The sequence below is a fragment of the Streptomyces sp. NPDC058620 genome (assembly GCF_042717135.1).
Classification (GTDB): domain Bacteria; phylum Actinomycetota; class Actinomycetes; order Streptomycetales; family Streptomycetaceae; genus Streptomyces.
This window is the reverse complement of the sequence record NZ_JBHXQO010000011.1, coordinates 1-55,611: the sequence shown is the minus strand read 5'-3', so window position 1 is coordinate 55,611 and position 55,611 is coordinate 1. Positions and strand designations below refer to the sequence as shown.

54 protein-coding genes and 3 pseudogenes (1 of these 57 only partly in view) are annotated in these 55,611 nt (G+C 69.9%); 38 read left to right on the top strand and 19 right to left on the bottom strand.

The window, feature by feature from the left end:
* A protein-coding gene (locus tag ACFWSK_RS14070; protein WP_383784681.1) for an FAD-dependent oxidoreductase crosses the window boundary here: on the bottom strand, window positions 1-375 show its 5' end (the start). Its footprint begins 1,275 nt before the window's first position; 375 of the gene's 1,650 nt are visible here — the first part of the coding sequence; it begins with the start codon at window positions 373-375; its stop codon lies off the left edge, out of view.
* Window positions 376-424: 49 nt separating this feature from the next.
* Window positions 425-1,339 (bottom strand): diiron oxygenase, encoded by a 915-nt coding sequence (locus tag ACFWSK_RS14065; RefSeq protein WP_383784678.1) that lies wholly within the window; start codon window positions 1,337-1,339, stop codon window positions 425-427.
* A gap of 281 nt (window positions 1,340-1,620) precedes the next feature.
* On the opposite strand from ACFWSK_RS14065, the gene ACFWSK_RS14060 reads away from it, so the two are divergent.
* A complete protein-coding gene (locus ACFWSK_RS14060; RefSeq protein WP_383784675.1) occupies window positions 1,621-2,004 on the top strand; it encodes a hypothetical protein in 384 nt (127 codons plus the stop codon).
* A gap of 30 nt (window positions 2,005-2,034) precedes the next feature.
* Here the strand turns inward: ACFWSK_RS14060 and ACFWSK_RS14055 are convergent, their stop codons facing one another.
* The 5 genes from ACFWSK_RS14055 to ACFWSK_RS14035 form a co-directional block, all read right to left on the bottom strand.
* Complete coding sequence (locus ACFWSK_RS14055; RefSeq protein WP_383784673.1) at window positions 2,035-3,291, bottom strand: aromatic acid exporter family protein; 1,257 nt, start codon at window positions 3,289-3,291, stop codon at window positions 2,035-2,037.
* Between the two features lie 229 nt (window positions 3,292-3,520).
* A complete protein-coding gene (locus tag ACFWSK_RS14050; protein ID WP_383784669.1) occupies window positions 3,521-3,898 on the bottom strand; it encodes an ArsR/SmtB family transcription factor in 378 nt (125 codons plus the stop codon).
* Window positions 3,895-4,341 carry an SRPBCC domain-containing protein gene (locus tag ACFWSK_RS14045; RefSeq protein ID WP_383784666.1) on the bottom strand — a complete coding sequence of 149 codons (447 nt, stop codon included), beginning with the start codon at window positions 4,339-4,341 and terminating at the stop codon, window positions 3,895-3,897. Before ACFWSK_RS14045 ends, ACFWSK_RS14050 begins: the two co-directional genes overlap by 4 nt.
* 243 nt (window positions 4,342-4,584) lie before the next feature.
* On the bottom strand, window positions 4,585-5,151 hold the full coding sequence (locus ACFWSK_RS14040; protein ID WP_383784664.1) for a type 1 glutamine amidotransferase domain-containing protein: 567 nt from the start codon (window positions 5,149-5,151) through the stop codon (window positions 4,585-4,587).
* A gap of 139 nt (window positions 5,152-5,290) precedes the next feature.
* Complete coding sequence (locus ACFWSK_RS14035) at window positions 5,291-5,920, bottom strand: ANTAR domain-containing response regulator (protein WP_383784661.1); 630 nt, start codon at window positions 5,918-5,920, stop codon at window positions 5,291-5,293.
* Window positions 5,921-6,131: 211 nt separating this feature from the next.
* Between ACFWSK_RS14035 and ACFWSK_RS14030 the strand changes: the two genes are divergently transcribed.
* The 8 genes from ACFWSK_RS14030 to ACFWSK_RS13995 all read left to right on the top strand — a co-directional run bounded on the left by ACFWSK_RS14030 (window position 6,132) and on the right by ACFWSK_RS13995 (window position 15,573).
* Window positions 6,132-7,298, top strand: coding sequence for a PAS domain-containing protein (locus tag ACFWSK_RS14030; RefSeq protein WP_383784658.1), 1,167 nt, complete (start codon window positions 6,132-6,134; stop codon window positions 7,296-7,298).
* A 509-nt stretch (window positions 7,299-7,807) separates the two neighbouring features.
* Window positions 7,808-8,134: an NAD-dependent epimerase/dehydratase family protein gene (locus ACFWSK_RS14025; protein WP_383784917.1), complete on the top strand. Its 327-nt coding sequence runs from the start codon at window positions 7,808-7,810 to the stop codon at window positions 8,132-8,134.
* Window positions 8,135-8,222: 88 nt separating this feature from the next.
* Entirely contained in the window at window positions 8,223-8,834 is a 612-nt protein-coding gene (locus tag ACFWSK_RS14020; protein WP_383784655.1) for a D-glycero-alpha-D-manno-heptose-1,7-bisphosphate 7-phosphatase, read from the top strand.
* Between the two features lie 129 nt (window positions 8,835-8,963).
* Window positions 8,964-10,199 (top strand): glycosyltransferase, encoded by a 1,236-nt coding sequence (locus tag ACFWSK_RS14015; RefSeq protein WP_383784653.1) that lies wholly within the window; start codon window positions 8,964-8,966, stop codon window positions 10,197-10,199.
* Window positions 10,200-10,598: 399 nt separating this feature from the next.
* Window positions 10,599-10,778, top strand: a complete 180-nt coding sequence (locus ACFWSK_RS14010) for a hypothetical protein (RefSeq protein WP_383784650.1) — start codon at window positions 10,599-10,601, stop codon at window positions 10,776-10,778.
* Between the two features lie 172 nt (window positions 10,779-10,950).
* A complete protein-coding gene (locus ACFWSK_RS14005) occupies window positions 10,951-13,002 on the top strand; it encodes a catalase (RefSeq protein WP_383784647.1) in 2,052 nt (683 codons plus the stop codon).
* 243 nt (window positions 13,003-13,245) lie between these two features.
* On the top strand, window positions 13,246-13,689 hold the full coding sequence (locus tag ACFWSK_RS14000; protein WP_383784644.1) for an STAS domain-containing protein: 444 nt from the start codon (window positions 13,246-13,248) through the stop codon (window positions 13,687-13,689).
* Between the two features lie 63 nt (window positions 13,690-13,752).
* Window positions 13,753-15,573 (top strand): thiamine pyrophosphate-requiring protein, encoded by a 1,821-nt coding sequence (locus ACFWSK_RS13995; RefSeq protein ID WP_383784641.1) that lies wholly within the window; start codon window positions 13,753-13,755, stop codon window positions 15,571-15,573.
* Between the two features lie 18 nt (window positions 15,574-15,591).
* Here ACFWSK_RS13995 and ACFWSK_RS13990 read toward each other — a convergent pair whose 3' ends face one another.
* The 3 genes and pseudogenes from ACFWSK_RS13990 to ACFWSK_RS13980 form a co-directional block, all read right to left on the bottom strand.
* Complete coding sequence (locus ACFWSK_RS13990; protein WP_383784638.1) at window positions 15,592-16,149, bottom strand: hemerythrin domain-containing protein; 558 nt, start codon at window positions 16,147-16,149, stop codon at window positions 15,592-15,594.
* 165 nt (window positions 16,150-16,314) lie between these two features.
* Window positions 16,315-16,704 carry a DUF2267 domain-containing protein gene (locus ACFWSK_RS13985; protein WP_383784914.1) on the bottom strand — a complete coding sequence of 130 codons (390 nt, stop codon included), beginning with the start codon at window positions 16,702-16,704 and terminating at the stop codon, window positions 16,315-16,317.
* Window positions 16,705-16,814: 110 nt separating this feature from the next.
* Window positions 16,815-17,041 (bottom strand): annotated as a pseudogene (locus ACFWSK_RS13980) (Hsp20/alpha crystallin family protein); the annotation flags it as partial.
* Between the two features lie 119 nt (window positions 17,042-17,160).
* Here ACFWSK_RS13980 and ACFWSK_RS13975 point away from each other — a divergent pair.
* The 10 genes from ACFWSK_RS13975 to ACFWSK_RS13930 are packed head-to-tail and all read left to right on the top strand — an operon-like array spanning window position 17,161 to window position 23,011.
* Window positions 17,161-17,484 carry a gas vesicle protein gene (locus ACFWSK_RS13975; protein ID WP_383784636.1) on the top strand — a complete coding sequence of 108 codons (324 nt, stop codon included), beginning with the start codon at window positions 17,161-17,163 and terminating at the stop codon, window positions 17,482-17,484.
* Window positions 17,485-17,517: 33 nt separating this feature from the next.
* Window positions 17,518-17,985, top strand: coding sequence for a gas vesicle protein GvpJ (gene gvpJ, locus ACFWSK_RS13970; protein WP_383784633.1), 468 nt, complete (start codon window positions 17,518-17,520; stop codon window positions 17,983-17,985).
* Window positions 17,986-17,988: 3 nt separating this feature from the next.
* Window positions 17,989-18,738, top strand: a complete 750-nt coding sequence (locus ACFWSK_RS13965; protein ID WP_383784630.1) for a GvpL/GvpF family gas vesicle protein — start codon at window positions 17,989-17,991, stop codon at window positions 18,736-18,738.
* 1 nt (window position 18,739) lies between these two features.
* Window positions 18,740-18,994 (top strand): gas vesicle protein GvpG, encoded by a 255-nt coding sequence (locus ACFWSK_RS13960; protein WP_383784627.1) that lies wholly within the window; start codon window positions 18,740-18,742, stop codon window positions 18,992-18,994.
* Between the two features lie 7 nt (window positions 18,995-19,001).
* On the top strand, window positions 19,002-20,204 hold the full coding sequence (locus tag ACFWSK_RS13955; RefSeq protein ID WP_383784624.1) for a histone protein: 1,203 nt from the start codon (window positions 19,002-19,004) through the stop codon (window positions 20,202-20,204).
* Window positions 20,205-20,210: 6 nt separating this feature from the next.
* Window positions 20,211-21,332, top strand: a complete 1,122-nt coding sequence (locus ACFWSK_RS13950) for an SRPBCC family protein (protein WP_383784621.1) — start codon at window positions 20,211-20,213, stop codon at window positions 21,330-21,332.
* Window positions 21,325-21,684 carry a gas vesicle protein gene (locus ACFWSK_RS13945; protein ID WP_383784618.1) on the top strand — a complete coding sequence of 120 codons (360 nt, stop codon included), beginning with the start codon at window positions 21,325-21,327 and terminating at the stop codon, window positions 21,682-21,684. Before ACFWSK_RS13950 ends, ACFWSK_RS13945 begins: the two co-directional genes overlap by 8 nt.
* A complete protein-coding gene (locus ACFWSK_RS13940; RefSeq protein ID WP_383784615.1) occupies window positions 21,681-22,505 on the top strand; it encodes a GvpL/GvpF family gas vesicle protein in 825 nt (274 codons plus the stop codon). The genes ACFWSK_RS13945 and ACFWSK_RS13940 overlap by 4 nt, the downstream gene beginning before the upstream one ends.
* Window positions 22,506-22,508: 3 nt before the next feature.
* Window positions 22,509-22,736, top strand: a complete 228-nt coding sequence (locus ACFWSK_RS13935) for a gas vesicle protein (protein ID WP_383784612.1) — start codon at window positions 22,509-22,511, stop codon at window positions 22,734-22,736.
* Window positions 22,733-23,011, top strand: a complete 279-nt coding sequence (locus ACFWSK_RS13930) for a gas vesicle protein K (RefSeq protein ID WP_383784609.1) — start codon at window positions 22,733-22,735, stop codon at window positions 23,009-23,011. The genes ACFWSK_RS13935 and ACFWSK_RS13930 overlap by 4 nt, the downstream gene beginning before the upstream one ends.
* 152 nt (window positions 23,012-23,163) lie before the next feature.
* Here the strand turns inward: ACFWSK_RS13930 and ACFWSK_RS13925 are convergent, their stop codons facing one another.
* Window positions 23,164-24,081 carry a S1 family peptidase gene (locus ACFWSK_RS13925; protein ID WP_383784606.1) on the bottom strand — a complete coding sequence of 306 codons (918 nt, stop codon included), beginning with the start codon at window positions 24,079-24,081 and terminating at the stop codon, window positions 23,164-23,166.
* 741 nt (window positions 24,082-24,822) lie between these two features.
* Here ACFWSK_RS13925 and ACFWSK_RS13920 point away from each other — a divergent pair.
* The 6 genes from ACFWSK_RS13920 to ACFWSK_RS13895 all read left to right on the top strand — a co-directional run bounded on the left by ACFWSK_RS13920 (window position 24,823) and on the right by ACFWSK_RS13895 (window position 38,516).
* Window positions 24,823-26,877, top strand: a complete 2,055-nt coding sequence (locus ACFWSK_RS13920) for a prolyl oligopeptidase family protein (protein ID WP_383784912.1) — start codon at window positions 24,823-24,825, stop codon at window positions 26,875-26,877.
* A gap of 296 nt (window positions 26,878-27,173) precedes the next feature.
* Entirely contained in the window at window positions 27,174-28,613 is a 1,440-nt protein-coding gene (locus ACFWSK_RS13915; protein ID WP_383784604.1) for a glycosyltransferase, read from the top strand.
* An 83-nt stretch (window positions 28,614-28,696) separates the two neighbouring features.
* Window positions 28,697-30,244 carry a DUF6056 family protein gene (locus tag ACFWSK_RS13910; RefSeq protein WP_383784601.1) on the top strand — a complete coding sequence of 516 codons (1,548 nt, stop codon included), beginning with the start codon at window positions 28,697-28,699 and terminating at the stop codon, window positions 30,242-30,244.
* Window positions 30,245-30,667: 423 nt separating this feature from the next.
* Complete coding sequence (locus ACFWSK_RS13905; protein ID WP_383784598.1) at window positions 30,668-33,256, top strand: MXAN_6230/SCO0854 family RING domain-containing protein; 2,589 nt, start codon at window positions 30,668-30,670, stop codon at window positions 33,254-33,256.
* A 416-nt stretch (window positions 33,257-33,672) separates the two neighbouring features.
* Window positions 33,673-35,526 (top strand): HSP90 family protein, encoded by a 1,854-nt coding sequence (locus ACFWSK_RS13900; protein ID WP_383784596.1) that lies wholly within the window; start codon window positions 33,673-33,675, stop codon window positions 35,524-35,526.
* Entirely contained in the window at window positions 35,523-38,516 is a 2,994-nt protein-coding gene (locus tag ACFWSK_RS13895; protein ID WP_383784593.1) for a tetratricopeptide repeat protein, read from the top strand. Before ACFWSK_RS13900 ends, ACFWSK_RS13895 begins: the two co-directional genes overlap by 4 nt.
* A gap of 64 nt (window positions 38,517-38,580) precedes the next feature.
* Here the strand turns inward: ACFWSK_RS13895 and ACFWSK_RS13890 are convergent, their stop codons facing one another.
* Window positions 38,581-39,384 carry an endonuclease I family protein gene (locus ACFWSK_RS13890; protein WP_383784590.1) on the bottom strand — a complete coding sequence of 268 codons (804 nt, stop codon included), beginning with the start codon at window positions 39,382-39,384 and terminating at the stop codon, window positions 38,581-38,583.
* A 199-nt stretch (window positions 39,385-39,583) separates the two neighbouring features.
* On the opposite strand from ACFWSK_RS13890, the gene ACFWSK_RS13885 reads away from it, so the two are divergent.
* The 4 genes from ACFWSK_RS13885 to ACFWSK_RS13870 all read left to right on the top strand — a co-directional run bounded on the left by ACFWSK_RS13885 (window position 39,584) and on the right by ACFWSK_RS13870 (window position 42,542).
* Window positions 39,584-39,892, top strand: coding sequence for a hypothetical protein (locus tag ACFWSK_RS13885; RefSeq protein ID WP_383784587.1), 309 nt, complete (start codon window positions 39,584-39,586; stop codon window positions 39,890-39,892).
* A 168-nt stretch (window positions 39,893-40,060) separates the two neighbouring features.
* Window positions 40,061-40,363 (top strand): DUF6355 family natural product biosynthesis protein, encoded by a 303-nt coding sequence (locus ACFWSK_RS13880; protein ID WP_383784584.1) that lies wholly within the window; start codon window positions 40,061-40,063, stop codon window positions 40,361-40,363.
* A gap of 285 nt (window positions 40,364-40,648) precedes the next feature.
* Complete coding sequence (locus ACFWSK_RS13875; protein ID WP_383784581.1) at window positions 40,649-41,767, top strand: AI-2E family transporter; 1,119 nt, start codon at window positions 40,649-40,651, stop codon at window positions 41,765-41,767.
* Between the two features lie 145 nt (window positions 41,768-41,912).
* Window positions 41,913-42,542: a hypothetical protein gene (locus ACFWSK_RS13870; protein ID WP_383784579.1), complete on the top strand. Its 630-nt coding sequence runs from the start codon at window positions 41,913-41,915 to the stop codon at window positions 42,540-42,542.
* Between the two features lie 40 nt (window positions 42,543-42,582).
* Here the strand turns inward: ACFWSK_RS13870 and ACFWSK_RS13865 are convergent, their stop codons facing one another.
* Window positions 42,583-43,248, bottom strand: a complete 666-nt coding sequence (locus ACFWSK_RS13865; protein ID WP_383784576.1) for a GNAT family N-acetyltransferase — start codon at window positions 43,246-43,248, stop codon at window positions 42,583-42,585.
* 339 nt (window positions 43,249-43,587) lie between these two features.
* On the opposite strand from ACFWSK_RS13865, the gene ACFWSK_RS13860 reads away from it, so the two are divergent.
* Window positions 43,588-44,157 carry a GNAT family N-acetyltransferase gene (locus ACFWSK_RS13860; protein ID WP_383784574.1) on the top strand — a complete coding sequence of 190 codons (570 nt, stop codon included), beginning with the start codon at window positions 43,588-43,590 and terminating at the stop codon, window positions 44,155-44,157.
* 145 nt (window positions 44,158-44,302) lie between these two features.
* On the opposite strand, the gene cpt is transcribed toward ACFWSK_RS13860, so the two are convergent.
* Complete coding sequence (gene cpt / locus ACFWSK_RS13855) at window positions 44,303-44,824, bottom strand: chloramphenicol phosphotransferase CPT (protein ID WP_383784909.1); 522 nt, start codon at window positions 44,822-44,824, stop codon at window positions 44,303-44,305.
* Window positions 44,825-45,000: 176 nt separating this feature from the next.
* Between cpt and ACFWSK_RS13850 the strand changes: the two genes are divergently transcribed.
* Both ACFWSK_RS13850 and ACFWSK_RS13845 read left to right on the top strand, forming a co-directional pair.
* Window positions 45,001-45,555 carry an MOSC domain-containing protein gene (locus tag ACFWSK_RS13850; RefSeq protein WP_383784572.1) on the top strand — a complete coding sequence of 185 codons (555 nt, stop codon included), beginning with the start codon at window positions 45,001-45,003 and terminating at the stop codon, window positions 45,553-45,555.
* A gap of 116 nt (window positions 45,556-45,671) precedes the next feature.
* Window positions 45,672-46,820, top strand: coding sequence for a winged helix DNA-binding domain-containing protein (locus ACFWSK_RS13845; protein WP_383784569.1), 1,149 nt, complete (start codon window positions 45,672-45,674; stop codon window positions 46,818-46,820).
* A gap of 48 nt (window positions 46,821-46,868) precedes the next feature.
* Here the strand turns inward: ACFWSK_RS13845 and ACFWSK_RS13840 are convergent.
* Window positions 46,869-47,090: pseudogene (locus ACFWSK_RS13840) on the bottom strand (glycosyltransferase); the annotation flags it as partial.
* A gap of 94 nt (window positions 47,091-47,184) precedes the next feature.
* Between ACFWSK_RS13840 and ACFWSK_RS13835 the strand changes: the two are divergent.
* The 4 genes from ACFWSK_RS13835 to ACFWSK_RS13820 all read left to right on the top strand — a co-directional run bounded on the left by ACFWSK_RS13835 (window position 47,185) and on the right by ACFWSK_RS13820 (window position 50,947).
* A complete protein-coding gene (locus ACFWSK_RS13835) occupies window positions 47,185-47,934 on the top strand; it encodes an NPP1 family protein (protein WP_383784566.1) in 750 nt (249 codons plus the stop codon).
* Between the two features lie 182 nt (window positions 47,935-48,116).
* Window positions 48,117-48,644, top strand: coding sequence for a GNAT family N-acetyltransferase (locus ACFWSK_RS13830; RefSeq protein ID WP_383784563.1), 528 nt, complete (start codon window positions 48,117-48,119; stop codon window positions 48,642-48,644).
* 615 nt (window positions 48,645-49,259) lie between these two features.
* Window positions 49,260-50,141, top strand: coding sequence for a lysozyme (locus tag ACFWSK_RS13825; RefSeq protein WP_383784561.1), 882 nt, complete (start codon window positions 49,260-49,262; stop codon window positions 50,139-50,141).
* Between the two features lie 158 nt (window positions 50,142-50,299).
* Window positions 50,300-50,947 (top strand): peptidoglycan recognition family protein, encoded by a 648-nt coding sequence (locus ACFWSK_RS13820; RefSeq protein WP_383784558.1) that lies wholly within the window; start codon window positions 50,300-50,302, stop codon window positions 50,945-50,947.
* A gap of 107 nt (window positions 50,948-51,054) precedes the next feature.
* Here the strand turns inward: ACFWSK_RS13820 and ACFWSK_RS13815 are convergent, their stop codons facing one another.
* The 3 genes from ACFWSK_RS13815 to ACFWSK_RS13805 all read right to left on the bottom strand — a co-directional run bounded on the left by ACFWSK_RS13815 (window position 51,055) and on the right by ACFWSK_RS13805 (window position 53,306).
* Window positions 51,055-51,951, bottom strand: a complete 897-nt coding sequence (locus ACFWSK_RS13815; protein ID WP_383784556.1) for a hypothetical protein — start codon at window positions 51,949-51,951, stop codon at window positions 51,055-51,057.
* A 145-nt stretch (window positions 51,952-52,096) separates the two neighbouring features.
* On the bottom strand, window positions 52,097-52,543 hold the full coding sequence (locus ACFWSK_RS13810; protein ID WP_383784553.1) for a Crp/Fnr family transcriptional regulator: 447 nt from the start codon (window positions 52,541-52,543) through the stop codon (window positions 52,097-52,099).
* Between the two features lie 229 nt (window positions 52,544-52,772).
* Window positions 52,773-53,306: a DUF5133 domain-containing protein gene (locus ACFWSK_RS13805; RefSeq protein WP_383784550.1), complete on the bottom strand. Its 534-nt coding sequence runs from the start codon at window positions 53,304-53,306 to the stop codon at window positions 52,773-52,775.
* A gap of 41 nt (window positions 53,307-53,347) precedes the next feature.
* Between ACFWSK_RS13805 and ACFWSK_RS13800 the strand changes: the two genes are divergently transcribed.
* Complete coding sequence (locus tag ACFWSK_RS13800) at window positions 53,348-53,629, top strand: hypothetical protein (protein WP_383784547.1); 282 nt, start codon at window positions 53,348-53,350, stop codon at window positions 53,627-53,629.
* 110 nt (window positions 53,630-53,739) lie between these two features.
* Here the strand turns inward: ACFWSK_RS13800 and ACFWSK_RS13795 are convergent.
* Window positions 53,740-54,035, bottom strand: a pseudogene (locus ACFWSK_RS13795) (ArsR/SmtB family transcription factor); the annotation flags it as partial.
* Window positions 54,036-54,150: 115 nt separating this feature from the next.
* Here ACFWSK_RS13795 and ACFWSK_RS13790 point away from each other — a divergent pair.
* A complete protein-coding gene (locus ACFWSK_RS13790) occupies window positions 54,151-55,503 on the top strand; it encodes an FAD-dependent oxidoreductase (RefSeq protein WP_383784544.1) in 1,353 nt (450 codons plus the stop codon).
* Window positions 55,504-55,611: the final 108 nt, after the last annotated feature.

Sequence of the window (55,611 nt, the reverse complement as noted above, 5' to 3'; positions counted from 1 at the left end):
CGCCGGACCGGTGCCGACGATCGCGACCCGGATCGGCGCGAAGTCGGACGGCACACCGCGCTCGAAACTCGGCTCGCCCCAGGCGTGGAAGTTTGGTCCCGCGCCGACCGGTTCGGGCTCGCAGTCCACGAAGTGGTCCGCGTTGATGGCGGCGTACTCCTGCTGCGCCGCGGGGAGGCTGTCCACCGGGAAGATCGCGTCGACCGGGCAGGCGTCGGCGCAGGCACCGCAGTCGATGCAGGTCTTCGGGTCGATGTACAGCATCTCCGTGCTGCCGAACTCCCGCTCCTGTGGGGTGGGATGGATGCAGTTGACCGGGCACACGGCGATGCAGGTGGCATCGCTGCAGCAGGTCTGGGTGATGGCGTAGGTCATGGCGTCGGCTCGGCTCCGGTCGGGCGATCGGCTCGGGTCAGATCTCGGGTCAGATGAGGTTTGCGCGCTTGTAGAAGAACAGCGCCGGCTTCGTGAGCAGGCGGGCCGAGGACAGGAACTCCATGAGGCCCGCACAGCTGGAACGCATCAGGGACCTGTGGTGCTCGTTCGCCGCCGCCTCGGTGAGGGCGCGCTTCGTATCGAGCCCGGCGTTCGCGTAGACGCCCCGGTTCACCATGCTGGTGACGATGAAGTAGGAGGCGATCGCGATCACGAGCGCGTTCAGCTGCCGGCGCAGCGGGCCCGCGTGGCGGAGCCGCTTGCGGGTCTCGTCGCGGGCGAACTTCATGTGCCGGGACTCCTCCACCACATGGATGTTGTTGATCGTGCGGACAAAGGGCACGACCCGCTCGTCGCGCATCCAGTCGCGCTGCATGACGTCGAGGACTTCCTCGGCGACGAGGATCGCGGCGTACGCCGCCTCGCCGAAGGCAAGCGTCTTGAAGACCCTGCCGAGTTCGACGACTCCCCGGTGGGGCTTGTAGGCGGGGGCTCCCAGCTTCGCGGCGCCCCTGGCGAACATGATGGAGTGCCTGCACTCGTCGGCGATCTCCGTGAGCGCCCACTGGAAGTCCGCGTCGGTCGGGTCCTTGGTGTAGATGTCGCGCAGCACCATCTGCTGCAGGATCATCTCGAACCAGATGCCGGTGCTGGCCACCGACGCCGCCTCCTGGCGGGTCAGCTCCTTGCGCTGGGCATCGCTCAGTTCCTGCCAGTAGGCCGTCCCGTAGAGCGTGCTCCACTCGGGGCTCGCACCGTGGAAGTCCTTGTCCAGCGGGGTGTCCCAGTCCACCTCGGTGGCCGGGTCGTACGAAAGCTTCGCGGACGAGTCGAGCAGCCGCCGTGCGACGTCCTGCTCCTGGAGCCGGTCCTGTTCCTCCGGCCGAAGTGTGCTGTTTGACATGCTGCGGCTCCTTGAATCGAGAGGTCGACCCGACGCCGGCCGCCTTGTCGCCCCCATCGCTGCCCGCCTGATGGGTCGATGACTGCCGCGCGCCGCCCACGCTTGTTAGACACCGCGTCTAGCAAGCTGTTAGGCGGAAGGTACAACAAGAGTGGCGCGCGGGCCTACCCCCGGTAACAAAATGCGTGGGATCTCTCCACGGAGCCGCCGCCGCCTCTTCACCGCGCGTGTGGCCCCGGCGGATGACCGGCCGTGTCAGACCCTCGCCGTACGCTCGCGCCATGAGTGTTTCCCTCTACTACAGCGCCCGCCGCGAGCAGCCCCTGACCGAGGCCGAGACGGCTTCCGTCGAGCGCGTCGTCACCGCCCACATGGCCTCGTTCCCCTACGGCGGAGAGGAGGAGTGCCTGTATCTCTACCCGCCGGACAGCGCCGACGAGGGCGAGATCCTCGCGGGGTCCACGAAGATGCCGCTCGACCCGGGCCGGCTCCTGCCGGTGATCGCCGGTGTGCTCGACTCGGTGACCGAACTGCGCCGCGCCGTCAAGGGCGCGCGGTGGCGCGTCCATTCGGACGACCTCGATGTCCCCTGGGACGAGACCGAGGGCTACGCCCTGCCCGGGATGCGCGACCCCGACCTCATCGCCGAGCTCGGCACTCTCTGACGGCCGGGCCCGTGGGCGGCGTGCGTGGCGTCAGTCCCGCTCGTGCTCGTCCGACGAGCCGGTCACGTCTTCTTTGCCCGGACGCGAGCGCCCCACCCGCAGCCGGCCCCGGAGCTTGTCCACCAGCGGGTATTTCTCCCGTTGTTCACGGGACTGGCGGTCCAGCTCCTCCACCAGTCGCGCCGACCGCTTCTCCACGTCCAGCTCGTCCAGAATCCGGTCGACCTCCGCCAGCAGCGCCCCGTGCAACTGCCACTGGCGCGGATGCTGCTGTACGCCGCCGAGCAGCAGGAACGCGACGACCTCGCGGCTCTCGCGGCTGGCGGAGAGCTCGCTGACCAGCCGGTCCTCCGCGGCGTCGGCGTTGACGCTGACCTGTGTGGTGATGAGTTCGGCGAAGCTCTCGACCGCGTGGGCCATATGGGCGAGGAGCTTCTGGATGGCGGCAGCCGTCTCGGGCTGGAAGAGCGGCTCGTCCGTCCGTGCCTTGGCGAGGTCGGTCAGGGTGCGGCACACGGTGCGGAGCACCACCGCGCAGATCTCCAGGGTGTCCAGCCCGGTCCGCAGGACGACGCGGAAGAGCATGCCTTCCTTCACGCGCGGGTTGAGCCGGAGGCTGTCCTCCGCCTGCCGGAGCGACGCGTCCACCTGCACGATGTCGTGGTCCAGCCGACGGGCCTCGTGCAAGCGGTCGGCGGCCACCGCCACGGTGGTGTGGCCGATCACCTCGTCGCTGAGGCAGAGGAGCAACCGCGCCATGCGGCCCGCGAGATGCTCGATGGCCTCACTGGCCGGCTGCACCCACACCGGTGGTGCGAACAGCACGTTGAACAGCAGCCCGACGGCCGCCCCGATGAGCGTTTCGAGCACCCGGTCCCAGGCCGTCGCGGCCACGCGCGTCACGCCCAGCACCAGCATCGCGCTGATCGCCACTTCGGGTACGAACTCGCCGGCCCGGACGAAGCGGCCGAGCACCAGGGACGCGAGGATGATCAGACCCAGACTCCACCAGCTCAGCCCCACCAACGAGCTGAAGCCGATGGCGATGACCACACCGGCCACCACCGCGTTCACCCTGCGCATGCTCGTGGTGAGCGTGGAGTAGAGGGTGACCTGGACGACGAGCAGGGCGGTCAGCGGCGCGGTGAGCGGCGCCGGTTCACTGCTCAGCATCAGGGCGACGACGTAGGAGATGACGGCGGCCACGGTCGACCGGATCGTCTGGACGACCACCGGCTCGTTGTGCCGCCGGACGAGATTCAGCAAGGGGTCGGTGACTTCGGGCACTCTGTGAATCCTCCGGGGCCTACGCGCAGGGGGCATCAGCTGCCGCGAACGGGCCGCCTCGGGGCGGTGGCCGTCGAGGGGGCCCGCGCGGCGGGGACTCCGTTGCGCCGCCCGCGGCCCCGGGCCCGTGCGGGAGACAGTAAGTGGCGTCCTGCCGGGCGGGCCCGCGACATGCCGTCCGTGCGGACCCGGGCCCCGGTTGGGCTATTCGGGGACGCGCCCGGCTCGGCTACCGGTCCGTTCTCCCGTCCTCCGGTTCTTTTCGCTCCTCCCGTTCCGCCGTCTCGGCGACGCGCTTGATGCTCGCCAGCCTGCGGTCCCAGTCCGACGCGAGCGCGGCCATCCACCGCGAGGTCGCGTCCAGCGCCGCAGGCCGCACCGTGTACCGCATCTCGCGGCCCACCCGGCTGCCGGAGACCAGTCCGGCGGCGTCGAGGACGCCGAGGTGCTTGACCACGGCCTGCCGGGAGACGGGGAGACGTGCGGCCAGCGTCGTCGCGGTGGCCTCGCGCTGTGCGGCGAGCAGGTCCAGCAGCTGACGCCGTGTCGGGTCGGCCAGAGCGACGAGAACGCTGTCGACCGCCTCCGCTCCACCTCCGTCCGTCACGCGGACGACTGTTCGGCGCGCTTCCTGAAGGCGTCGAGCACCTGCGGCCAGCCGCCCGTGTTGTCCTGCACGGCCTTGTCCCGCAGTTCGGCGGAGCCCGCGAGGGCCGCGAACCCGCTCTCGACGACCCGGAGGCGCGTCTTGTCGCCCTCGGGTGTCAGCATGAACTCCACGAGGGTGCTGTTGTCCTCGCGCAGCTCCTCCCCGGGAAACGCACTGGCCCAGCGGTACGCCAGGTACGACTGCGGCTGCACCTTCTCCACGCGTACGGGGAAGTCGCCGTACTCGGGGTTCTTCGCCACCATCGACTCGCCCTCCCTGGCCACCGTTCCGGCCAGGCTCGCCTCTTCCGCCACCCAGAAACCCGGTTGGGCCACCAGGGGCCAGACCCGCTCCAGAGGTGCGTCGATGAGGGTTTCGCGCTCGATCCGGTCCTCGCTCATGACGGGACTCCTTCGTATTGTCCACTTCGTCTGCGTGCAACTCCAGGGTTGCACGTCGAAACCCGACGCGCAACCGATGGGTTGCGCGTCGGGGCTGGGTGACCCGCCGCTCTACAGCGCGGGCACGACACCGGCGAGCTGATGGACGAGGGCACGTACGCCCTGGGCAGGAAGACCGGCGAGCGGGTGACGCAGGACGGGACGGGCGCGGAAACGAAGCGGAAGAAGCACCGCTGAGCTCCGCTACCGCTGTACGGCGAGCGCCTCGTCGATCTCGCGCACGAAGGGTTCCAGGTCGCCGGGATTGCGTGAGGTGATGAGCCGCCAGCCGCCTTCGGTGTCGGTGACGACCGGCTCGTCGGTCCAGTCGCCGCCCGCGTTGCGGATGTCGGTCTTCAGCGAGGCGTAGGAAGTGAGCCGCTTCCCTCCGACGACGCCCGCCTCGACGAGAGCCCATGGCCCGTGGCAGATCGCGGCGACTGGGCGGCCGGACTCCGTGAAGGCGCGGACGATGCCGGTGGTGGGCCCCTGCAGCCGGAGTGTGTCGGCGTTCAGGGTGCCGCCGGGGACGAGCAGCAGGTCGTAGTGTGCCGGGTCCGCGTCGGCCAGAGTCAGGTCGGGACGGACGGCCTTGCCGGGGTTCTTGTCGCCGACCAGCGTCTCGATGTCGTCCATCGACACGGCGGCGACATCGACCTGTGCGCCCCACCCGCGAAGATGCTCGACGGGGACCACGAGTTCGTCCTGCTCGACACCGTAGTTGGTGACGATGGCCAGTACGTTCCGCTTGCTCACGTCATTCTCAGTCATCAACGGTCACCCTTCCTGAACGATGCGTGCCGATGGCGATCGCAGATCCCTGGGTTCCCCTGAATCTCGTAGCCATGCATGCTCATCGGCCATGGACAGCCCGCTCCGGGGAACGAGCTCGGCCGTGGTTCCGCCTCGCTCAGCGGTCGGGCGTCCTGCTGCCGCGGGTGGAGGGTGGCGCGTGCCCGATGCGGCGCAGGTGCTGGACGAGCCCCCGGCCGTTCGCCTCGACCACTTCCGCCGCGATCTCGCCCAGCTTGCGGTTCGTCCGCTGGGAAATGGTCCGCAGTATCGCGAACGCCGCGCCCGCGTCGCAGCCGACGACCCGCATCACGATGCCGCAGGCGCGGTCGATCACGGCGTGCGACGTGAGGGCCTTCTTCAGCTGCTGCACTTCGACCTCGGCCGACGTGTGGTCGTGATCATGAAGCAGCCCGTCGATGAAGTCCTCGGCGAGCGCCCGGACGGGCTGCTGGACCGAGAGGGGGAGTACGCCGGGCCGGAACGCGTAGAGGCTGACCGTCGTGACCACGCCCTGTCTGCGGACCGGGACGGCCAGACAGGCGCGCAGGCCCGCTCCCAGAGCCTGGGCACGGAAGCGCGGCCACCGGCTCTCGGCGACCAGGTCGGCCGAGATGACGGGTTCGCACAGGGCGAAGGCGTCGGCATCCGGCCCATCGCCCGTCGTCTCCTGGAGGCGGGCCAGGACAGCGAGGTCGGGATGGGTGGCCGTGGTCCGGTGCCCGCCGCCGGGTACACGCAGGGTCACGGTGGCTCCGCAGCAGGCCGGGGCGCATTCCATCGCGCGCAGGCTCAATCGCGTGGTCCGCCGCACGGCGGTTCCGGATTCCGTGTTCACCTCGGTCGACGAAGACACTCCGATTCCTCCTTCGCACGAATGCGCCGACCGGCCCCGGCCGACCGGAAGAGCCAGCCCCGCCGTCCGTCCGGAATACGGCCGGATCCGTTAGCTTCGCTCTATGAGCCAGTCACAGGACTTCGGCAGCGAGTTCCGGGACTTCGTCGCCCGGGTTGAGGAGCTGCGTGCAGCCCGCGCCCGCCCGGACTCCGAACGCTCGGTTCTGCTCGACGCGGCGCTCCTGGAATTGCAGCACGTCGTCGACGGCATGCGCCCGGCGTACGACGAATTCACCTCCCGTGCCGCAGGAAGGCCATCCGCCGGAAAGGCCGGGCAGCAGCTCTTCAAGGCTATCTTCGAAAGCCTTCCGGTGCCGGTGGCTCTGGTGGACGGCGAAACAGTCGTACGGCGCATCAATGCCGCCGGCGCCGAGCTGACCGGCCTGCCCCCGGGCTATGCGGCGGGCAGGCCGCTGAGCGGGATTCTGCGCCCCGGGGACCGGCCGGCGCTGCGCAGCCAGACCGCCGCTGTCGCGCGGGGGGAGGGCAGCCGCAGCCTCGCCGTGCAGCTTCAGCCACGGACGGGGGCCCGGATGCGCGTCACTCTCAGTGAGCTGGCGCTGCCCGGTGACACGGACACCGCCGTGCTGGTGGCGCTCTGGCCCTCCTCCGGTCTGCCGACGGCCCCGGAAGTATCGGCACGCCCGACCCGAGCCGTGCGGGTGGCTGTCCGCGAGGCCGAGCTCACGGACCTGATGGACCGGACGAGCAGCATGCTGCTCAGGGGCGGCGCAGATCGTCCGGCCGAGGCTCTGCGGGCCGTGACCGGACTGATCAGGGACGCAATCGCCGACTGGGCGCTGCTCGACCTCCTCGTCGACGGAGCGCTGACCCGCAGTGCCGTGCACGGCCCCGAGGGGAACGACGACCCGGGACTGGAGAAGACGCTGGTCCAACAGGACCCGCGCCGCTGCCCTGTGGTGGTCGAGGCGGTGAGTACGGGCTCCCTGGTGTTCGACGGGCTGGCGGACGAGCTCGACCGGCTGGGCGCTGACGACAACGGGGCTCCGTTGGTGGGACGCGCCGACGTCGGTTCGCTCCTCGCCGTGCCGCTTTCCGCCGCGGTCGGTGAGACCCCGGCGCGGGGTGCGCTGACTCTTCTGCGGACGGGGGCGCAACCTCCGTTCTCCCTGGCCGAGGCCAAATGCGTGGAGATGATCGTGGGGCACATGGCAATCGTCGCGGAGGGACGCACCGGCCGTGCGGAGACGGCCGGGGGCGGCGAGTAGGGCCTGCCGTTCGGACGGAACGGTATGAGGGCGGTCTGTTCGGCCGCCGGGTGCGCCACCAGCGCGGGCAACCCGAACGGGCGAGGGCATCGGACCCCGCACGTTCGGCGAGGGGGTCACAGGCGGTCACCTCTCGCCCCGTAACCCGAACCAGCCGATGACCGGTACGCGACCGGTCCCGGTACGGGGACGGAGGAGACCGTCGAGCGTGGCGGCGAGGGTCCGGCGCAGCGTCGCCTGCCCTCCCTCGGGTCATTCGAACGGTAGCTCCGGAGGTGCGGCGGAGTCGTCGTCCGGCAGGATCAGGGTGTGAGAACCGAACGGCAGGAAACTCCGCTCGGTGCCGTCAGGAAAGCGGCGGCATGAACAGGACGCGGCATTCCGCTGGGGCAGCTCGATGGCCAGGGGTACGGAATACGGCGCCACGGTTCCCGTAACCGTCGGCCGTAATAACGCAACCAGGCGCATACGAAGGCGTCGTGCCCCGCGCATCGTTCACGGACACGACGATGCCCCGGGTCGCGCGCGTTCCTTCACTCCACGCACGGCCCGAAGGGAGCAGTGGGTGCATGACGACCTCAGCGAATGAGCGATTGCCCCGGCGACGCGCGGTGGTGACCGGCGGCACCGGACTTCCGGGCTCGCCTCTCTGTGAACGCCTGCTGGACGGCGGAGTTGTGGTGGACCGTGCCGACAACCCGTCGTCGGGACCGTTTGCGACAGAGGCCCACCTCGTCGGAAGCGACGGATTCCGATTCGTCAACTGCGATGTCCCCGAGCCTAATTGTACGCGCGCCCTGACCGGGCCGGTCCACGGCACACCGTCATGCTGGTGACGAGCGCGGTGATCCCGCCCCTCGCCGTACACCACCGCGCCGTGGGCCGGCCCCGGCACAGCCGCGCCACTCTCTGGGGAGGCCGCTCATGACAGCGCCCCGGCACAGGCCGTCGCCGCCCGGCAGCCCGATACCGCACCGGCCAGCCGCCGTGCTCTTCGGCCGCGACGGAACCCTCGTCCACGACGTGCCCTACAACGCAGACCCCGAACGGGTCCGCCCGGTCCCGGGCGCCGCCCAGGCCGTACGGCTCGTACGCGAGGCCGGGATGGCGACAGGCGTCGTCAGCAACCAGTCCGGCATCGGACGCGGCCTGCTCACCCACGACGAGGTGCGCCGGGTCAACATCCGCGTCGACGAACTGATCGGGCCCTTCGACGTCTGGATCTACTGCCCGCACCACCCGGACACCGGATGCCCCTGCCGAACACCGCGCCCCGGACTCGTCACCGACGCGGCCAGGCGCCTCGGTGTACGACCGGCGGACTGCGTGATGATCGGCGACATCGCGGCCGACGTATTCGCGGCCAGGGCGGCCGGTGCCGAGGGGATTCTGGTCCCCAACGGGGCGACACGGCCCGAGGAGACCGCGGCGGAGGCCGAACCCGCCCATGACGTCCTGAGCGCCGTCATGCGCCTGCTGGCCCGCCCGGTGCACACCCCGGACGTCCACCTCCGCACGGACGGGCGGCCGGCATGAACGCATGCGCCGTACGGCCGAGGTGCCCGCCGAGGACCCGCGCCACTTCCTCGGGGACGCCGCCTGAGCCAGGTACGGAGTCCAGCGGTCTCCGGACGACCGGGAACGACTCATGAAGGAGGTCACGCGATGACGTATCCCAAGCCTCGCCCCGGCCGGATCGCTCTGGTGTCCGAACACGCGAGTCCCCTCGCCGAGCCGGATGGCCCCGACGCGGGTGGCCAGAACGTCCACGTGGCGCAGTTGGCCGGACACCTGGCCCGGCGCGGACACGACGTCACCGTGTACACGCGCCGGGACCGTACCGGCACACCGACGATGGTGCGCACCTCGGACGGCGTCAAGGTCGTCCATGTGCCCGCCGGTCCGCCGACCGCCGTACCCAAGGACGAACTGCTGGTCTGGATGCCCGACTTCGGCGCCTACCTGTCCCGCATGTGGCGGCTCGCCCGTCCCGACGTGGTGCACGCCCACTTCTGGATGTCCGGCCTGGCCTCCCTCACCGGGGCCAGGGAGGCCGGCATCCCCGTCGTCCAGACATACCACGCGCTCGGCACCGTGAAGCGGCGCTACCAGGGCACCGAGGACACCAGCCCCCACGAACGCGTCGACCTGGAGTCCCGCATCGGGCGGGAAGCAGACCGGATCATCGCGACCTGCGCCGACGAGGTGATCGAGCTCGTCGCCATGGGCGTCCCGCGCGGCCGGATCAGCGTGGTGCCCTGCGGGGTGGACACCACGCACTTCGTACCCGCCGGCGCCCGGCCGCCCGGGGCGCCCTACCGGCTCCTGTCCGTCGGCAGGCTCGTACCCGGCAAGGGGTTCGAGCGCGCGATCAAGGCCCTGGCTGCCGTGCCGAACGCCGAACTGCTCATCGCGGGCGGCCCGGAACCGCCCCTGCTGGTGGCCGACCCGGAGGCCGAACGGCTGCGCAAGATCGCGGCGGAGCACGGGGTGACGGAGCGGGTACGGCTGCTCGGCCGCGTACCGCTGGACAGGATGCCGCAGCTCATGTCCAGCGCCGACCTGCTGCTCTCGCTGCCGCGTTACGAGCCGTTCGGCACCGTCCCCGTCGAGGCGATGGCCTGCGGCACACCGGTCGTGGCCACCGCCGTCGGCGGCCATCTGGACACGGTGGTCGACGGTGTGACCGGCACCCTGGTGCCGCCAGTCGAGACCCCCGGCCACGACCTGGCGGCCACGATCCGCTCCCTGCTCGACGACCCGGCCAGGCGCGCCCGTTACGGAGCGGCGGGCCGGACCCATGTGCTGGCCCGGTACACGTGGGACGAGGTCGCCGACGGTGTCGTACGGGTCTACGCCCAGCTCTGCCCCGCTCCCCGGCCTGCGGAGGAGGCACGATGAATCCCATCGCCGGGCCAGGGGCGGCGACCACACGCTCGGCGGGGCCGGGGAAGACCCCTGAATCCCACCTCCCCGGCCCGGTCCATCGTGGCCGGCCGCTCGGCCGCCTCTGCGGGTCCCCCTGTGCCCGGGGCCCAAACATGGCGAGCTCCCGCCCGCGCGCTGCCCGGCCCACTCACAGGAGCGGGGCGGCGCTGGGGCTGTCTTCCCAACCATCAGCGCCTCCGCCACCGCGTACGTCGGCGGCGTGATGTACGGAGTACCCCTGCAGTCCGGTGCAAACGCGACCGTCCGGGATACGTGCGTATCCCGGTTGAAGCCGCGCATCGGGGGAACCCGGTCGCGCAGAGGAAGGCACCCGGCGTCGCCGCGCGATACGGCACTGGCCGAGGGAGAGACATGGGAAGGCACGCGGACCTCGTCCGGGCCATGGCCCGGAAAGCGAAAGCCGCCAAGCTCAAGGCGGACGGTGCCGCACTGGACGACGAGCACCGAAGAGAAGAGGGGCGGCGGCTGCAAGCCGCAGCCCGGCAGGTGGAAGCGCAGGCGAGATCCGCCCGGAGCGCCTCGGGCCGCTGAACCGCACACCACCACGAACCCACGGGACCGGAACACCGCCCGGCGCCTCGCCGGCGTGGGCCCATCCGGATGACCCGGCGTTTGGCACGCCCGGAGCCGGATACCCACCAGGGCCGGGGCACCCAGGGTGAGGCCCGCGCCGAGGCATACGAACCGCCACCAGGAGAGCTCAATGAGTGACGAGAAGCAGAAGCAGCGGGACAGCGTACGTGCGCCCGATCCGTCGGACGGGCCGCTCACGACCGACCAGGGGGTGGCCGTCGAGCACACGGACGACTCGCTGACGGTCGGGGACCGTGGTCCCACGCTGTTGGAGGACTTCCATTTCCGGGAGAAGATCACACGGTTCGACCACGAGCGGATCCCCGAGCGGGTGGTCCACGCCCGCGGGGCGGGTGCCTACGGCTTCTTCCAACCGTATGAATCCTGTGCCGAGTTCACCCGGGCCGCCTTTCTGCAGGACCCGTCCGTACGCACCCCCGTCTTCGTACGGTTCTCCACGGTGCAGGGCCCGCGCGGCTCGGCCGACACGGTCCGTGACGTACGGGGGTTCGCCACCAAGTTCTACACGTCCGAGGGCAACTACGACCTGGTGGGGAACAACTTCCCGGTCTTCTTCATCCAGGACGGCATCAAGTTCCCGGACTTCGTCCACGCGGTGAAGCCCGAACCCCACAACGAGATCCCCACCGGCGCGTCCGCGCACGACACGCTCTGGGACTTCGTCTCCCTTCAGCCCGAGACCCTGCACACGATCATGTGGCTGATGTCGGACCGGGCGATCCCGCGCAGTTACCGCATGATGCAGGGATTCGGCGTCCACACGTTCCGCTTCGTCACGGCCGACGGGCGCGGAACGTTCGTGAAGTTCCACTGGAAGCCGAAGCTGGGCGTCCACTCGCTCGTCTGGGACGAGGCACAGGAGATCCAGGGCCGCGACCCGGACTTCAACCGGCGCGATCTGTGGGACACCATCGAGGCCGGTCAGTACCCGGAATGGGAACTGGGCGTGCAGCTCATCCCGGAAGAGGACGAGCACTCGTTCGACTTCGACCTGCTCGACGCCACGAAGATGGTGCCCGAGGAACTGGTCCCGCTCCGTCCCATCGGACGCATGGTCCTCAACCGCAACCCGGACAACTTCTTCGCGGAAACAGAACAGGTGGCCTTCCACACCGCCAACGTGGTGCCCGGCATCGACTTCACCAACGACCCGCTGCTCCAGGCACGGAACTTCTCCTACCTGGACACCCAGCTGCTCAGGCTGGGCGGCCCGAACTTCGCCCACATCCCGGTCAACCGGCCCGTCGTCGGCGTGCGCAACAACCAGCGCGACGGCTTCCACCAGGAGCAGATCCACACCGGGACCAACTACACGCCGAACTCCCTGGGCGCGGGATGTCCGGTCCTCGCCTCCACCGAGGCGGGAGCGTACCGGCACCTCACCGAGCAGGTCGACGGCCAGAAGATCCGGCGCCGCAGCCCGAGCTTCGACAACCACTACCTCCAGGCCGCGCTGTTCTGGCGCAGCATGACGGACTGGGAGCAGCAGCACATCATCGACGCGTTCCGCTTCGAGCTCGGCAAGGTCTCGGCGAAGGACGTCCGCGCCCGGACCGTCGAGCAACTGGCGCTCGTATCGGCCGACCTGGCGAAGGCCGTCGCGGAAGGCGTCGGTGTGTACGCGCCCGAGGGATCGCAGACCCCCACGCCCGAGCCCTCACCGGCCCTGAGCATGGAGAACAACAAGGGCGACGGCTCGATCGCCACCCGGCAGATCGCCGTCCTGGTCACGGACGGCGTGGACGACACACAGGTCACGGCGGTCAAGGAGGCGCTCACGGCGGACGGCGCCATCGTCGAACTGCTTGCACCCCAGGACGGCACGGTCCGTACCGCCGGAGGCGGAACGCTCCCCGTCGACCGCGCGCTGCCCACCGTGGCCGCCGTGCTCTACGACGCGGTCGTCCTGCCGGACGGGGCGCGGTTCTCGGACGACCCGGTCCGCAGGTTCGTCCGCAACTCATACCGCCACGGCAAGCCCATCGGCGGATACGGGGAAGCGACTTCCGCCCTCGCGGATCTGCTGCCGGCCGCGGTGACCGGCGCCGAAGGGAACGACCACGGTGTGGTCACCGCCTCGGCCGGCGACGACGGCTTCAGTACGGCCTTCGCGGCGGCGGTCGGCAAGCACAGGTTCTGGGACCGGCCGGCCCTCGCCTGACGCGCCGGGCCGGGGTGTACGGGAGTCCACGCGCTCCGTCCTCGGACGGAACGCTTCCGTACGCCCCGGCCCGGGCCCGGGGGTGGCCGCGCGGATTCCTCGGCTTATCGCGAGTACGAGAGCCTGCCCTAGTGCTCCGGTCGGCGCGCCTCGCCGCCAAGTCGCCTCGGTTACGGCATTCTCTGTGGCTGATCTGGGCCGATGGCGAAAGGAACGCACCTCGGCAGATGGAGGACAACAGGTGTGACAGTCACTTTCAGAACAGCATTTCAGCACACCGGCGGTTCGGTTCTGGTCAGTGCGGCAGGGGATCTGGATGCCGCGGCCGAGCCGTCCCTCTCGCGTGCCCTCGGCAGTGTGCCGCCGGGCACCGCGGTGGTGATCTTTGACATGCGCGGGGTTCCGTTCATGGACTCGGCCGGGCTGCTGCTCTTCCTCGATCTGCACCGGCGGGCGGAGCACCGGGGTCTCAAGGTCCTCGTCGTCGGCTGGCAGTCCCAGCCGCAGCAGGTGATGGAAGTCCTGGCCGGACTGCCGGGTGGCAAGGCCCGCCCCCGTGAACGCGCCGCGCTCATCGGCTTCCGCCGCATGGTCGAGGAGAGGGCCGAGCGGCAGCGACAGCTTGCCTGGAAGGCCCCGGCGGCAACCGATCCCCGCGTACAGCCCGTTCGGCACGGCGGCCGGTAGAGCGGCGTACGCCGCCCCGCGGTCGTGCCGGATGACCACGCCCTACCGACAGGGAGTACAACCATGGCGACCAAGGTCTCCGACTACGTCCTGCAACGACTGCGCGAATGGGAGGTCGAGCACGTCTTCGCCTACGCCGGTGACGGCATCAACGGCCTGCTCGCGGCCTGGGGGCGGGCGGACAACGATCCGAAGTTCATCCAGGCGCGCCACGAGGAGATGGCGGCCTTCGAGGCCGTCGGATACGCGAAGTTCTCCGGCAAGGTCGGGGTGTGCGCGGCCACGTCGGGCCCCGGAGCCATCCACCTGCTCAACGGCCTGTACGACGCGAAGCTCGACCACGTTCCCGTAGTCGCGATCGTGGGACAGACCAACCGCAGTGCCATGGGCGGCTCCTATCAGCAGGAGGTCGACCTGCTCAGCCTCTACAAGGACGTCGCTTCCGACTTCTGCGAGATGGTGACCGTTCCTGAGCAGCTGCCGAACGTGATCGACCGGGCCATCCGCACGGCGTACGCCAAGCGGACGGTGACCGCCGTGATCATTCCTGCGGATGTGCAGGAACTGGACTACACGCCGCCGACGCACGCGTTCAAGATGGTGCCCTCCAGCCTCGGTACGAGCACCAGCGCACCCGTCCCGGCCCAGGAGGACATCGAGCGTGCCGCCGAGGTGCTCAACGCGGGCGAGAAGGTGGCGGTCCTGGTCGGACAGGGCGCGCGGGGTGCGCGCGCCGAGGTCGAGGTGGTCGCGGAGCTCCTGGGCGCGGGCGTGGCCAAGGCACTGCTCGGCAAGGACGCGCTCCCGGACGACCTGCCGTACGTCACCGGTTCCATCGGCCTGCTCGGCACCCGTCCCTCGTACGACCTGATGCGGGGCTGCGACACCCTCCTGGTCATCGGCTCCAGCTTCCCGTACTCCCAGTTCCTGCCGGAGTACGACCAGGCGCGAGCGGTGCAGATCGACATCGACCCGTTCATGATCGGGCTGCGCTATCCGTTCGAGGTCAACCTGGTCGGGGACGCCCGCGCGACGCTCGAAGCCCTCCTTCCCCGGCTGAAGCGCAAGAAGCACGGCGCCTGGCGCAAGAAGATCGAGAAGGACGTCGCCCGGTGGTGGGAGGTCATGCAGCGGCGGGCCCAGGTGGAGGCGGACCCGGTCAACCCGGAGTACGTCGTGCACGCACTCGACGACCTCCTGCCGCTCGACGTCATGCTCGCCGCCGACTCCGGCTCCGCCGCCAACTGGTATGCCAGGCACCTGCGGATGCGCGGCACGATGCGCGGGTCGCTCTCCGGCACCCTCGCCACGATGGGCCCGGGGGTGCCGTATGTGATCGGCGCCAAGTTCGCCCATCCCGGCCGCCCCGCCATCGCCATCGTCGGGGACGGGGCCATGCAGATGAACGGCATGGCGGAACTCATCACCGTCGCCAAGTACTGGCAGGAGTGGCAGGACCCCCGGTTGATCGTCGCGGTGCTCAACAACGAGGACCTCAACCAGGTCACCTGGGAGATGCGCGCCATGACCGGGGCGCCACAGTTCCTGCCCTCACAGGCTCTCCCCGACGTGCGCTACGCCGACTTCGCCCGCTCCATCGGCCTGGACGGGGTGCGCGTGGAGAAGCCGGACGAGGTCGAACCCGCCTGGCAGCGGGCCCTGGGAGCCGACAGGCCCTTCGTCATCGACTTCCGCACCGACCCGGCCGTTCCCCCGATCCCGCCGCACGCCGATCTCGACCAGATCGAGGCGGCGGCGCTGTCGGTCCTCAAGGGCGACAGCGACCGGGGAGCCGTCCTGCGCCAGGGGATCAAGGCCAAGGTGCAGGAGATGCTGCCCGGCCACCGCCGGGATGCCGGGGCGGGTGGCCGGGCAGGACAGTGAGTCCCCGGAGGGTCCGGTTCAGTGCGGGCGTCCGCTCAGTGTGTCGCGGAGCCGGTCGACGAATCCGATGCCGGGCGCCACGAACTTGATGGCGGGCGGCGACGTGGGCAGCAAGGGGTGCGGACGCGTCGGCGCCGTCTCCATCGTGCGGCGCACGAGCTGCCCCAGCGTGTGCAGCTCCTGCTCCGGGCAGACGCGGGCCAGCTCCGGGAACAGCCGTAGCTCCTCGTCACGGATACGAGCGGAGACCTCGGCCCTCAGCCGGTGCAGGGCCTCGGTGAAGCGTGGATCGTCGGCCTCCAGGTCTTCCAGTTCCTTGAGGATCTCCCCGATGCGGGTGTGGGCGGAAACCTCCTGGTCGGCGAGCGCCCGGCCGTCGCTCAGGCGTCGGCGTACCACCGGATAGAGGTGCGTCTCCTCGGCGACCGCCGTCCGCACCAGCTGGGCTGTCAGCTCGTCCGCCAGGGCGCGGCACCGCAGATCCTGTACGGGCAGGGCCTCGATACGGGCGACGAGTGTCTCCGTTTCACGGTGACCGGCCTGAAGTTCCGCGATCACGCTGCTGCCGTGGGTCATGGCACTCTCCTCCGGGGCCGCCCCGCCGCTGCGGACGGGTGACACGGCGCTGCGTCGCTGCCGTGACGCCCCGACCTTCGTACGTCCCGCACGAGTAGGTGACAGGGGTTCAGCGCTTCCTCCACGTCATCGCCATCCGTGTCGTCATCGGTGCTCGGCGGGCGGTTAGGTCGGACCGGGATGCCCGATGAGCAGGTCGTATCCAGGGGGCAGTTGGAGCAGCAGACGCCGGGTGAGGTCCTCGCCGGCGGCATCGGCCGTGACGCTCAGAACCGCGCCGACGTCCCACAGGGCGGTCTGTTCGGTCGCTCCATCGATCCACGCCGCCGTGGCGCGGACGAATCGCTCGGGCGAGAGAGGTTCCGCCGCTTGCAGAGGGTTCAACAGGATGAGGGCGAACGTGTCCGGCAGCTTCGCGGCCAGTTCGGAACGTTCTTCGCCCACGACGTGGGCGCCCAGCAGTGCGAGTACGGTGCGCGCCGCCCGTTCCGCTTCGTGCGGCGAGCGGTAGCTGCCGCGTTCCATGACGGCGTCCAGGAACGCCGTCCAGCTCATGTGAGTCACTTGTGACCTCCCTGCGTAGTCCTGGAGGAGGCGGGGGCGGGACAAGGGAAGGGGAGAACGTGTCCCGCCCCTCGCCGCCCGGCAGACGGTGCCGGTCCGGCTCAGCGCTCGGTCTCGGTGCGGACGGGTTGTTCGCCACCAATGCTGATCCTGCGCGGCTTCGCGCGCCGCGCGATCGAATGCGCAACGTCAGGACGCCCGCCTCGTAGTCGGCCCGGATGTTCTCCGTGTCCAGGGTATCGGCCAGGACGATCCGCCGGAAGAAGACTCCGAGTGGCCGCTCCTCCGCGGACTGCGCCCGGGCCCGTCGGGCAGCACGGGCGAGCAGCGCGTCCAGGCGACACGGGACCACCGGGGACCCGTTTGAAACCCGTGGTCGTGCCACCATTCCCCGCCGATGGACCCGCTCAAGATGCGAGCTGCGCTCCGTTCATCAGACTGGGATTTATGGCAGAGCAACGTCGCAAGCGCAGTGCGCAGACTTCGACAGCGCCCCAACCCCGGCGCACCCCCCCCGTGCGAGGGCCCGGACAGGCCGCCGAGGCCGCCTGTCAGAGCCTCGACGGCCTGCTCGGCCATCCCACCGAGGGGGTATCCGCCGTGCGGCGCAGCGATGACGGCTGGTGTGTCGTCGTCGACGTGCTGGAAGTGCCGCGCATCCCGGACACCACAAGCCTCCTCGCCTCCTACGAGGTCCAACTCGACGCGGACGGCGAACTCATGGAGTACCGCAGGGTCCGCCGATATCGGCGGGGCGCCGCCGACGAGTGATCCACGCGTGCCCAACAGCTGGAAGGACGTCCCATGCCCACGACGACTTATTCGGACGAAGTGGCGCCATGCCCGCCGCGTGCGGGCACCTTGTATGACGTACTCGAACTCATTCTCGACCGGGGAATGGTGATCGACATCTTCGTCCGGGTGTCTCTGGTCGGCATCGAGATCCTCAAGATCGACGCCCGCATCGTGGTCGCGAGCGTGGACACCTATCTGCGCTTCGCCGAGGCGTGCAACCGGCTCGACCTGGAGCGGGACTCGGGGAGCACCACCGTTCCCGAGCTCCTGAGCGGCAGCGCGGCCAGGTCCATCGGTAAGCGCAAGGTCCGCAAGGCCGCCGAATCGGTCGGCGACAGCGTCCGCAAGGCGGTCGGCACCGGTGACGACGCCGACGAGCCCGACGAGGACGGGGAAGAGGAGCGGCCCAAGAAGCGGCGGGCGCCCGCCCGCAGCGGCAGCACCGGAGCGAACCGCCGCCGACGTGTGGAGGCGTGACCGGTGACCACGAACGGCGTGTACGTCTACGCGATCATCCATGCCGGCAGAACACTGCCCGACGACGTCGGCGGGGTGGGCGGGCCGGCTGTCGCCGTACGGACCGTCGGGCAGGGGCCGATCGCCGCCGTGGTCAGCGAGGCTCCCGTCCAGTTGCGGGCGCGCCGGCGTGACCTCCTGGCCCACCAGGACCTGCTGCTGCGCCTCACCGACGAAGGCCCGGTGCTGCCGATGCGCTTCGGCATGATCGCACCGGACGAGGAGACCGTCAGGACACAACTGGGCCGGGCCGAAAGCGCGCACCTCGCGACCCTTGAACAGCTGGCGGGCCGGGTCGAGGTCAACCTCAAGGCGTTTCCGGCGCAGGACGCACTCGCGGCACTGGTGGCCGAGGACAAGAACGTCCGGCGACTCCGTGAGGAAGTGCGCCGCCGTCCCGCCTACGACGCCAGCGTGCGCCTGGGGGAAGCGGTGGCGACGGCCCTGTCCCGCCGGGCGGCCGAAGCCGGCAGGAAGGCCCTCCGCACCCTCACACCTCTGGCCCGGTCGGTCCGTCCGGGACCGGACGTGCAGGGCTGCGCGCTCAACGCGTCCTTCCTCATCGACCGGAGCGACAGCGACTCCTTCCGCGCCACGGCCCTCGCGCTCGCCGACGAGTACCGGGAGCATGCCGAACTGCGCCTCGCCGGCCCCCTGCCCTGCTACAGCTTCGTCAGCTCCGAGGCCGCTCCGGCGACCACGGCGGGTGTCTGACATGGGGCTGATCACCGGACTCCTCACCCTTCCGCTGGCGCCGGTGCGCGGCGTGATCTGGGTGGCGGAGAAGGTCCACGACGCGGCCGAGCGCGAATTGCACGACCCCGGGGTGATCCGCGCGCAGCTCGCCGCGCTCAACCAGGAACTTGAAGACGGAAATATCGATCTGGAGGAATTCGAGCAGGAAGAGGAACGGCTGCTCGACCGGCTGCACGCAGCACGGGTCGGCCCGGCACCACACGAACGAAGGTGACTCAGCCATGGATGACACGACCAAGGCGACACTCGCGGCCGCAGTGGTGGGCGGCTATGTGCTCGGCCGTACGAAGAAAGCTCGTATGGCGATCACGGTTGCGACCTACCTCGCCGGCAGGCGCTTCGGGCTCGAACCGCGACAGCTCGCCACCGAAGGCTTGCGCCGGCTCGGTGAGATGCCCCAGTTTGCCGCGCTGCAGGACCAGTTGAAGGGCGAGGTCCTCGAAGCGGGCCGTGAAGCGATGACGGCCGCCGCCAACCGCGGCATGAACTCGCTCGCCGACGTCATCAGCGAACGCACGGCCCGGCTCGGCGAGTCGCCGAAGGAGGGCGACGAGGGCGAGGGCGAGGAAGAGGAGTCCGAGGACGAGGGCGCACCCGAGGACGAAGGCGCGGAGGGCGAGGAGGAGGAAGGGGAGGAAGAGGAAGAGCCGGAGGAGGAAGAGCCGGACGAGGAAGAGGAAGAGCCGGAGGAGGAAGAGCCGGACGAGGAAGAGCCGGAGGAGGAAGAGCCGGACGAGGAAGAGCCGGAGGAGGAAGAGGAGCCGGAAGAGGAGCCGGAGGAGGAAGAGGAGCCGGAGGAGGAAGAGGAGCCGGACGAGGAAGAGCCGGAGGAGGAAGAGGAGCCGGAAGAGGAGCTGGAAGAGGAGCCGGAAGAGGAGCCCGAGGAGGAAGAGGAGCCCGAGGAGCCGGAGGGGGAAGAGGAGCCCGAGGAGGAAGAGGAAGAGGAGCCGGAAGAGGAAGAGCCGGAAGAGGAAGAAGAGCCGGCGAAGCCCAAGCCTCGGCGAGCACGCCGAGCCGAGAGCCAGGCCCCTTCCCGTAAGCCGACCGGTTCCCGTGCGAAGAAGGCCGCTCCGGCGAAGAAGACGGCACCCGCCAAGAAGGCGGCACCCGCCAAGAAGGCACCCGCCAAGAAGGCGCCCGCCAAGAAGGCGCCCGCCAAGAAGGCGCCCGCGAAGAAGGCGGCGCCCGCGAAGAAGGCCACTGCCAAGAAGTCTGCTCCGGCGAAGAAGACGGCGGCCAAGAAGGCGACGCCCGCGAAGAAGACAGCGGCCAAGAAGTCGACGACCAAGAAGACCGCGGCCAAGAAGTCCGCCCCGGCGAAGAAGACGGCGAAGAAGTCGGCTCCCGCCAAGAAGTCGGCTGCCAAGAAGGCGACGCAGTCGAAGCGGACAGCAGCATCCAAGCGCGCGGACCGGAGGAGGTAGGCAGCCATGGCCAGGACGGAATCGAAGGACGGCGAGGAAGAATCGGGTGTCGGCCGACTCCGTGGGGAGCTGTCGAATTACCTGAGCAGTCAGGTGGAGCGGCTGGCGTCCAAAGCGGGCGACAAACTGACGGGCGTGACGGGTCAGCTCAGCGATGTCGCCGAGAGCGGCGGGTCACTGCCCGCTGTCGGCGCGCGGGTCCTGAAGGGCGAGTCCCCGATGAAGGCATTCGTCGGGCAGAAGGCGAAGGACGTCAAGGACAACGTCGTGGGCAAGGCCAAGGAGGCCTTCGGCGGCGGCGGAAAGGGGAAGCGCAAGTCGAGCGGCGGAAAGCTCATGAACATCATCGAGGTCCTCGATGTGGGAGTGCCGCTGCGCGTCGCCTACGACCACTGGACGCAGTACGACCAGTTCAGCGGCTTCGCCAAGGGTGTTCAGGACGTCTCGACGAACGACGAGATGACGAGCGACTGGAAGGTCAAGGTCGGACCTTCGACGCGCGGATTCAAGGCGACGGTCCAGGAGCAGGTGCCCGACGACCGGATCGTCTGGACCTCCGAAGGCGCCAAGGGAACGACGCGGGGCGCTGTGAGCTTCCACGAGCTGGCGCCGAACCTGACGCGCATCGTTCTCGTCGTGGAGTACTACCCGGCCGGCTTCTTCGAGAAGACGGGCAACCTGTGGCGTGCCCAGGGCCGCCGCATGCGTCTGGACTTCAAGAACTTCCAGCGGTACGTCACGCTCACGGAGGAAGAGGCCGACGGATGGCGGGGTGAGATCCGGGACGGCGAGGTCGTCAAGTCCCACGACGATGCCGTTGAGGAGGAAGAGGCAGAGTCCCAGGAGTCGGAGGGCGACGAGGAAGAAGGGGAGGAAGAGGAGCCCGAGGGCGAAGAAGGCGAAGAGGGCGAAGAGGAAGAGCCGGCCGAGGACGAGGAAGAAGAGGAAGAAGGGGAGGAGGAGCCCGAGGAGGAAGAGGAGGAAGAGGAGGAGCCCGAAGAGGAAGAGGAGGAAGAGGAGCCCGAAGAGGAGGAAGAGGAAGAGGAAGAGGAGGAAGAGGAGCCCGAAGAGGAGCCCGAGCCGCGGTCCAGGAAGCAGCAGAAGAGGAGAGGCCGCCGGCGTGACTGACATCGACTTCCGGCAGGAGGCCCACCCCGTTCCCGGCCCGCAGAACACGAACCTCGCCGACATCCTCGAACGGGTCCTCGACAAGGGCATCGTCATCGCGGGTGACATCAAGATCGACCTGCTCGACATCGAGCTGCTCACGATCCGCCTCCGCCTTTTCGTGGCGTCCGTGGACACGGCGAAGAAGGCCGGCATCGACTGGTGGGAGACGGACCCCGCCCTGAGTTCGCGTGCGGCCCGCGACGAACTCAAGGACGAGAACCGTGAACTGCGCCGACGCCTGGAGGAACTGGAGTCCAAGGCCGATGAGGCAGGGACGCCCGCAACGACCAAGGAGAACCGAGGTACATGACTCAGCGCGGCCCCGAGGCTTCGGAAGCCACCGCTCTCTATGTGTTCGCCGCCTGCCGGGCTCTCGATCCGGCAACGGTGACCGGCCTGCCGGGCGTCACGGACGACCAGCCCGTACGTACTCTGCCCTTCGGCCCGCTGACGGCCGTCGTGCAGTCCGTACACGCGGCCGACTTCACCGACGAAGCCTGGCAGGCGCGCCTCGCCGACGAGCGTGAGCTCGAACGCTACGCGCGCGCCCACCACGCGGTGGTGAGCGCGGTGGCCGCGCGGTGCCCCACGGTCCCGCTGCCTCTGGCCACGCTCTATCACGACGAGGACAGGGCGCGGGAGGCACTTGCCCGGGAGTCGGACCGTTTCGAGACGGCCCTGCGGCGCATCGCGCACCACGCCGAATGGGGTGTGAAGGTATACGCCCCCGAGTCCCCGGCCGCCCCGGCCCCCACCCGTACCGCTCCTGCCGCCGCCCCTTCCGCCCCCGCCGAGCGCACCCGCCCGGCCCCCGGGGCAGGTCTGGCCTACCTGAACCGCAAGCGCGGAGTTCAGGAGATGCGCGAGCGGCGACAGGAGGAGGCGGCCCGCACGGCCGAAACGGTCGACGCCGAGCTCCAGGCTCTCGCCACGGCGTTCCGGCGTCTGCGGCCCCACGGCCCCCAGGTGCCGGGAGAGCGCCGTGTGCAGGTCCTCAACGCCACCTACCTGGTGGCTGAACACCGGGCCGGGGAACTGGCGCGTCTGACAGAGGTCTTGCGGAGCCGGACGGGCGCCGAGATCGAACTGTCCGGCCCGTGGGTGCCGTACTCCTTCGTCGGAGAGGTGTAGCCCGTGCCCCATCAGGTGGTGCCCTGGAACGATCCCGAGCCCCTGAGCGGCCCGATCGGAGTGCCGCTCGTCGACCTGCTCGACCGTGTCCTCGCCACCGGTGTGGTCGTCAGCGGGGACCTGGTCATCGCGATCGCGGACGTACCTCTCGTACGGGTGTCGCTGCACGCACTCCTGTCGTCCGTCAACGAACGGGTGCCGGCGCCCTGGGCGGACGGAGGCCCCCTGTGACGAGTACGCGAGTGGACCTGGACCGGGAGCAGATGGGGCGCGACCTCGTCACGCTGGTCCTGACCGTGGTCGAGCTCCTGCGGCAGCTGATGGAGCGCCAGGCGATTCGCCGGGTTGAGCAGGGCGACCTCAGCGAGGAGAAGGCGGACGAGATCGGGACGACTCTCATGCTTCTGGACGAACGCATGAAGGAGCTCTGCGAGCAGCACGGTGTGCGGCCGGAGGATCTCAATCTCGACCTCGGGCCACTCGGCTCACTTCTGCCGCGCGACTGACCGGCCGCGCGACTGACCTGCTGCACGGTCGACCGGGCCGGAGCACGGCCGAGGGCCGGCGATCGGGAAAGGATCGCCGGCCCAAGGTGTCCGTGAACGTTACTGCCGTGTGCCCGTCCGGGAGTGCGACGGGACCGTTGGTTCCGCCGGGCCTAGAAGACGCTCACGCCGTACGCGCTGAGCGCCTCGGTCACCGGCTGGAAGAACGTGGTGCCGCCGCTGGAGCAGTTGCCGCTGCCGCCCGAGGTGAGGCCGAGAGCGGTGCTGCCGGAGAACAGCGAGCCGCCACTGTCGCCCGGCTCGGCGCAGACGTTGGTCTGGATCATGCCGTAGACGACGTCGCCGTTACCGTAGTTGACGGTCGCGTTGAGACCCGTGACCGTTCCGCTGCGCAGGCCGGTGGTGCTGCCGCTGCGCTGGACCGACTGACCCACGGAGGCGTTGCCCGCGCCGGTGATGTCGCGGTAGCTGCCGTTGTAGAGGTAGACACGGCCGTCCGCCGCAGAGGCGTTGGAGTGACGGATGATGCCGTAGTCATTGGTCGGGAAGCTGGAACCCGTACGGGTGCCGAGCAGCGTGGTGCTGGCCGAGTTGGTGTACCAGGTGCTGCCGATGTTGGTGCAGTGGCCCGCGGTCAGGGCGTAGTAGGTGCTGCCGCTGCGGACGTTGAAGCCGAGCGAGCAGCGCCCGCCGCCCGCGTAGATGGCCTGGCCGCCCGCGATGAGCTTGTTGAACGTGCCGGGCGTGCGCTTGATCTCCAGCGAGCTGGCACGCTCGCCGGCAGCCTTCTTGATCTTGGCGATCTCGGCGGCGGAGACGGTGGAGTCGGCGGTGAGGACGATTCTGCCGGTCGCCTTGTCCGTGTACCAGGCGGTGCCGGCCACGTCGGCTCCGCGTACCGCGTCGCTGGCGGCGGCGAGCTGGGTGGTGGTGGCCCGGCTGTCAGCGGCTGTCGCCGCGGACGAGGTGGGTGCGGCAAGCGCTGCGGAAGCGAGGAGCGCGGTGGCCACGGCGATCAGCCGTGTGCCGTTCGCGATGCTGCCGAGGGGGGACAGACGCTTGAGGTTCACTGCATCCTCCGGTGGGAGTGGGGGGCTCGCTGGGTGGGCGCGCCGTTGGGGCGGGAACGGCACGTCCAGGAGGGGATAGACCGCCATGGACCTGCCAATCTCGACGAGACGAATCCTGGGTGCAGGTGGTGTTGCGCTGCAAGGACGCCTTTCGGCCGTCTACGCGCGTTCATATGCTCCTGAGCCCCACGGGTGGTGCGGCAGCCCGGCCGGACGGCCGCCCCGGGCGCGGTGGGGGAGTGGACCGCAAACGCTTGCGGCAGTTTGCTGATGGCCCTTCAGATAGCCGTCGTGGGTCCGTCCGGGGGGCACCGGTGGCACGGGGGCGGAGCGGAAGGACTCCTACCGTTTCTCCAGTTCAGTCGTCGCGCGGCCCTCGCTCCGTACCGCACCCACGGCGGTCGGCCACGCCGCCCGGTCCTGCGGTCTCCGTCGCCGGTCCCAAGACGTAGCTGGCGCACAGATGCACATGCGAACCACCGTCGGCGTCGGGTGCGGCAACTGCCGTCCTCGCCACCGGCACCCTTGTGCGGCAAGGCCCTGACCGGGGGCAGCGGCCTCCCTTTAACGCCTCAATCGTTCCCCTTCGCCCGGGTCCGCCGGGTGTCCTGATCGCGTCGCAGCCAGGCGCGCGGCGGCGTACGAACTCCGTCGTGCGTCCGCCCCCGTACGCTTCCCCACGTGGGGGAACGGAGGAATGTGGTCGCGCCGCGCCTCCAGGACCCGCACAATTCGATGGTGATGGATGACGACCCGTACCTGTGGCTCGAAGATGTAGAGGGCGAGGCCGCACTCGACTGGGTGGCCGAACGCAATGCCGAGACGGAGGCCGCGCTGACAGCCGACGCGGGATTCGCCTCCCTGAAGGGCCGCTTGCGGGAGGTGCTGGACGCTTCGGACCGCATCCCGTACGTGGTCCGTCGTGGAGCGTTCCTCTACAACTTCTGGCGTGACGCCGAGCACGTACGCGGGGTGTGGCGGCGTACGACACCGGAGCAGTACCGCAAGGACGTTCCCGAGTGGGAGATCCTTCTCGACGTCGACGCGCTCCGTGCCGCGGAGGGCGAGAAGTGGGTGTGGGCCGGTGCGCGGGTGCGTCACCCCGCGTACGACCGGGCGTTGGTGTGTCTGTCGCGCGACGGTGGCGACGCCTTCGTGGTGCGCGAGTTCGACCTCGCCACCCGGACCTTCGTCGATGACGGGTTCCGGGTGGGGGAGGCGAAGACGCGGATCGGCTGGATCGACGCCGACACCGTCTTCGTCGGTACGGACTTCGGCCCGGGGTTCCTGACCGACTCCGGCTATCCGCGCACGGTCCGCAGGTGGCGACGCGGCACGCCGCTGGAGGAGGCCGCGCCGGTCTTCGAAGCGGAGACGGGAGACGTGTCCGCCTGGGCCTGGCACGACAGCACACCCGGGTTCGAGCGGGACTTCGTCGCGCGCTCGCTGGACTTCTTCCGCAGTGAGACGTACCTCCTGACCCCCGACGACACGCTCGTGCGGATCGACGTCCCCGACGACGCCCGTGCGTACGCCCATCGCCAGTATCTGATCGTCACCCTGAAGTCCGACTGGCTCGGCCACCGCGCGGGTTCCCTGCTGGCGTTCGGATTCGACGCCTTCCTGGCGGGCGACCGCACCGCGGAGGTGCTGTTCACCCCCGACGAGCGGACGGCTCTGGCCGGCCACTCGTGGACCCGCCACCATCTGATCCTGGAGACGATGCAGGACGTCAGCGCCCGCATCGAGGTGCTCACCCCCGCTTCCGGCCGCGGATGGGAGCGGAAGCCGCTCGCGGACGTTCCGGCCCTGTCGGCCGTCACGGTGGTGGACACGGACCCGGACGTCTCCGACGAGTTCTTCCTGGATGTCTCGGGTTTCCTGCAGCCCTCCACCCTCTACCGCGGGGAGATCGGCGCGGACACGGAGATCCTCAAGCAGGTTCCCGCCCGCTTCGACACGGCGGGCCTGACGGTGGAGCAGTCCTTCGCGACCTCCCGGGACGGCACCCGTGTCCCGTACTTCGTGATCGGCCCCGACCACACCACCGCCGGCCCGGGCCCCACCCTGCTCTACGGCTACGGCGGCTTCGAGGTCTCCCTCACCCCTCACTACGGCGCCGTCACGGGACGGGCGTGGCTGGAGCGGGGCGGCACGTACGTGATCGCGAACATCCGGGGCGGCGGCGAGTACGGACCGGACTGGCACCAGGCCGCGCTCGGCGCGGAACGGCCGCGCGCCTTCGAGGACTTCGCCGCCGTCGCGGCGGATCTCGTCGCGCGGGGCATCACGATCCCGGCCATGCTGGGCGCCGAGGGCGGAAGCAACGGCGGTCTGCTCATGGGCGCGATGCTCACCCGCTACCCGCATCTCTTCGGCGCGATCGTCAGCGAGGTGCCGCTGCTCGACATGCTCCGCTTCCACAAGCTCCTGGCCGGTGCCTCCTGGATCGCCGAGTACGGAGACCCGGACGACGAGGCCGACCGTTCCCACCTCCGTGCCCTCTCCCCGTACCACCAGCTCGCCGGGGACGAGGTCTACCCCCCGGTCCTCCTGATGACGTCCACCCGGGACGACCGCGTCCACCCGGGCCACGCCCGCAAAACGGCAGCCCGGCTGCGCGAACTCGGCCACCAGGTCCTGCTGTACGAGAACACCGGCGGCGGCCACGCGGGCGCCACCGACAACGAGCAGTCCGCGTACAACAATGCTCTGGTGCACACCTTCCTGTGGCAGCGGTTGACCCGGACGCCGCGCCCCGCATCCGACGCGCGCCCCGCATCCGACGATGGATGAACCGCTCGACGTACCCGAGCTCGTCGGCGGGGGTGCTCTCGTACCGCGCCAGTGGCGGCTTTCCGTGGTGGCGTGCGACCGAACGCGTCGGCTAGCGCACTGACGGGTCCCAGCGTGCGCTGTTCGTATGAAAAGGAGGAATTGTTTCGCGCGTTCGGACCCCGGATGGCCGTGCGGAATGACGGCAGGCCGCACAGTGGACGGCGTCGGAAAAGTGACGTTCAGTCCGATGCGCAGGTCCGGGTCGTTACCGGTTACCCAGAGACAGGCGGTCAGCCGATTCCGGGGAGCGTGACATGTCTGCCCTTCAGCTGTCGGTCGTGGTGCCGTGTTTCAACGAGGCCGAAGCGATTGAGACCTTTCACGCCGCATTGCTCGCCGCCCTCGAACCCTTGGGGGACGCGCTCGAGATCTGCTACGTGGACGACGGCAGCACCGACGGAACACGGCTGCTGCTCGGCGGCCTCACGGCACTCGACACGCGTGTCCGCTACACCGCCTTCAGCCGGAATTTCGGCAAGGAGGCCGCCATGCTCGCCGGTCTCCGTATGTCCCGGGGCGCAGCGGTGGTGCTGATGGACGCAGACCTCCAGCACCCGCCCGAACTCATTCCCCGCATGCTGGAACTGCACCGGCACGGCTACGACCAGGTGATTCCGCGCCGGGACCGTTCGGGCGACGGTGCGCTGCGCAACGCACTCAGCCACACCTACTACGCACTGGTCCGCCGGTGCATGGACGTGGAGGTCGTCGACGGCTCCGGAGATTTCCGGCTGCTGTCGCGACGGGCGGTGGACAGCGTGCTCTCGCTGCCGGAGAGCAATCGCTTCTCCAAGGGGATCTTCTCCTGGATCGGTTTCGATACGGTCAGTTTCCGTTACCGGAACCGAGAACGGGCGGCCGGGCAGTCGAAATGGGGAAGCCGGAGACTGCTCAATTACGGCATCGACGGATTGTTGTCCTTCAACAACCGCCCTCTGCGCCTCGCCATCTACGCCGGATTCTGGGTCTTCGTCTCGGCGCTCGTCTATGCCCTGTGGACGATCGTGAACGTCGCGCTGAACGGTGCGGAGACCCCGGGATACGCCACCCTCCTCACCGCCGTCGTGGCGCTGAGCGGAATTCAGCTGGTCACGCTTGGCGTCATCGGCGAATACGTGGGCCGTATCTACCACGAGGCGAAACACCGCCCACCGTATGTCGTGCGGGAGACGAGCGAGTCGTGTCCCGTGCTGACAGGTACGCCGAAGCCGGAATTCCCGGGTGAGCTGAGCGAGCTCGCCGCCGGCCGGTCGCGCACCATGCGTCAGTTCGCCTCGTTCGTATTGATCGGGTGCGTGAACACCGCGGTGTATCTGGCCGTCTACGTCGTCCTGAACCAGTGGATTCCCTACCTGGTCGCCCATGCGGTGGCCTTCACGGTCAGCGTCATCGGCTCGTTCCTGCTCAACTCGTACATCACGGTGGGGACCAGGCCGACCTGGCGCGGGTTCGCTCGCTACCCCCTGTCGAGCGTCATCAACCTGGTGGCGTCCGGCGCCCTGCTCCTCTTCGCGGTCAGTGTGCTGGACATGGACAAGAACCTCGCCGCCCTGGTCGCGGGCGTGCTCGTCACGCCGGTGTCCTTCCTGCTGGCCCGATGGGCGATCACCTCCGGCCGACGCACGGGCGCACCTTCCGACCGGTCGGACGACACGCCGTCCGAGCCGCCGATGATCAAGTCCGACAGTCTCTGAACCGCGGTCCCCCTCGACAGCGCGGTACCGGCCCCCTCCCGTAACCTCCCGCCTCCTCCCGGCGACGAAAGGCACCTCCGCACATGGTTGGCAGCGTCCCTGGAACCACCGTTCCGGAACAACCGGACGAGAAGGGCCGGTCCGAGGAGAAGGGCGGGCCGGGGCCCGGCGGGGGAAGCGTGCCTCCGGACGAACGGCTCCGGCCGTCGGGAACGCGGCCGTGGACCGGCCTCTGGGTACCGGCCCTCGCGCTCCTGCCCCTCGGCCTGCTCGCCGCCGCGTCATGGTTCGGACGCTGGGTCCGCCCCAGTGCCGACGACTGGTGCTTCCTGCCGGTCGTACGCGACGACGGCATCGCCGGGATCGTCGGCAAGTTCTACCTCGACGACAACGGACGCCTCGCGAACGGGCTGCTGGTCGGTGCCTACGCGAGGTTCGGGGTCGCGGGACACCAGTGGTTCGCGGTGGTCAGCGCCGTGCTGATGCTGGGCGTCCTGTGGGCGGTGACGGTGTCGGCCCTGCGCAGAGCGGGCGTCACGGTGCCCCGGGGCACGGCACTCCTGATCGCCTCCATGGTCACCACGCTCTTTCTGTTCGTCACGACGAACACCTACAAGACCTTCTACTGGCCCGCGGCCTCCGTATCGCACACGCTGCCTCCCGTGCTCGCCTGCGCCGCTGTGATTCCGCTCCTGCGGGCGCGCTCACGCCGGGGGAGGCTCTTCGCGCTGTCAGCAGCTCTCCTCATGGGCCTGGTCATCGGCACCCTGTCGGAGGAGACCACCGTAGTCATCCTGGTCGTGCTGGTCGCCGTCATGCTGATCGGCCGCTGGATCTTCCCGGCACACAACCGGGCCTACGGCTGGGCATGGTGCGTGGCGGGCATCGCGGGGACAGGGATCGGCGCCCTCGTCCTGCTCGCCTCACCGGGCTCCCAGGCCCGGCGCGAACGGTTCGGTGCGCAGAACGCCGCACTGCTCGCCCCCGACTCGCTGATCGGGTCACTGCGCGGGTTCGGCGAGATCATCGTCACCGTCGCCACGACCTGGCAGTACGTCGGAGCGGTCGCCGTGGGGCTCCTGCTGGGCCTGGTCGCCGACCGGGCCGACGGAAGCCCGACCCGCCCGCCCACGCGCTGGCCCCTGCTCGCCGCCACCGGCTTGCTCGCGGTGCTCCTCTCCGGATACCTCTGTACGGTCATCACCTACCCGGCCTTCGCCGAGCGGGTCGCGACCGCCAACCGGCTCTGGAACGACTACCTGCTGCTGTACATCGTGCTGCTCGTCGGCGCGGGTCTGCTCCTCGGGCAGACCGTACGGATGCTCGGCCGCAACACCGCTCCGGTGAAGGCCGTCTGCGCCGCCCTCTGCGTGCTGGTCTGCATCGGCCCGGCCGTCTCGCTCGTCCGCCTCGACGCCAACATGCAGGCACGCGCGGAGCGTTGGGACCGCCAGGACCGGTGGCTGCGGGAGCGGGCCGCGGCGGGCGCCGAGGTGCTCCCGTACACCCCAGTCACCGTGAGCGGGATGCTGGAGCCGTTCAGCCGACAGGGGCGCAGCCCCTGGCCGGCCGGGTGCGTCGCCGACTACTACCACCTCGATCGCGTCACCTACTCGACCGAAACGCCCTGATCCGCAGCCCTGGTGCACATCGTGGTGCGGGGCAGGTGCAACCGGTCCGCGCACTGAGCAGAGAGCGGCGCGGGGTGATCCAGTAGCGGGCCGCAAATCCCGTGCGCTCGCGGAGCGCGCCTTGTACTGTCGGGCTGCGGGGCGGCTCCGGAGCGTGCTTCCTTCTCCACTCTTCCAATGAATCAGCGCGCTCACTTCCCGCCCCGCATCCGCACGTCAATGACATCGCGCCCCCCGAGGCGAGCCGTCACCGCGCCCGGAGGAAGCAGCCGGGAGGCCGGCGACAGGCGACAAGCCTCGACTCCACTACCGCGTCCGGTAGTTGACGCCTCTCAGGTCGGGCAGGGCGAGGCGGCGTCGACGATCACACCGCACACGAACCCGCGTAGCCGCCGGCCGACGCCGGGCAGGAGAGGAACGGCCATGACGACCGCGACCACCTCGACGACCACATCCGACGGCCGCAGCCTCGCAGCGGCACTCCTGGCACGTCGCGGCGCAGTCCACCTCCCCTCCCGGAACAGCCGGCCCACCGTGGACACGCTCGCAGGCGTGGCCCTCCTCGAGGCCGACCTCCTGGACCGGGGGTACCTCATGTCGGCCGGGCTGCGCCACGCCCTGGCCGCACTCGACGCCCAGACGCTCACTGCCCAGGGCCGGACCCTGCTCGCCGACATCGACCGTGCACTGGGAGCCGACCGGCCGCACACCCCGCTGTTCCGGAACTTCCCGGAGAGCACTCCGGAGAGCACGCTCGCCTTTTACGTCGACCGCGTCCTTACCGTCCTCTTCCAGGCGCCGGAGCAGCCGTGTGTCCTGTGCGCCACGGACAGCACCGTGCATGCGGTCTCCCCGTGCGCTCACCTCGTGTGCCGTACCTGCTTCGACGGCTCCGACCTCTCGGCCTGCCCGGTCTGCCACCGTCGGACCGACGCCGACGACCCTTTCCTCCGCCCCCGGCGGCCCCGCCAGGAGGCCGCGCGCGGCCGTGCACTGCCGGACCGGCTCCGCATCCTCGCCCACGGCGGCGATCTCACCGCCCGATCCGAGGACGCCGGGCACGAGCTGCACGTCCTGCTCACCCGTCCTACGGCGCTGAGCCCGCAGGACGCGGACGATCTCGGGCTGTTCCTGGACACCCGCGACCGCGACGATCTCTCCTGGCTCCCTGAAGCGATCCCGGGCCGCGAGACGAAGGCGCGCACGCTTTCCTGGCTCCTCGCCGACCCGGCGGCGTACGACATCACGCTCCCGGCCGCCGCCGCCCTGATGGATGCCGCTACCGATGTCCTGCGCCTGCTGGTCGTCCGCTCGGGCGGCGACGCCGGGCTGATCGCCGTTCCGCGTCTCACCGCCGTGCCGCGTCCTCTGCGCCGCGCGCTGCTCTCGATTCTCGACGGTCTCGACAGCGCACTCGTCGCTGAGGACATGCGTCGGCACACGAGCGCGTGGAAGCACGCCGGAGAGCGGCTGCACCCCTTCGAGTACGCGAGCCGCTACCCGAACGCCGCACTCGCCTTCGCCGCGCTCCGTGGCTTCCGCCTTGCCGGGGACCCCCTCTCGGTACGCCTGCGTGCCACTGCCGACGGTGTCCCGGCAGCGACGACGACCGAAGCGAAGGTCTCCGTCACGCCATGGGCGGCGGAGGTCGAGACCGCCCTGGCGCGAGCCGACATCACGCGCGCCCTCGCGCTGCTCGTACAGCGCCCGGGTGAACTGCTGCGCCGACTGGACCACGTGCTGCGCACGGCGGAGGGCGGCGAAACCGAGCTGGTACTGAGCGCGCTCGAAGGGGTCGCCTCCCGAGTGGCCCCGGCCGTCCTGCTCTCCGCACTCGGTGAGATCCGCACCCGCGCACGCAGGACGACGGAGCGCGTGTTCTTCCCGAAGGGCGGACACGCGAGGGCCCACATCGTCGCCGACCAGCGAACTCCGCTGCCCGCCACCGTCGTCGAGCGCGCCGAAGCCCTCCTGACCGGAGAGGTGCTGCGCCGGGCCGGCGAACTGGACCAGGTGCGCCTCGCCGTCGTCGACGCCGCACTCGACGGCGTGGTCGCGCCGTTCGCCGAGCGCACCGCGTCCCGCTCCCTGGTCACCCTGCCGCGCGGCAGCGAACTCGCCGTTCCGGACAGCCGGACCCTCCGCCTCTTCCTGCACTGGATGGAGAGCGACACCTCGGGCACCACCGACCTGGACCTGTCCACCGCGATGTTCGACGCCGATTGGAAGCACATCGGTACCTGCGACTACACCCGGCTGCGCTTCGCGCGCGACGCAGCCGTGCACTCGGGAGACCTGACCAGTGCACCCGCGCCCCGGGGAGCGAGCGAGTTCGTCGATCTGGATCTGGACAAGCTGGCCACCGCGGGTGTCCGATACGTCATGACCACGGTCTACTCGTTCAGCAACGTCGCGTTCGGCGACCTCGACGAGGCGTTCGCCGGTCTGATGGTCCGCGACGCGCCGGGTACCACCGGACCTGCCTTCGACCCTCGACAGGTCGAGCAGCGCTTCGACCTCACGGGACAGTCGAAGGCGAGCGTCCCGATGGTCATCGACGTCGCCGCCCGGACCATGCGGTGGCTCGATATCGCCCAGGGAGTCACCGGTACGCACCACGCGGTCCACCGCCACGCCGATGACCTCGCCCTCCTCGGCCACGGCCTGACAACGCTCTTCACGTCCGGTGCACGTGTAAGCCTCGGAGAGCTCGCCATCTGGCAGGCCGCTGCCCGCGCCGAGGCCGTGATCGTGCGTCACGCCGACGGTTCCCGCAGCACCTACCGACGCCGCGTGGAGGAGGCCACCAGCGCGTTCGCCGACCGGCTCGGCACCCCTGCGACCGACGACGCGCCGGACCTGGAAACGACGGAGGCTTCCCTCGCCTACCTGCTGCGCGGCGACATCACCCTGCCCGAAGGGAGCGAGGTCTTCGCACTGCACCCCGGCGGTCTCGCCGCGGCCGGCGTACGCCTCGTCGCGGCAGCCGACCTTGCCGGCTCGCTCGCGTAGTCACGAGGGACAGGCGCCGCACCGGACCGTCCGCTCAGCGGCCAATGGACCGGCTCAACTCCCGCACCCTCGCACGCGGTCCCGACTCCCAGGCTTCGCGTTCCGTCGGTGAGGCCCCCTGCTGTGCGACGAGGCATGACCGTTCGTGCAAGCCCCTCCCGCGAGGCCAGCGTACGGAGACGCGCCACCGTCCGTCGGCGATCCCCGAGATGCAGCCGTGCCGTGGCAGTCTCAGGCACCGCTCATGGCGACCCGGAGTTGGTCGTGTGGCCTGTGCCGTTCCTGCCAGGGGTCCGACGGCCATATCTCGCGGGCGGTTGTCGGTGCTGCCGCTTACGCTGTGTCTCACTTCGCGATCTGTGAGGGGGGTACCTCGAGGTCGTCTGTTTACCCATGCGCACACGAGGTGATGCACCATGACTTCCGCCATCCCGGACGAAGCGACGGCGCCCGACGTCAACAGCTTCCAGGTCGATCTGCGAGGGCTGGTCGACCTGCTGTCCCACCATCTCTACTCCAGCCCCCGGGTATACGTCCGCGAGCTGCTGCAGAACGCCGTGGACGCCGTCACCGCCCGTCAGGCCCTCGACCCCGCCGCGCGCATCCACATCCGGCTCCACGCCGCCGACGGCACGGTATCCATCGAGGACAGCGGCATCGGTCTGACGTCCGACGAGGTCCACACGCTGCTCGCCACCATCGGCCGCAGCTCCAAGCGCGGTGGTGAACACGGGCTGGAGTCCGCCCGGCAGGAGTTCCTCGGCCAGTTCGGCATCGGCCTGCTCGCCTGCTTCGTCGTGGCGCGGCGGATCAGAGTGGTGACCCGTTCCGCGCGCATCCCGGGCGCGGCCCCGGTGGAATGGCTCGCCTCCGACGACGGTTCGTACACGGTCCGGGTCCTGCCCGACGAGGCACGTCCCGAGCCCGGCACCACCGTGTACCTGGAAGCACGCCCCGGCGCGGGGGAGTGGATGGAGCCCACCCGGGTCGAAGCACTGGCCCGCGACTTCGGCTCCCTGCTTCCGTACGACATCACGTTCACCGGCGCCGACGGCACCGAACGCCCGGTCACCGACCGGCCGGCTGTCTGGGACCGTACCTACCCCACGCCGGCCTCCCGCCGCGTGGCGCTCGCCGGGCACTGCTCGCGCGTCTTCGGATTCACCCCGCTCGACACGATCGACCTCGATCTGCCGGTCGCCGGAGTACGCGGAGTGGCGTACGTACTCCCGGAGCCGACCAGCCCCGCGCACAAGGCCGGGCACCGCACGTATCTCAAGGGCATGCTGCTCACCGACCACGCGAACAACCTGCTGCCGGACTGGGCCTTCTTCGTACGGGCCGTCGTGGACACGGACTCACTGCGGCCGACCGCCTCGCGCGAGAACCTCTACGACGACGAGACACTCGCCGCCGTACGGGACGCGCTCGGTGGCCGTGTCCGCCAGTGGCTGACCGAGCTCGCAGCGGGCGATCCTCAGCGACTCGCGGACTTCCTGCGCGTCCACCACCTCGGCGTGAAGTCACTGGCGCGCCACGACGCCGAGCTCTTCGAACTCATGCTGCCCTGGCTGCCCTTCGAGACCAGCGACGGAAACCTCGGCCTGGAGGAGTTCGCCGCGTCACACGAGGAGATCCACTTCACGCGGACCGTGGAGGAGTTCCGGCAGATCGCCCCGATCGCCGCCGCCCACGGCCTCGGTGTCGTCAACGCCGGCTACACCTACGATGCCGAACTGCTCGCTCTGCTGCCCACCATCCGGCCGGGGCTGAAGGTCACCGAACTCGATGCCGGAGCCGTCACCGAGCGGCTCGACCCGGTCTCCACCACCGATGAGCTTGCCCTCGCGTCCTTCCTCGCCACCGCCCGCACCCGGCTGGACCCGCACGGCTGCGATGTGGCGCTGCGGGCGTTCCAGCCGGTGAGCGTGCCCGCGCTGTTCCTGGACGACCGTCAAGCACGGCACGAACGGGACCGCGCCACAGCCCAGGAGAACGCCGACTCGCTGTGGAACGACATCCTCGGGTCACTGCGCGGCTCGGCACCCCGGGCACGGCTGGTCCTCAACCACAACAACCCGCTCATCCGCCGGATCGCCGGTCTGCCCGACGTCGAACTCACCGGCACAGCAGTCGAGTCGCTCTACGGCCAGGCCCTGCTGATGTCGCAGCGGCCCCTTCGCCCCGCCGACTCCACCCTGCTCAACCGGGCCTTCCTCGGGCTTCTGGAATGGGCGACCCACTCGAATCCCCAGGAGAACCAGAAGTGACCACCATGACCCCCGAGGAGATCCGCCGCGAGCTGGGCGAGAACGCCCGCGCTCCCCACGGGACGGCCCGCAACCTCCATGCGGAGGCGCTCGCCGCGGCAGCCGAGGCCACGGGCGACCGAGAGTTGTTCCGCCGTGCGCTCGTCGGCCTGATCGAGGCGTACGAGTACAGCGCCGAGCGCACCAAGATGGTGGTCCCCTTCGCCCGGCTGCTCCAGGAGTACGACCGTGACCAGGGCGTCTTCACCGCCCGCGAAGTGCACCGGCTGTTCTGGCGCTTCAAGTGGGTGGCCGGGCGGATCGTCGAGTCCCCGGAGATCCCGCTCTCGGCGGTCGACGGCTGGCTGACGGACATGGAGCGCCGCTACCGACTGGCCGGATACAGCGAACGGGCCGTACGGCAGGCCGAGTTCTACCTGGCGGACGCGACCGGTGACCACGCCCGGATGGAGCGCGCGATCACCGGCTGGGCGGCGGCCGAACGGGACTCGATGAGCGACTGTCACGCCTGCGAGATCAACACCCAGGGCTGGTACTGGGCACGCAAGGGCGACGACGCGAAGGCGATCGAGGTCTGGCAGCCGGTACTCGCCGACGGTCTGGGCTGCATGGAGGAGCCGCACCGGGTGCTGGCCCACGCCCTGCTCCCCCTGGTCCGCCTCGGCCGTACCGACGAGGCCCGTACGTACCATCTCCGCGGCTACCGCATGGCCCGTGGCAAGGAGAGCCTGCTCCGCTCCGTCGGCGAGCACATCGAGTTCTGCGCGCTGACCGGGAACGAGTCGCGCGGCCTGGAGATCCTTGCCGAGCACGCAGGACACCTCGGCCCGCTCGCGGACGTCGAATCGCAGATGGAGTTCGCCGGGGGAGTCCTCGTCCTGCTCCGTCGCCTGACCGACCTGGGACACGGAGACGGCCCCACCGTCGCCTACCAGGGCGAAGTCCGCAGCGCGAAGGAACTGTACGAGGCGCTGTACACGGCGGCCACGGACATCGCCGCCCGCTTCGACGCGCGCAACGGTACGGCGCTCGTCTCGCAGCGGCTGGTCGACCGGATCGGACAGAAGCCCCTGGTGGGGGCGCTTCCCCTGGGCGTACGCAGCGCGGAGCTGCCGTCCGTGCCGCTCCACACCCAGACCCGGCCGGATGGAGCGGAAACCCGGCCCGCGGCTGGTGACCTCGCAGCGGGCGGTACGGAACCGGACCTCGCCGCACTCGTCGGGCGTGCCCGTGCGGCCCGGCAGCAGGGGCACCCGTCCGCCCAGGGACTGTGGGCCGAGGCGGCCCGGATCGCCGAAGCCGGCGGAGAAGGCACGGCCCACGCCGACCTCTCCGACCCCGCCCTGGCCGGGGACCTGCTCGTGTACCGGGCCGCGACCGCGGCCAGCTCCGGCGACCCGGGCGCCCGTTCCCTGTACGCCGAGGCGGCCGCGTCCTACCGGGCTGCCGGACAGCACAGCCGGGCCTCCCACGCAGAGTTGGCGATCGCGGGATGCGCCACCCAGTTCGACGCCGGACCCGCGGAGATACGTGAACTGCTCGCCGCAGCCCTGGGAGCGGCAGAGGCACTGGACGAGGCCGACCCGGAACGGCTCCGACGCCTCGTCGGCGCCGAACTCACCGCCCTGCGCATCGAGTCGCACCTGCGCGAGCGCGCGGCGGACGAGCCGGAATCGCCCGTGGACGACCGTCTGGTGGCCGAGCTGGAGGGCTTCGTCGCCGCGTACGGTGACGAGCCTGCGGCCCTGACGGCCGGTCCGGGGAGCGTGGCCGACCTGGTCGCGGACAGCGAGCTGCTTCTGGCGAAACTGGCTCTGGTGGTCGACGACCTCGACCGCTCGGCACCGCTGCTGGACTCGGCCGCACGACGCCTCCTGGCGGCGGAGCACCCCTGGGACGCGGTGGAACCACTGTCTCTCCTGGCCGGCGTGCTGGCCGCGCGCGGCGAGCTGGAGGCCGCGGAGTCCACCGCGCGTACCGCCCTCGACCACGCCGCCGAGTTGGCCGACGGTGCTGACCAGGCCGGTGTACGGCTGACCCTCGCGGACATCCTGCTCCGCCGGGGCGAGGCCGGGGAAGCGGTGCCGCACGCACTCGAGGCGACCCACTGGCTCGACCAGGCAGGGCTCGCGGCAACGTCCGGGGCCCGGGCCAGGCTGCTGCTGGCGAGGGCGTACGCGGCGGCCGAGCGCATCGCCGACGCGGCGGAGGTGCTCCAGTCGGCCCTGCCCGACCTGCTGGAGCACGGCGAGGGCGAAGGCGTGGAGGCCAGGGAACTGCTCGGCGGGCTGCTCCGGGAACTGCACGACCCGCGCGCCGCGGCGGAGCAGTATCTGCTGGCGGCGGAGACCGCCAAGGGATGGGACGAACCCCGGTTCGAGGCCGGTCTCGCCCACTCGGCCGGCGAGGCACTTGCCGCCGCGCACCTGCGGAGCGAGGCCGAAGCCGCCTACGGAAGGTCCCTGGAGCTGTGGCGGTGCGTGGGCGGCAATCCGGTGGCGGAGGTGCGGGTGCTGCGCTCGCTGGCCTGGCTGGCCGTGGGGGACCAGGAGGACGAGGAGTCCGCTGAGCGGATCGCACGGGCGCGTGACCTGATGGAGCAGGCGTTGGCCGTCGTCGACGGGTCCGAGGAGCCCGGGATGCGGTACGAGCGGGCCCAGACCTGGCAGCAGCTCGCCCGGCTGCTCCAGGGCACGCTGCCGGAGGACGAGGAGGAGGACGAGTCCTCGCCGGAGGCACGCGCCACCCGTGAGCAGATGGTCGGCCTCTTCGACCGGGCCACCGGGCTCTACACGGAGTTCGGAGAGGACGCACTCGACGAGCGCTTCCAGTGCGTGGCCCACGCGGCGTGGACGGAGAGCGAGCTGGGCCGTGCCGAGAGCGCGACCGCCCGAGTGAGTGCTCTCATCACCGAACTCGCCGCGTGGGAAGGGGACCGTGCCACTGACCTGAAGAACCGTGCGGAGATGCTGCTCGACCAACTCCGCTAGGGCGGCCACCGATGGCTCATCTCCCCGGTGAGGGACGGGGAGATGAGCCCACCTCGCGGGCGCCCTACCAGATCGCCTCGACCCACTCCGGGTGGTCGATGAAGGGGTTCCGGTTCTTCTGGTACGTGTCGAAGATGACCTGGTTGCGCCTCTCCTCGAAGGCGCTCGGCGGGTCCTGCGCGTTCCACTGCTTCAGCACGGAGAGACGGCCGTGGTACGGCACGCTGCCGTTGGAGACCGAATCGTTGGGCTCCAGATCGGCCCAGGCGTCGTCCCCCTCGTAGCGGACGGCCATATAGAGGATCATGCGGGCCACGTCTCCCTTGTCCGCGTTGCGCGGCTCGAAGGAGTTGGAGTCCGTATAGCTGCCGGCCGCGCCGCTGACCGCGCTGCCGCCGGTGTCGAAGTCCTTGTTGCCGCGGATGCTGTTGACCTGGACGTCCGCGGGACGCAGGTGGTGCAGGTCCGTGCCGGGGCCGGACGAGGTGCCGAAGTTTCCGTGGGACTGGGCCCACACGTGCTCACGGTTCCAGTCGCCGACGTCGCCGCCGTTGAGAGTCTTGCTGCGTGACGTGCCGCTGTACAGCAGGATCACGTTGCCGCTGTTGCCCGGGTCCTGGTCGGTGACCTTCAGCGCGTTCCAGACGGCGTCGTACGAGATCTTGGTCTGAGGGCTGATGATCGTGTGCAGCGAGGACTTGAGGCTCGTGCCGGTCTTGCCGATCGCGTTCTTGTAGTACGTGCTGTCGTACGCGGTGGTCGTGGCGCTCGCGGGGCTCGCGGCGACCGTCGGAAGGGTGAGGCCGAGGAGGACGGTGGATATGGCTGCCGCCAACACCTTCCATCTGCCTATCTGCGCAACGGACATGGGGGTGCCCTTTCCCGGGGGACGGCACGCGTAGGAACGTGGCATTTGCCTCAACGGCGGTGCGTTCTACGCGTGTTGACTTTTGGTCACCGGGAGCATGGCACGGGGCGGCGGCCGGTCGCGTAACCGGGAGAAGGCGTTTCCATGACGTTCTCGCATACGACGCAACCTTTCGGCGGCCTCCGGCCGAGGATGCCGAGTGGTCCGCCTGGCCATCTGGGCCCGGCTGGAACGCACCTCCACCGGCGACCTGTACGACCGACCCGCGGAACTCGACGCCAAACGGGTCGGGTCGATCGAAGAGGCGCAGGCGAAGGGAATCATCGACCCGTCGATTGCTCCGCACGAAGTGCTCGCCCTCGTCACCGCCGTGTCGATGACCTGGTCACCGGCGAGCGCCATCTACGCGGCCGGCAAGGCCGAGCCCAAAGCCGAGCACGACCGGCGGCGCAAGGCCCTCGCCCTCGCGGTCCGGCGCGCCTTCGCTCCTCCTGGTCCGGTGAGCTGAGCCCGAAGGGCCGGTCGTGAGGGCGGCGACGCGCTCTGCGCGTCCCGATCGGCTGCACTTACTGCTCCGTCCGGGGCAATGTGGCCGTCACCCGGTACCCGGCCCCGTGATCATCGAGTGCCCGAGTGATCAGCGCTCGGGCACTCGATGATCGATGAGGAGATCGCGATGCGTATTCGTCATTCGCTACTGTCCGCCGGTGCCGCGGCCGCACTGATCCTGGGACTCGCCCCGGCCGCGACGGCCACGGCCACCGCCGCCGGGCAGGCCGCGACGGTGATGAACCCCTGCGGGTTCTACGAAACCGGCGCCGACGCCCGGTACAACCACTGCACGTCGGACGGTTCGAACGTCATCATCGAGGTCGAGGTCTTCGGCCCCAACTACGAGCGCTGTGTGGGCCCGGGCGACACCTGGCTGGGTTCGGCGAGCAGGATCCAGGGAGCCCACTACGTCGGCCGCACCTGCTGACCCAGGAGCACGCGACGGCCCGGAAGCCCCTCGTCCGGACCTGAGCGGCGCCCTCGGCGTAGACCCGTCGGGCATGCGGACGGGGGAGGACTCCGGTCTCCGGCGGTTGGGCCGTGCCCACGCCGGAGACCGACCCGGCCCGATGCGTCGCACAGCCGTACGAGCCCGCGCACCCCACCGGTGACCCGAGAGCCACAGGGCGGCAAGGTGCGCAGGACAGCGGCCACCGGTGTGCAGGGCAGTGGCCATTTCGGAGTGCGGCCCGAGTATCAATAGGGTGGCCCCATGTCTGCCACATTGAGCTCCATAAAGACGACCGCCGCGCTCCGGACAACGGCACGTATCGCCGTCGAGTTGCTGCTGGTCCTTGTCGCGGCCGCCGTGGCCGTGTGGTTGCTGGGCTGGATGTGGCCGGTCGTCTGGCCGATCGTCGTCGGCCTGTTCCTCACCACCCTGACCTGGCCCCCCACGCGCTTCCTTCGTCGGCACGGATGGCACCCCGCCCTCGCGGCGTCGGTCGTCACCGTCCTGTTCCTCCTCGTTCTGACGGCCATCGTGGCGCTGATCGCGGTGCCGGTCGCGTCCCAGTCCGGCGAGCTGACCGATGGCGTGGTCGAGGGTATCCAGAGACTGCGCGAGTGGGCCGCCGGGCCGCCGCTGAACGTCGGCGACGACCAGATCAGTGGCGCCTTCGACACTGCGGTCGCGCGCGTTCAGGACAGCATCGGCAGCATGGTCACCGCCGTCGCCACGGGCCTGAGCACTGTGTTGAACGGTGTGGTCACCGCCTTCCTGTCGCTGTTCCTGATGTTCTTCTTCCTCAAGGACGGCCCGCGGTTCCTGCCGTGGCTCACCCGTCAGCTCCCCGGCCGACTGGCCACCGACGTCCCGATAGTGGCCGCGCGCGGCTGGGAGACACTGGGCGCCTTCGTTCGCTCGCAGGCATTCGTCGGCCTGCTCGACGCAGTCTTCATCGGCCTCGGCCTCTGGATCCTGGGAGTGCCCCTGGCGCTTCCGCTGGCAGTACTGACCTTCATTTCGGCGTTCGTCCCGATCGTGGGCGCCCTGTTCGCCGGTCTGGTCGCGGTGCTCATCGCGTTGGTGTCCAACGGGCTGACGGACGCGCTGATCGTGCTGGCCATCATCCTCGTGGTGCAGCAACTCGAGGGCAACGTGTTCCAGCCCATGATCCAGAGCCGTGGACTCGGCCTCCACGCCGCGGTGGTCCTGCTGGCGGTGACCCTGGGCGGCAGCCTGGCGGGCGTCGTGGGCAGCCTGCTCGCCGTACCGGTAGCCGCGCTGGTGGCCGTGGTGTGGAACTACCTGCGCGAGCAGCTCAGCGACCCGTTGGCGGAGCCGGAGCCCGACGGCTCGTACGCCCCGGGTGCAGCCGTCCCGTCGTAGCCACGCACGGAGGACGAAGGCACGAACGACGTCGTTACGAAAGTGCGGCCTCCCGGCTTCGGGCAGGCCGCACCGCATCAGTCCATGTTTCCCAGAAACGTGCCCTTGTGAAAGACTTCTCGGGTTGTCGATGGCGGGGGGCGCCGTGGGTAAGCGACAGGTCCGGAAGATGCTGCGGCAGATGTCCGGCGGGGAGCCCGTGCAGGTCACCAGCACCATGGCATCCATGAAAAAGCTCGCCCGACTCGCCTTCACAGCGCAGCAGTTCGGGTACGAGTACGCGGACGTGCGCCAGGGCGGCGGGCCACAGGGCAACGGTATCGTGATGCTGATCGTGCCCGACCTCAGCCCGCAGGCCCGCACACGGGCCGCGCGCAACTGGACGCGGTACCCGAACGCCGGCGACGGGGGCGCGCTGCCGCCCATCGTGTCCGATGAGGTCGGCCTACTCAAGGCGCGCATCAAATTCGACCTCGCCGCGAGGTACACCGAGAAACAGTTGACGGTCATCGCAGGTGTCAGCTTCACCGCGTTGGCCCTGGGCCCCGCTCTCACATTCGGCGCCGACACCACCGCCTTGGTCACCATCTGCGGCATCTGGGCCGCGCTGATGGCTCTCGTGCCTGTCGGGCTCGTCGTCAACCGGCGCTACAGAGCGAAGTACGCCGGCCTGCTGCGGGCCGCCGGGTTCACGCCGGTGACCGAACAGGGCGGACGGCTGCGGTACGTGCCGCCGGGCGGGCAGCTTCCAGGGCACGGCAATCCCTTCGCCTGAGACCGCAGTACGCTCTCCGGGCCGGCCGAGGGCCGACTCGTTACTCGGGAGGTTCGGCGATCAGTGCGGTGGCGACACGTCGGAAGCCGAGCCGGGCGTAGATCCGGGCGACGTCGTCGTCGCCTGCCGACAAGAAGACGGTCTCCACTTCTCGCGCTCGGGCGTCGGCCACCAGCGTCACGGTGACCGCGAGCCCGAGGCCACGACGACGGGCGGCGGGCAGCGTCCCGACACCCACGATCTCACTGACGGAACCGACCGGCTGGTGCTGGCCCGCACACAGTGCCGTTCCGCCGTCCACCGCTGCGGCAACCGACGTCAGACCCGCCTCGATCCGCGCCACCACGCGTTCCACCGCCCCGTCGCCTGCCTGCGCACGTACGGCTGCTGCCAGCTCGGTAAGTCCCGCCGAGCCGAGACCGGTTCCGGGCTCCGAGAAGGCGAGATACGGCACCACCAGCGCGCTCGCCAGCGCCGGATCGTCCGGGCCCAGGACTCGCACCGAAGGCCCGCCGGGCACCTCGTCCACGGCGGGCACCGGGGCCCCCGGGTCAAGCACCATCAGGGGGTGTTCGTGAACGACGAGCCCCGAGTCCTCGATCGCGGCCCGTAGTGCGGGCGTGGTCTCGGCGATCCACTCGAAACTCTCCGGGACCGCGAGCTCGCGCTGCCGGGCGCGGACCCTGTCCACAGCAGCGGTACTCACGGCGCCGGACCATCCCCGGGCCGGGCGGGCGTAGAACGGCCATCCTTGGCCTTCCCGCACGAACAGGGTCAGAGGCCCGAAGTCCTCGACCCGGGCGCCCGGACGTGGCACCGCGTCGTAGTACCCCTCAAGTCGTTCCAGCAGTACCCGCTCAGACTGATCACCAAGATCCACAGAAGTCACGCAGAGCATCCAAGCACCAGGCCGCCGACCTCGGCCACCGTATTTCGACGTTCCGTTCGCGGTGGGTACGGTGGTCGGTGCGCTCGGGAGCGAAGTGCGCAGGGGCAGCGAACTCGGCTACCCGGCCGAGCCGGGTACGTGGTGCGAGGAGGCGTGGTGATCACATGGGGGCGCGTGGGCGAGGGCGATTTCGGCCTGTTGCGGGAATGGCTCGCGCAACCGCACGTGGCCCGGTGGTGGCACCACGACACCTCCGCCGAGGCGGTCGCACGTGACTTCGGCCCTGCCGCGCGTGGCGAGGAGCCGTCCGACGACCTGCTGGTCATGCTGGACGGCGCACCGGTTGCCCTGGTCCAGCGGTGCCGGTTCGCGGACTACCCCGACTACCGGGCGGAGTTGGCCGACCAGATCGAACTGCCCGACACGGCGGTCACGATCGACTACCTGCTCGGGGACTCCGCGAGGGTGGGGCAGGGGCTTGGCCCGCGCATCATCCGGGCGCTGGTGGAGGCCACTTGGACCGACTACCCGGACGCGTCCGCGGTGGTCGTCCCGGTCCATGCGGACAACCGCGCGTCGTGGCGGGCACTGGAGAAGGCCGGGCTGCGCAGGATCGGTACCGCGGACCTGGACCCGGACAACCCGGATGACGACCGGACCCACTACGTCTACCGCATCGACAGACCCGCCGGCACAACGCCCGCGTCCGCGCCCGCTCCGGCCTGACGACGTACCAGCGCGCCCACGGAGTGCGTGACGACCTCGACGGCCCCCGACCGGCCGGTGACGCCACCCCGGGCCGGCCTCTCCGGCGCCTCGCTCCGCCGTACGCCTCCCGGCCGACCCCACCGCCGCGAGGCTCCTGTGCCGATCAGCTGACGCGGGCGGCGATGGTTCGCGCACACGCGAGGGACTCGGTGCGGGTCGTGTCGACCTCCAGGTCGTAGACCACCCCTTGGTGCACCACATCGGCCTGCGACGCGGCCATGCCCTCGACCCGATCTCCCCGTGCGACCTCACGGCCCGCGGCGACCGCGCTGTCACACCTGACGGCGACCCACAGCACCGGCAGCCCGCCAATAGCCTTCTGCCACCGCTGCTGGGACGCCGCCCCGCCGAGGAAGACATCGTCGACGACGATACGGGCGCCGGCACGGGCCATGGCCACGATGCCCTCCATCCAGGCCGTCTCCAACGCCCGGAAGTCCGCCCCGACGCTCACCCGGCCGTCCTCCCCGATCTCGATCCCCGCATCGGACACCTGCATCTTCGCGGGCATCGAGTCGACGAACGAATCGACCCCGAACGCCAGCCACGGATCCGGCAGTACGGCCTGCAGGCACCGAACGATCCCGGACTTCCCCGAGCTGGAGCCACCATTGAGGATGATCATCTGAGTCGTCACCGCGCCACAGTAGGGGCGCCTCCCCGTGACGCGAAACCAGTTCCGGACATACCGCGCTGCTGCCGCGAACCAGCGGCCCGAGTGGACCGGCAGGGCGGGCTGCCGCTCGCGCCGGTCGGTGTCCGCATACGCTGGCCGGGATCGAGCGCGCACGGCGGGAAGAAATGGGCGGCGGAATGGCACGGGTTACGGCTGTGAGCAGCGACGGGACGTACTCGTTCAGCAAAACGAACCGCGCGAGCGTCACCCTGCTCGCCGGTCTCGGCGTGGAGGGCGATATCCACGCGGGGGAGACCATCAAGCACCAGTTCCGCATGACCTACGAGCCGGACCTGCCCAACCTGCGGCAGGTGCATCTCATCCACGAGGAGCTCTTCGACGAACTCGCCGCGAAGGGGTTCACCGTCTCCGCGGGCCAGCTCGGCGAGAACATTTCCACGCGCGGGATCGACCTGCTCGGCCTGCCCACCGGGGCTCTGCTGCGGCTCGGCGCGGAGGCGGTCGTGGAGGTGACAGGGCTGCGCAATCCGTGTTCGAAGGTCAACGATTTCCGGACGGGCCTTCTTCAGGAGGTCTTCGAACTCGACGGCGCCACGGGTGAGTTCACCTTCAAGTCCGGGATCATGGGTGTCGTTCGCCACGGAGGTGTCGTTCGTCCCGGTGACGCCATCGGCGTCGAACCGCCCACCGGTGCGCACCATCCGCTGGAGCGCGTATAGGTCGGAAACCTCGGCAGCGTTCCCGGTGAGTACGCTGGGACACGTCGACCAACCGATCGAAAAGGTGTGCGAAGTATCCTGGCGCTCAGCGCTGGGTGCACGGCAGAATCCTCGGCGTGAAGATCACCGCGCGCGAGCTCAACCGGGCCACCCTTGGTCGCCAACTTCTGCTGGAACGGGAGGCCCTGAGCGTCGTCGATGCGGTCCGTCGAGTGGTCGCGGTGCAGGCGCAGCATGCTCCCTCGCCGTATGTCGCCCTGTGGAATCGGGTGACGGACTTCGATGCGACCGCTCTGGACGCCGGTTTCGCCGACCGCGCAGTCGTCAAGGCCACCCTGATGCGGATCACCCTGCACACGGTGCATGCGGACGATTACCAGGTCTTCCGCGAGGCGATGCAGTCAACGCTGTACGGCTCGCGTCTGGGTTTCCGGTTCGCGGCTTCCGGGCTCACGCCGGACGACGGCGACGAACTGGTTCCGGAGCTGCTTGCTTTCGCCGATCAGCCCCGGACGGCCGCGGAGATGAAGGCATGGCTCGAAACGCGGCTCGGTGCGGACAAGCAGCCGGCGGCATGGTGGGGGCTGCGGGCCTACGCGCCGCTGCACCATGCTCCGATGGGCGGACCGTGGTCGTTCACCACGCGTTCGTCGTTCGTCGCGGCGAGGACCGGCTCGATTCCCAGAGGGCGGGAGACGGTGCCGCGCGCACTGCAGGCGCTGGTCCTGCGCTACCTGGAAGGGTTCGGTCCGGCCTCGGTGGCGGACGTGGCCCAGTTCGCCATGGTGCAGCGCGCGCCCATCCGTCGGGCGCTGAGCGCACTCGGCGACTGCGTCGAGCGGTTGGAAGGGCCCGAGGGCATCGTCCTGTTCGACGTCCCCGGCTCCCCGCGCCCGCCCGCGGACACCCCGGCCCCACCCCGGCTCATGGCCATGTGGGACAGCACCCTGCTCGCCTACGCCGACCGCAGCCGCATCATCCCTCCCGACTACCGTCGACTGGTGATCCGTAACAACGGAGACGTGCTGCCGACCCTGCTCGTCGACGGATACGTCGCGGGGGTGTGGCGCCCCGTCGACGGCGGTATCGAGGCCACGGCCTTCCATGATCTGCCGACGACAGTGTGGGACGCGCTCGCCGCGGAAGCGCGGTCTCTGACCGGCATGCTGGCCGACCGCGACTCCCAGGCGTACAGCCGCTACAACCACTGGTGGGCCAAACTGCCCGATACCGAGACGCGCTTGCTGCCTGCGCAGAGGTCCTGAAGGAGGGTCCTGGTCACCGGTTCGGGTGGGCGGGCTCACGCCGAGTTCTCAGCTGACCGCGTCGAGCAGCAGCTTCGCGGCCACTGTCGCCCCGTCGGTGCGGAATGTGCCGGCGACGGCCGTCGCTCGTGCGTGGGTGTCGGGGGCCAGGGCCGTCTCGAGTGCGGCTGAGAGGGACTCGACGGTCGGGGCCGGACCGTCGTGTGCCGTGCCGATGCCCAGGTCGGCGACCCGGCCGGCGAAATACGGCTGGTCCGCCCGGCCCGGCAATGAGGTTGACCGAGCCTGATATGGGCATGCCAATCAGGTCGCGCGCCCCACACCGCGGTCAACCAGGAGGACGCAGTTGAAGAAGAGCTCGCGGATGACAAGAATGTCGCTGACCCTCGGCAGTGCCATCGCGCTGGTCATCGCCTTCCCGGGTGGCGCCTACGCTGCACCGCCCTCGGCCCTGCCCGCCGCCGCGGACGGACTGGAGCAGGCGTTCCAGCCGGCCTACGACTACGACACGGACGGCTGCTACCCCACGTCCGCCATCGGACCGGACGGCGCCGTAGCCACCGGTCTCAACCCGAGCGGCGCACTCAACGGCCAGTGCCGTGACGCGTGGGACCTCGACAGCACCAACGGATACGCGCGGTACAAGTGCAACAACGGCTGGTGCGCGATCATGTACGGCCTGTATTTCGAGAAGGACCAGGCCCTGGCCGGCAGCAGTCTCGGTGGGCACCGCCATGACTGGGAACACGTCGTGGTCTGGGTGCAGAACAACCAGGCCCAGTACGTCTCCACTTCCGCTCACGGGAAGTTCGATATCCACAACCGTGACCGGGTCCGGTGGGACGGTACGCACCCCAAGATCGTGTACCACAAGGACGGCGTGAGCACGCACTGCTTCCGCCTGGCGAACGCCAATGACGAGCCGCCCGAGAACCATCACCACAGCTGGCAGTTCCCCAGCCTCGTCGGCTGGAACGGCTACCCCGCAGGTCTTCGCGACAAGTTGAGTCAGGCCAACTTCGGTAGTGCCGTCTTCGGTCTCAAGGACGGAAACTTCAACTACTACCTGGAGAAGGCCAAGCCCGCCGGCATCGCGTTCGACCCGCACGCCTGACGAACAGCGGCCTCCGAGCAGGCCGGTGCGTAACCCCATGAGGCGACGGCCCCGGCCTGCTCCAGCTCCCGGCCGGGGCCGTGTGGTGTCGCGGAAGGAGATGGGCGCGGCCCGCGTTCGGCCCCCAACTCCCGCGTCCTGCCGCCGCCCAGCGGCCCGCCCGCGCATGGGAGGATCTCGGTGTGAACGACCTGAGCCTCCGCCTCGCCGACGACCTCGACCTCGCCACTCTCGTACGCCTGCGTGACGACGCTGCCCGCTGGATGCTTACCCAGGGGATTACCGGCCAGTGGCTGCCCGGCGAGTTGGATGAGGACCACTTCCGCCGGATCATGGCGGACGGCGAGGTGTGGCTGGCGGAGACCGACGGCCGCGTGGTCGGGGCCTGGGAGCTGTGGTGGGCGGACGAGGACGCCTGGGGGCCGCAGCCGCCGGTGGCCGGCTATGTGCACCGGCTGATGGTGGACCGCGGGCGTGCCCGGCCGGGCACTGGGCGGCTGCTGCTGCGAGCCGCGGAGCACCGCGTGGCCGAGCGGGGGAGGGCCCGCGTACGACTGGACTGCCTGGCCGGCAACGCCCGCCTGCACACCTACTACATGGCCGACGGGTACGGAATCGTCGGCCACAAAGCGGGTAAGCCGCAGGCGGGCGGCGTGCCCAAGGCGTTCACGCTTTTCGAGAAGCCGGTGCGGACCGTCGTACCGGCCTGAATCCGGCCCAACTCCCCTCCGGCTGCTCAGCGTTGCGTCAGATCGTGAAGTCGAGTGCGAAGTACCTGCTCGGGTCCTCGGCCGTCATCGATTCGGACACCGAAGGGTCGCAGCCCTGGCTGGCCACCGCCTACGTGCCCGGCCCTCCCTGGCGCACACACGCTCCGAAGTCGATCGAGAGCGTTTCGAATGTCCGCCCCGTGCATGCCGCGCGGAGTACGCGGGGTCCGTGCGCGAGAGCGTCGCGCGGCATCGTCCGCCGGTCCCTGCCGATGGCCTGTCGGTGGCCTGTTGGTGGGGCGCCGTCCTCTCGTGCGTGGCGTCGCTCGCGGCCGACCGCTTTCCCCCGGGGACCCCGCGGATCCCCCCGGCGCGCAGGGGGCCCGGGCGGCTTCCTCCACCCGTTCCTTACGCGCCAGGGGGCGCCCTGAGTTCTTCAGTGCTGAAAGTTTCTGCCAATTCGGCGCGTTGGTGCAGCTAGCGCGAGGCGCCACAGGTCTACGCCAAGCGGCCTCTTTACGCCCCTCATTACTCGTGCGTTACTCATGTCGTGTCCATGGCATCCGATAATCGGATGCCAGCCGCTCGCTCCCCCCAACGTGCCCGGAGGCAGCTATGCCCGCGTACAGTTCTCCGACCCGCCGACTCGTCAGATCCAGAGCCGCCCTGCTCGCCGGTGTCCTCGGCAGCGTCGCCACGCTGCTCGTGACGACCGCCGGCCCGGCGGCCGCCGCTCCCCCCGGCCCAGACAGGCCGGTGCAGCCCGGACAGGCGTGGATGGGGGCGGGGACCCGCATCGAGCAGGGCCCGCCGGCCTCGGCGGACGGGGGCGTGTCCACGATGGACACCAGCGGTGTCCAGGGCATCGACGTCTCCCACTGGCAGGGTGCGATCAACTGGGGCTCGGTGAAGGCCGCGGGCATCGACTTCGCCTACATGAAGGCCACCGAAGGCACCAGCTTCAAGGACAGCCGCTTCAGCGCGAACTACACCGGCTCCTACAACGCCGGCCTGATCCGGGGCGCGTACCACTTCGCCCGCCCGGACTCCTCCAACGGGGCGACGCAGGCCAACTACTTCGCGAGCAGCGGCGGAGGATGGTCCAAGGACGGCAAGACCCTCCCGGGTGTACTGGACATCGAGCACAATCCGTCGGGCGCCATGTGCTACGGCCTCTCCACGACGCAGATGCGCACGTGGGTCAACGACTTCTACAACACGTACAAGGCCCGTACGACGCGTGACGTCGTCATCTACACGACCGCCAGCTGGTGGAACACCTGCACCGGCAACTGGACCGGCATGTCCACCAAGTCCCCCCTCTGGGTGGCCCATTGGGGAACCACCAGCCCCAACATCCCCAGCGGATTCCCCACGTGGACGATCTGGCAGTACTCGGCCACCGGCCGGGTGAGTGGTGTCGCCGGTGACGTGGACCGCAACAAGTTCAACGGCACCATGACCCGGCTTCTGGCCCTCGCCAACAACACGGCGTAACCCGACTCGTTCCTGCTGTGGTCGGGCGAGTCCGTACGGGGTTCGCCCGGCCGCATCCGTGCGGTCCAGCCCGCGCCGGCACCGCACCCCCACTGGCCACCCCACTGGCCGCTGCCGACGAACGGCCGGCCGGAACGACCGCAGACCAGGAGTCCGCCGTGAATCGTCCGAAGCTGACCCGTCGCCACGTCCTGCTCGCCGGAACCGGCGGACTGGCTGCTGCCGCCTTACCGGGTACCGCCCACGCCGCAACTGTCGTCGAACCGGACATCGACGGCACCCTGCGGTGGAACGCCCGCCCGCCCCGGAGCCCGGTGAGCCTGGTGGGCAGGCGACCGAACAAGATCATCGTGCATCACACGGTCAGCGCCAACACCTCCGACTTCTCCCGCGCCCAGGCCCACGCGCACGCCCACTGGGTCCAGGACCTGCACATGGACAAGAACGGGTGGATCGACAGCGGCTACCACTTCCTCGTCAGCAGGGGCGGCTGGATCACCGAGGGGCGGCACCGCAGCCTCAGCACGTTGCAGGGCGGCAGCAACTTCGTACTGGCCGCCCATACGTCCGGACAGAACGACCAGGCCATCGGCATCGCCAACGAAGGCGCCTACCACGACGGTGCTCAGCCGCCGCAGGCACAGTGGGACGTCCTGGTGGTGCTCTGCGCGTACGCCTGTCAGCAGTACGGCATAGCACCGAGCCGCATATACGGGCACAAGGACTTCGGCACCACGCTCTGCCCGGGTGTCCTGCACGACAAGCTGCCTCAACTGCGCAGCCAGGTGGCGGCGAGCATGGGCTGAGGGGCACCGCCGGGTCGTGGAACGCGGCGGCGGCCGTGGTTTCGACGACCCAGGGCTGGCCCGGTCGTCCAGCGGCTGAGCATCGTGGACCGTGGCTCGGTTCATGTTCAGCTGTTCAGGCCGAGCCCGGGCAGGGTCAGCCGGCCGATCTCCTCACCTGATGTGTCGGTGCAGGTGACGTCCGCGACCCCGAGGTCGGAGGGGGTACGTGCCCCGCGCGTCCGCAGCTCCGCTACGGCCAGACCGGCCGTAGCGGCGGCGCCCGAAGGATCGGGGTCGAAGGTGCTCACCCACCATCGCGCCACGGGGATCGCGCGATCGTGCCAGCCCCTGGTGGTCATCGCCCGTTCGTGCGCCGCGTCGTCCACTGGTGCGTCCTCGTCGTCGACCATCACGACCAGGCCGTCCTCGGGGCCGTAGAGGAAGGTCAGGGGGCGGTCGCCGTCGGCGTGGTTGACCAGGTCGAATGCTGCCGAGCCGTCGCCGGTCTGGGCCGTCAACTGGGTGGCCCACGCCAGCATGAGACTTCGCAGCGACTCCTCCAGTCGCTCCCAGTCGGGCGCCACGCACGGTGGCAGGGGTGGAGGGCCGCCTTCTGCGTCGCGGCGCAGTTGCCACAGGAACGGAAGGTCGGCGTAGGCGTGGACCTGCCCGTCCCCGTCGCCCACCCCGCGCTCGAAGAGGGCCCGCTCTCTCTGCTCCAGCGCGGCTGTGGGGTGGCTCGTGAGCCGCAGGATTCCCTCTTCGCCGTCCAGGAGCAGACAGCGCGCATCATCGCGCCAACGGATGTTGGGCCCGTGGGAGTCTCCGCCGTACAGCGTCGGTACACCCATCAGAGGGACGAGCATTCCCAGTGCGTGGCGCACGGCCTCGCCCTGTTCGCCGGCGTGGGGGAGCCGGACGGCGGAGCGCGGCGAGTCCTCATCCGGCGGCCGGCGCCACAGGCGTTCCACCGCGTCCGCCATGCGCTGGATGTCGTAGGTCGGCAGGTCTGCTTCATCCATACGTTCACAGTGCCGCATAGCGCACGAAAGCGGGCAGGTGTGGCGGTGTCCTCAAAGGCGTCGATGGGCGGCGCGTGGCGTGACGTCGCGACGCCCACAGGACATCTTCGTGGCGGAGGTCAGACCTGGCGGTTCGCGCGCCCGCTCAGGCCCGTGCGGCGAATTCGTAGAGTTCGAGCAGTCGGCAGCGCGTCGCGTGCAGGCGGCGGGTGAGCACCATGCCCACCCATTGACTGATCGCGAATCCGAACTCGGGGTCCGACTGGCACAGTGACCGTACCGGGGACGCGTCGAATTCGTAGGCGCGCACGGGGCTGAGCGTTTCGGCGCCCAGTTCCCACTCGAAGGGCGGGAAGAGCCATGAGAGGCCGACCAGCTCGCCGGACCCGAGCGTCCCTATTTCCGCGCGACGCCCCTGCGGAAGTCGGGCATCGAGAGTCACCGCGCCGGTCTTGAGAATCCAGAAGCGGTCGGCGATGGTGTGTTCTTCGAAAAGACGTTGCGCTGCCGGGAACCGCACATCACTTCCAAGACTCAGCAGATGTTCGCGATGCGTGGCGGGCACGGATGTGATCTTCATTGTGGTGGTCATCGGAGTACTCCTCCGAGGAGCGGTTCTCTGGGGAGGGTGGCAGCGAGGCATTCCGCGCACCACTCGTAGAGGAGTTCTTCCCCACCATGGAAGAAGTACGCGACGGAACAGTGATGTCGCGACGGACCGGTGGTGCGGGGCGGGTGCCCGGCGAGGTGTGGTTCCGCTGCGGCCCCGGAACCGGCGCCACAGCGGATAGTGCGCGTGCCTGTGCGCCCGGTACGAGCGGCTACGCCGACGTGCTGAGGTGCTGTTCTGCGGCGTCCACCGCATCGTGCACCGTAGTCCGGCCGAGCAGCACGCACAGGGTGTAGGCCGCGTCGTCCAAGGCTTGCCTTGCGCTCTTGTCGGCGGGGGCGGACGCCAGCAGGGCCTGGCGCTTCCGGAACTCGGACAGCACCTCCTCGGTCCGTGCCCGGCTCGGCAGGAGAGCCACGCCCCGCAGGGCCTCGGAGGGGGGTGCGGGGGTGCGGGCGGCCTCCATCGCGCCCCGGAGTGCCCGTTCCACATGTGCTGGAACCGGCACGCCGCGCGATCCCGCCACCATCGCGGCGGCCATGGCCGCAGGAGTGAGGTGCGCGGTCTCGGCCGCCACAGCCAGGACCCGTTTCGCGTCCCGTCTCGAACACGGGGTCATTGCCATGATCATTCCGACCGCCCACGGTGTGGCCGGGTCATCCAGGAGCGGCTTCCATGCGGGCTCCGTGGTTCCGGGCGAAGGGGAGGCGCCGGATTCGGAGCGCTCTTCGGCGTATGTGGACATGGAGGAGGCCATCCCTTCGAACGGCGGGTAATGATGTTTCGGTGAGCGGTGCGGAAAATCATGCCCGCCGTGCGGGAGGCCGGATCACCCCCACGCAACATTCTCTGGGCCATTGGATTATTGCCCGTCCGAGCGGTCAGCGAATCAACCGCGCCGGTTGGGTGGATTTCCTTTCCTTGATCCTTCTTCCGGGCGGAAAGATCATGGTACGGATAGATGGGATCGCCGGGGGTCTTCGTTTCTCCGTTTCTCCGGTTCTGCTGATCTCCGGATGGGAGCATTATGTGCGGTTGTTTTCGGTGGGGCAGCCCGGAGTGCCCTGAGTGAATGAAGGTCATTACTGTGAAGATCGGCTCTGTACGCGATGTAACATTCCGGATCTTCGTATCCGGTCAGGGCTTTCCGTGGCAGTGCTCTTCGTGACCGTGCTCTTCGTGCCGCGCCGCTCGGAGGTGAGCAGGCCGGTTTCGCGCAGCTTCCTCAGATGGTGCGAGACGGTGGGCCGCGAGACGCCGACATCCGCGATGTCGCGTACACACGCCTCGCCCGCGGGGTGGGAGGCGACCTTGGAGAACAGTCGCAGCCGCACCGGGTCCGAGAGTGCCTTGAACGTGGCGGCCATCTTCTCCGCGTCCGCCTGTGGGAGCTCGGCCGAGGTGATCGGCGGGCGGCACGGGTGATCGGCTGAGCCGGCAGGACCTGGAGCTCCACCGCCACTGAATTCGACATATGTCTATGTTGACACTCGTCGATATGGGTGGCAGGCTCCAGATATCGAGAACATCGATGGATGTCGAAGCAGCGTTCCGGCTGACATCACCACGCGTCGAGGAGAACACCCGTCATGAGCGAGAAGCAGCTTCCTGTCGTCGTCATCGGTGCCGGCCCGGCCGGTCTGGCCGCCGCCGCACACCTCGCCGAGCGCGGCATCGAACCGCTGGTCCTGGAGGCCGGGGCCGCCGCCGGCAGTGCGGTACGCGAGTGGGGCCACGTGCGGCTGTTCTCCACCTGGTCCGAGGTCGTGGACCCGGCAGCGGAGAAGCTGCTGGCGCCCACCGGCTGGTCCGCCCCCGACGGCTCGACCTACCCCTCCGGGGCGGACTGGGCCGAGCAGTACCTTCAGCCGCTCGCCGACGTCCTGGGCGACAAGGTCCGCTACGGAGCCACTGTCACCGGCGTCTCCCGTCTCGGCCGCGACCGGGTCGTGGACGCCGACCGCGAACTGCAGCCCTTCACCATCCACGTCCGCAACGCCGACGGCCGCGAGGAGCGGATCACCGCCCGCGCCGTCATCGACGCCTCGGGCACCTGGTCCACCCCCAGCCCCATCGGAGGCGACGGCCTCCCGGCCCTCGGCGAGAAGGCCGCGGCCGACCGCATCTCGTACAGAATCCCGGATCTCAAGGACCCGGCCGTGCGCGCCCGATACGCAGGCAGGCGCACCGCGGTGATCGGCTCCGGCGCCTCGGCCTTCACCGCCCTCGCCGCCTTGGCCGACCTCGCCAGGAAGGAGGACGGCACACACGCGGTGTGGATCCTGCGCCGCGGCGTCACAGGCTCCACATTCGGCGGCGGCACCGCCGACCAGCTGCCCGCACGCGGCGCCCTCGGCCTCGCCGCCAAGGCGGCCGTCGACGACGGATACGCCGACGCCGTCACCGGCTTCCGCGCCGGCGCCGTGGAGAAGGCGGGCGAACAGCTGGTCCTGGTCGCCGAGGACGGCCGCCGCCTGGACCCGGTCGACGAGATCATCGTCCTCACCGGCCTGCGCCCCGACCTCTCCTTCCTCGCCGAACTGCGCCTCGGCCTCGACGAGCGCCTCCAGGCGCCCACCGAACTCGCCCCGCTCATCGACCCCAACCAGCACTCGTGCGGCACCGTCTACCCGCACGGCGTCAACGAGCTCTCCCACCCGGAGAAGGACGTCTACCTCGTCGGCATGAAGTCCTACGGCCGCGCGCCGACATTCCTGGCCATGACCGGCTACGAACAGGTCCGCTCCATCGCCGCGGCACTCGCCGGAGACCAGGAAGCCGCCGAACGCGTCGAACTCGTCCTGCCGGAGACCGGAGTCTGCGGTGGCGCCGGCCTCTTCGACGAGCCCGAAGCCACCCCCAGCGACGGCGGCGGCTGCTGCTCCACCCCCGCCACGATCCAGATCGGCACCGGCGCCCCGGCCTCCACCGGCGGCTGCTGACGCACATGCCGCAGATCCGGGCCCGTGCGGCCGCGACCAGGACGGGGGGGCGGGGGCGGGCGCCCCCCCGACAGGCCGGGGGGGGGCCCCGCGCCGCCGGCCGGGAGG

What these genes read in the sequence shown, in the direction of transcription:
- ACFWSK_RS14065 (WP_383784678.1), bottom strand. Translation starts at nt 1,339, where the DNA reads ATGTCAAACAGCACACTTCGGCCGGAGGAACAGGACCGGCTCCAGGAG.
- ACFWSK_RS14060 (WP_383784675.1), top strand. Translation starts at nt 1,621, where the DNA reads ATGAGTGTTTCCCTCTACTACAGCGCCCGCCGCGAGCAGCCCCTGACC.
- ACFWSK_RS14045 (WP_383784666.1), bottom strand. Translation starts at nt 4,341, where the DNA reads ATGAGCGAGGACCGGATCGAGCGCGAAACCCTCATCGACGCACCTCTG.
- ACFWSK_RS14040 (WP_383784664.1), bottom strand. Translation starts at nt 5,151, where the DNA reads ATGACTGAGAATGACGTGAGCAAGCGGAACGTACTGGCCATCGTCACC.
- ACFWSK_RS14030 (WP_383784658.1), top strand. Translation starts at nt 6,132, where the DNA reads ATGAGCCAGTCACAGGACTTCGGCAGCGAGTTCCGGGACTTCGTCGCC.
- ACFWSK_RS14025 (WP_383784917.1), top strand. Translation starts at nt 7,808, where the DNA reads ATGCCCCGGGTCGCGCGCGTTCCTTCACTCCACGCACGGCCCGAAGGG.
- ACFWSK_RS14020 (WP_383784655.1), top strand. Translation starts at nt 8,223, where the DNA reads ATGACAGCGCCCCGGCACAGGCCGTCGCCGCCCGGCAGCCCGATACCG.
- ACFWSK_RS14015 (WP_383784653.1), top strand. Translation starts at nt 8,964, where the DNA reads ATGACGTATCCCAAGCCTCGCCCCGGCCGGATCGCTCTGGTGTCCGAA.
- ACFWSK_RS14010 (WP_383784650.1), top strand. Translation starts at nt 10,599, where the DNA reads ATGGGAAGGCACGCGGACCTCGTCCGGGCCATGGCCCGGAAAGCGAAA.
- ACFWSK_RS14005 (WP_383784647.1), top strand. Translation starts at nt 10,951, where the DNA reads ATGAGTGACGAGAAGCAGAAGCAGCGGGACAGCGTACGTGCGCCCGAT.
- ACFWSK_RS13995 (WP_383784641.1), top strand. Translation starts at nt 13,753, where the DNA reads ATGGCGACCAAGGTCTCCGACTACGTCCTGCAACGACTGCGCGAATGG.
- ACFWSK_RS13990 (WP_383784638.1), bottom strand. Translation starts at nt 16,149, where the DNA reads ATGACCCACGGCAGCAGCGTGATCGCGGAACTTCAGGCCGGTCACCGT.
- ACFWSK_RS13985 (WP_383784914.1), bottom strand. Translation starts at nt 16,704, where the DNA reads ATGAGCTGGACGGCGTTCCTGGACGCCGTCATGGAACGCGGCAGCTAC.
- ACFWSK_RS13975 (WP_383784636.1), top strand. Translation starts at nt 17,161, where the DNA reads ATGGCAGAGCAACGTCGCAAGCGCAGTGCGCAGACTTCGACAGCGCCC.
- gvpJ (WP_383784633.1), top strand. Translation starts at nt 17,518, where the DNA reads ATGCCCACGACGACTTATTCGGACGAAGTGGCGCCATGCCCGCCGCGT.
- ACFWSK_RS13960 (WP_383784627.1), top strand. Translation starts at nt 18,740, where the DNA reads ATGGGGCTGATCACCGGACTCCTCACCCTTCCGCTGGCGCCGGTGCGC.
- ACFWSK_RS13955 (WP_383784624.1), top strand. Translation starts at nt 19,002, where the DNA reads ATGGATGACACGACCAAGGCGACACTCGCGGCCGCAGTGGTGGGCGGC.
- ACFWSK_RS13950 (WP_383784621.1), top strand. Translation starts at nt 20,211, where the DNA reads ATGGCCAGGACGGAATCGAAGGACGGCGAGGAAGAATCGGGTGTCGGC.
- ACFWSK_RS13940 (WP_383784615.1), top strand. Translation starts at nt 21,681, where the DNA reads ATGACTCAGCGCGGCCCCGAGGCTTCGGAAGCCACCGCTCTCTATGTG.
- ACFWSK_RS13920 (WP_383784912.1), top strand. Translation starts at nt 24,823, where the DNA reads ATGGATGACGACCCGTACCTGTGGCTCGAAGATGTAGAGGGCGAGGCC.
- ACFWSK_RS13915 (WP_383784604.1), top strand. Translation starts at nt 27,174, where the DNA reads ATGTCTGCCCTTCAGCTGTCGGTCGTGGTGCCGTGTTTCAACGAGGCC.
- ACFWSK_RS13910 (WP_383784601.1), top strand. Translation starts at nt 28,697, where the DNA reads ATGGTTGGCAGCGTCCCTGGAACCACCGTTCCGGAACAACCGGACGAG.
- ACFWSK_RS13905 (WP_383784598.1), top strand. Translation starts at nt 30,668, where the DNA reads ATGACGACCGCGACCACCTCGACGACCACATCCGACGGCCGCAGCCTC.
- ACFWSK_RS13900 (WP_383784596.1), top strand. Translation starts at nt 33,673, where the DNA reads ATGACTTCCGCCATCCCGGACGAAGCGACGGCGCCCGACGTCAACAGC.
- ACFWSK_RS13890 (WP_383784590.1), bottom strand. Translation starts at nt 39,384, where the DNA reads ATGTCCGTTGCGCAGATAGGCAGATGGAAGGTGTTGGCGGCAGCCATA.
- ACFWSK_RS13880 (WP_383784584.1), top strand. Translation starts at nt 40,061, where the DNA reads ATGCGTATTCGTCATTCGCTACTGTCCGCCGGTGCCGCGGCCGCACTG.
- ACFWSK_RS13875 (WP_383784581.1), top strand. Translation starts at nt 40,649, where the DNA reads ATGTCTGCCACATTGAGCTCCATAAAGACGACCGCCGCGCTCCGGACA.
- cpt (WP_383784909.1), bottom strand. Translation starts at nt 44,824, where the DNA reads ATGATCATCCTCAATGGTGGCTCCAGCTCGGGGAAGTCCGGGATCGTT.
- ACFWSK_RS13850 (WP_383784572.1), top strand. Translation starts at nt 45,001, where the DNA reads ATGGGCGGCGGAATGGCACGGGTTACGGCTGTGAGCAGCGACGGGACG.
- ACFWSK_RS13835 (WP_383784566.1), top strand. Translation starts at nt 47,185, where the DNA reads ATGACAAGAATGTCGCTGACCCTCGGCAGTGCCATCGCGCTGGTCATC.
- ACFWSK_RS13825 (WP_383784561.1), top strand. Translation starts at nt 49,260, where the DNA reads ATGCCCGCGTACAGTTCTCCGACCCGCCGACTCGTCAGATCCAGAGCC.
- ACFWSK_RS13815 (WP_383784556.1), bottom strand. Translation starts at nt 51,951, where the DNA reads ATGGATGAAGCAGACCTGCCGACCTACGACATCCAGCGCATGGCGGAC.
- ACFWSK_RS13810 (WP_383784553.1), bottom strand. Translation starts at nt 52,543, where the DNA reads ATGACCACCACAATGAAGATCACATCCGTGCCCGCCACGCATCGCGAA.
- ACFWSK_RS13805 (WP_383784550.1), bottom strand. Translation starts at nt 53,306, where the DNA reads ATGTCCACATACGCCGAAGAGCGCTCCGAATCCGGCGCCTCCCCTTCG.
- ACFWSK_RS13790 (WP_383784544.1), top strand. Translation starts at nt 54,151, where the DNA reads ATGAGCGAGAAGCAGCTTCCTGTCGTCGTCATCGGTGCCGGCCCGGCC.